Source organism: Streptomyces sp. NPDC051183, from assembly GCF_040682455.1.
Classification (GTDB): Bacteria; Actinomycetota; Actinomycetes; order Streptomycetales; family Streptomycetaceae; genus Streptomyces.
The window spans coordinates 57489-111968 of record NZ_JBFBBA010000013.1 but is presented as its reverse complement, the minus strand read 5'-3'; the positions used below and the strand labels follow the sequence as shown (position 1 = coordinate 111968).

The window sequence follows — 54480 nt, the reverse complement described above, 5'->3', positions numbered from 1 at the left end:
CCCGGCCGCCGCGCCCGCCGCCGCCGGGCTACTGGGCTGCGGTGTGATGGCCGGCCTCGGCGCGGCCCTGAACACGGGCAATGTCGGCCGCGGCGACTCCGTCGCCGTCATCGGCTGCGGGGGAGTGGGCAACGCGGCCGTCGCCGGTGCCCGGCTGGCCGGGGCATCGCGGATCATCGCCGTCGACCTGGACGACCGGAAGCTGGAGTGGGCGCGGGGCCTGGGCGCCACGCACACCGTCAACGGCCGCACCGAGGACGTGGTCAAGGCCATCCAGGGCCTGACCGGCGGAAACGGCGCCGACGTGGTCATCGAGGCCGTGGGCCGCCCCGAGACCTACCGGCAGGCCTTCTACGCGCGCGACCTGGCGGGCACGGTGGTCCTGGTCGGCGTCCCGACCCCGGACATGAAGCTGGAGCTCCCGCTCATCGACGTCTTCGGGCGCGGTGGCGCCCTCAAGTCCTCCTGGTACGGGGACTGCCTGCCCGAGCGGGACTTCCCGCTGCTCATCGACCTCTACCTGCAGGGCCGCCTCGACCTGGACGCCTTCGTGTCCGAGAAGATCCCGCTGGACGGGGTCGAGGACGCCTTCGCGCGGATGGAGCGCGGCGAAGTGCTCCGGTCGGTGGTCGAGTTCTGACGGCCCACCCGTAAGGCCCGAGCCCCAACTGGGACCCGTACTAGAATCGGGCGGACCTCACCCCGCGCCCGGCCGCGACCCGGTCGGAGCGCGGGTCTCCGCACCTCCTCGTACCCCAGGGGCCGTCCGTGACCACCGCGCACACCTACCGTCAGCCCGGCACCGTCCTGACGGACCACCACTTCACCGTGCCGCTCGACCACGACCGGCCCGACGGCGAGCGGATCGAGCTGTACGCGCGCGAGGTCGTCGCCACCGGCAAGGACCCGGCCGCGCTGCCGTGGCTGCTGTACCTGGAGGGCGGCCCCGGCTTCGGCGCCCGGCGGTTCATCGGCCGCCAGGCCTGGCTGGAGCGGGCCCTGACCGAGTATCGGGTGCTGCTCCTCGACCAGCGCGGAACGGGCCGCTCCACCCCGGTCAACCGGCAGACCCTGCCCCTGCGCGGCACGCCCGCGGAGCAGGCCGAGTACCTCGCCCACTTCCGCTCCGACTCGATCGTGCGCGACGCCGAGGCGATCCGCCCCGCCCTGACCGGCGGCGCGCCCTGGACCGTGCTCGGCCAGAGCTTCGGCGGCTTCTGCGCCACCCGTTACCTGAGCACGGCCCCCGAGGGGCTCACCGCCGCCGTGATCACCGGCGGCCTCCCCTCGCTGACCGCCACCGCCGAAGAGGTGTACGAGGCGGCCTATCCCCGCATGGAGCACAAGAGCCGCGCGCACTACGCCCGCTACCCCATGGACGTGGAGCGGGCCCGGCGCATCGCCGCCCACCTCGCCGAGCACCCGGCCGAACTCCCCGGCGGCCACCGCCTCACCGTCGAGGCCTTCCAGTCCCTCGGAATCCTCCTCGGCACGGGCGACGGCAGCCACCAGCTGCACTACCTCCTGGAGGACGCCTTCGTCCCGACCCCGGCCGGGCCGGCCCTCTCCGACGCCTTCCTGGAGGACGTCCGCGGGCTCCTCTCCTTCGCCGGGCACCCCCTCTACGCGCTGCTCCACGAGTCGATCTACGCACAGGACCCCGCCGCCCCGACCGGCTGGGCGGCCGACCGGGTGCGTGCCCGCCACGCCCGCTTCGACGCCGCGAAGACCCTCGCGGGCGACGAGCCCCTGCTCTTCACCGCCGAGAACGTCCACCCCTGGCACTTCACCACCGACCCGGCCCTGGCCCCGCTGCGCGAGACCGCCGAGGTGCTGGCTGCCCGTACCGGCTGGGCGCCCCTCTACGACCCGGCGCGGCTGGCCGAGAACGAAGTACCGGTGGCCGCCGCCGTCTACCACGACGACCTCTACGTGGACACCGGGCACTCCCTGGAGACGGCGCGCGCGATCCGGGGCCTGCGGACCTGGGTCACCGACGAGTTCGAGCACGACGGGGTCCGGGCCGGCGGCCCGCGCGTACTGGACCGGCTGCTGGCCCTCGTACGGGACGACCTGGCCCGGTAGCGGGCGGGCCGATCAGTCCCGGGCCTCGTCGAGCAGGATCCGCGCAAGTTCCGCCGGTTCGGAGAACATCGGCCAGTGGCCTGTGTCCATCTCGACCAGCCGCCAGCGCTCGCTCTTCAGCAGCAGGGCCACGTCCTCGGTGGGCTCGGGGCCGTCCAGCAGGCACTTGACGTACGTCGTCGGAAGGTCGCCCAGCGGCCCTGCCAGGACGGCCGGCTCCGAGAGCGAGGCGCCGGGGTGCGGAGTCGAGCCGCTCACGAGGCGGGATATCTGCTCCCCGGTGAGCCCCTGGCCCTCGAACTCGGCGGCCGTCTGCGGGGCCCAGAAGCCGCCGTTCCCCGCCAGCTCGGCCTCCATCGCGGCCGGGCCCTGCCACCAGGCGGAGACGAAGGACTCTCCGTGGGCCGGCACGCAGGCGTCGACGAACACCACGTGCTTGAGGCGGTCGCCGATGCGTTCGGCGGCCTGCCCGACGGGAATGCCCGCATAGCTGTGCCCGACCAGGACGACATCGCACAGATCGCGGCGCTCGATCTCCTCCACTATGTCCTGGACATGGGTCTGCTGCCCGGCAGCAGCCGCCCCCCGCTTCTCGGCGACCCCGGACAGCGTGACCGGATGGACCCCGTGACCGGCCCCGCGCAGCTGCGCGGCCACCTCGTCCCAGGCCCGAGCCCCGAGCCAAGCACCTGCCACCAGTACGAATTCAGTCATGATGGCAACGTAGCCGACGGGTCCGACAACGGCCCCGACGCCGCTGCCGGTTCCACGAACGCGCGCCTCAGATGGGCCGTGGCCAGCAGCGCACCGCGCTCCGAGGCCCGGGCCAGCAGGGCCCGGCGCGAGGTGCGCGCCGCCTCCCGGTCGCGTTCGTGGGAGTACGGCACGGCCGGACTGCCCAACTGCACGGCATGCACCAGCACATCACCGGTCACCAGCACTTCCCGCGACCCGTCCGCCCCCTCCACGATCACGGACTGGTGCCCCGGCGTGTGACCCGGCGTCGGCAGCAGGGTCAGGCCGGGGGCGAGCCGGTGGAGCCCGTCCACCTCGTGCAGCCGCCCAGCGGCCCGCAGTGGGGCCACCGCCCAGTCCCACACCGGGTCCGCCCGGTCCAGCGCCGCCACCTCCGCGCGCTGTACGACGTACCGCGCCTCGGGGAAGAACGGCCGATCGGCCGCGTCCCTGACCCACCCCGCATGGTCCTCGTGCAGGTGGGTCAGGACCACGGCCTCCACGTCCGCCGGGTCGATCCCCGCCTGCGCGAGGGCCGCGGGCAGCCGGCCCGGCACCGGGGCCCAGCCGGCGGCCGGCCCGTGCGCGGGGCCGACCCCGGCGTCGACCAGGACCCACCGGCCGCCCGGCCGGGAGACGGCGAAGCACCGGAAGTCCAGGCGCCACGAACCGTCCGGCCCGGCCGCACCCGGGTCCAGGGCGACCGCCCGGGCCCAGTCCTCGGCGCTCGCCCCGGGGAAGGCGGTGCGCGCCGGTTCGAAGAACGTCCCGGTGCTGTCGAGCAGGGCAATGACCCTCCCGTATCTGTCCATTCGCCTATTGTGCGACGTATGAGCGAACAACGATCCGATCAGCCGAGTCCCTTGCAGACCATGCCCACCGACTGGACGCGCGCCCTCGCCGTCGTCGCCCACCCCGACGACCTGGAGTACGGCTGCGCGGCCGCCATCGCGGACTGGACGGACGGAGGCCGGGAGGTCGTCTACGTCCTCGCCACGCGCGGCGAGGCGGGCATCGACACCCTCGCCCCCGAGGCCTGCGGTCCGCTGCGCGAGGCGGAGCAGCGCGCGAGCGCGGCCGTGGTGGGCGTATCCGAAGTGGAGTTCCTCGACCACCGCGACGGGATCGTCGAGTACGGCCTGGACCTGCGCCGCGACATCGCGGCCGCCATCCGCCGGCACCGCCCGGAGCTGATCATCACCCTCAACCACCGCGACACTTGGGGCGGGGAGGGCGGCGGCGGCTTCTGGAACACGCCCGACCACAAGGCCGTCGGCCGGGCCACCCTGGACGCGGCCGGCGACGCCGGCAACCGGTGGATCTTCCCCGAACTCATCAGCGAGCAGGGCCTGGAGCCCTGGGACGGGGTGCGCTGGGTCGCGGTGGCCGGCTCCAGCACGCCGACGCACGCGGCCGACGCCGGGCCCGGCCTGGAGCGTTCCGTCAAGTCCCTGCTGGAGCACAAGGCGTACATCGAGGGGCTCACCGAGCAGGACCCCGAGGAGTACGTGCGCACCTTCCTGACGGGCAACGCCCAGCAGGCGGCGGCCCGGTTCGGCGGCCGCCCGGCAGTGCCGTTCGAGGTCTTCCCGCGCTGATCGGTGCCCCCTAGGGTGACGGGGTGATCGACACCATCAGCACGGAGATCGCGGAGAGTGAGGAGCGGATCCGTCTGGACGTCGCGGACGGGATCGCGTTCCTCACCCTGTGCCGGCCGGACAAACTCAACGGCTGGAGCTGGGAGTCCACCCGCCAGCTGGGCCTGCTGGCGGACCGGATCCGCTTCGATCCCGGGGCACGCGTCGTCCTGCTGCGGGCCGAGGGCCGGGCGTTCTGCGCGGGCATCGACGTGACCGCCCCGGGCGGGGCGATCACGGGGGAGTCCGGGGCGGAGCGGACCCGGAACTACTACGAGGGCATCCGCTGGGTCCACGAGCGCTTCGCCGTCCTGGCCCGCCTCCCGCAGCCCGTGGTGGCCGCGGTCCAGGGGTACTGCCTGGGCTTCGGCTTCGAGCTGGCCCTGATGGCCGACATCCGGGTGGCGGCGGACGACGCCGTCTTCGCCCTGCCGGAGGCCGGTCTGGGCGTGGCGGTGGACGCGGGCGGAGACCTGCGCATAGCCCGGGAGGCGGGCGCGGGCTGGGCCAAGTTCCTCGCGCTGACCGGACGCCGGATCGACGCCGTCACCGCCGAGCGCCTGAACCTCGTCCAACTGGTCGTCCCGCCTGCGGATTTGGCACAGACCGCGCGATCGGTGGCGGCGGAGATCGCGGCGAACGCCCCGCTCGCGGTCCAGGGCATCAAGCGGGCGGTCGACGGCTTCGCGGACGCGGCCCTGCCGGCGGCCCTCGACCGCGTCGCGATGACCGCGGCCCTCACCCTCACCTCGGACGACTGCCGCGAGGGCTACTCCGCCAAGGCGGCGCGCCGCCCCCCGCACTTCACCGGAGGCTGAGGACGGGGCGGACCGAGAACGCGTCCCAGGCGTCCTCCCCGTCCGGACCGTGGACGAACTCGGCCATCGCGGGGTTGGTGTTGGCGGTGGCCAGCGGAAGCCACTCCCGCAGCCTGCCGTAGCCGCCGCAGACGGCCTCTCCGCCGTCCCCGCCGTGCACGGCGCGCCCACCGCTGCTCAGTTCGGCGGTGTAGACGTCGTGGGCGATGCGCAGCCCGAAGGCGTTCCGCTCGCGCAGCGGCCCGGTGCCGTCGCGGCCGTCGCCGCCGTCGCCGTACGGAGCGGCGTCGAGGGGGTACGCATCGCCCCACCGGAAGAGCGTGGTGGCGCCGGCCCCGCAGGCGTGCTCCCACTCGTCGGCGTCGGGCATCCGCAGCCCGCGCGCGGCCAGCACCGCGGTCATGTCGGACGGGAGCTCGGTCAGTTGCTCCTCCTCGACGGCCATGAGCACCGCAGCCGGCTCCGCGGTACGGGGCGGGCTGAGCTCGCCGGCGAGGTGGGTCTTGAGGTCGGGTGCGCAGGCGAAGCCCTCGGCCAGGCACTCCTCGTAGTCCGCTACCTGCTCCGGGGTCGGCCGCCATGCCTCCAGGTCGAACCCGAGCCGCACCCGCCCGCCGGGTATCAGCGCGAACTCCCGCCCGTCCCGCTCGATGAGCGCGCGGTGCAGCGGCGCCCCGAGATGCCCGACGGTCTCGACGAGGGTCACCCGGCCGTCCGCCTGCGCCGCGGCCTCCCCGGCCAGCCGCCGGGCGGTCGCGAGGTCGAAGGTGCGCCATTGGGCGAGGGTCAGTTCGGCGAGAGTCATGCCGGCATCGTGCCAGCGGGCACTGACAGCGCCGGGCGCGCTACTCCTGCGGCCCCGCCGCGGTCGGCCGCGCCGCGAAGGGTCCCCGGCCCAACTGCTCCCGGACCGGGACCACCTCGGGGTTCACCAGGGCCCGGCGCTGCCAGTTCGCGCCGTCCACCACCAGGGTGTGTCCCGTGATGAAGCGGGCGTAGGGCGAGGCCAGGAAGGTGGCCGCCCAGCCCAGTTCCCGCGGCGCGCCGACCCGCAGGGCGGGCTGCCGGGCGTCCTTGGCGTCGGGAGCGGCCCGCTCCAGGCCGCCGCGGATGTCCTCGGTCATGTCGGCGTGCGGGAACAGCCCGGGCACCAGGCCGTTGATCTGAATGCCATACGGGCCCCACTCGACGGCGAGCGTCTCCACCAGGTTCTTCACCCCGGCCTTCGCCGCCGCGCTGTGGGCGAAGCCCGGCCCGCCGGTCCAGGCGTACGAGGCGCCGATGTTCACGATCGACCCGGCGCTGCCCTCGGCGAGGTGGCGCCGGCCGAACTCGCGGGTCATGAACCAGGTACCCGTAAGGGTGATGTCGACGACCGCCCGCCAGGCGTTCGGGGACAGGTCCTCCGCCGGGCAGGGGAAGTTGGCGGCCGCGTTGTTGACCAGCACGTCCGGCAGTCCGAAGGCCGCCCCGGCCGCGTCGAAGGCCGCCGCGACCCGCTCAGGGTCCCGGATGTCGCAGACGGCCGCGGTCACCCGGCCCGCGCCGGGTACGGCGGCGAGTTCCTCCCGCGCCGACTTCAGCTGCCCGGCGCGGCGCCCGGCGATCACCAGATCCGCGCCGAGCCGGGCGAACTCGGTCGCGATGGCCTTGCCCAGCCCGGTGCCGCCGCCGGTGACGAGGACCACCCGGCCCGCGTACGTGCCCCGCGGGAGCGCGGCGGCGCCGAGCGGCGGCGGGGCGGGCAGCCCCGGCAGCCCCGGCAGCCCGGTCGGTCCGGGCAGGGCGCTTCCGGGTGCCACGCTGTTCTCGGGGGGATGCATGGGCCCATCGATAGCGTGCCGAGGTCCAGATCTCCATGGCCGCGACCGCGGAGCGCCCGATTCCGGCCGCTCCGATTCCTGTCGGCCGGGTTCCCAAGGACACAAGCGACCGCTTAGTATGCCGCCGAGCGTGGTTCCTCGACGGCGGCTGGAGGCCCCGGATGCAGGCATGGCGAGTACACACCCCCGGTGAGCCCCGCGAGGCCATGCGCCTCGAAGAGGTTCCCGAACCGGTGCCCGGCGAGGGCGAGGTGAAGCTGAGGGTCCTCGCCGCCAACGTCAACTTCCCCGACGCCCTGCTCGCCCGCGGCCAGTACCAGATCCGCCCGCCCCTGCCCTTCACCCCCGGCGTCGAGATCTGCGGCGAGACCGAGGACGGCCGCCGCGTCATCGCCAACCCGAGCCTGCCCCACGGCGGATTCGCCGAGTACGTCACCGCCCCCGCGCGCGCCCTGCTCCCCGCCCCCGACACGCTCGACGACGCCGAGGCGGCCGCCCTCCATATCGGCTACCAGACCGGCTGGTTCGGCCTGCACCGCCGCGCGCGGCTCCAGGCCGGCGAGACCCTCCTCGTGCACGCCGCCGCGGGCGGGGTCGGCAGCGCCGCCGTGCAGCTCGGCAAGGCCGCCGGCGCCACCGTCATCGGGGTCGTCGGCGGCAAGGCGAAGGTCCGTACCGCCGAGGAACTCGGCTGCGACCTCGTCATCGACCGGACCGGCGAGGACCTGGCCGGGATCGCGGCCAGGGTCAAGGAGTTCACCGCGGGCCGCGGCGCCGACGTCGTCTACGACCCGGTCGGCGGAGACGCCTACACCGCCTCCGCCAAATGCGTGGCCTTCGAGGGCCGGATCGTCGTCGTCGGCTTCGCGAGCGGCACCATCCCCGCCCCCGCCCTCAACCACGCCCTGGTGAAGAACTACACGATCCTCGGACTCCACTGGGGCCTGTACGCCACCAAGGAGCCGGCCGCCATCCTCGCCTGCCACACCGAGCTCACCCGGCTCGCCGCCGAGGGCGCCGTCAAGCCACTGGTCAGCGAACGGGTCCCGCTCGCCGGGGCCGCCGACGCGGTCCAGCGCCTCGCCGACGGCACCACCACCGGCCGGCTGGTGGTCGTACCGGCACCGGCCACGGCACCGGCCCAGGCCCAGGTCTCGGACGGCGGTGCCCGGTGACCGCCACCGCCGAGGAACTGCGCGCCCGCGTACGGGAACTGCTCGCCGCACACCCGCCCGCGGGCACCGACCGCGCCGACTTCCTGCGCGCCCGCTTCGACGCCGGACTCGCCTGGGTCCACTACCCCGAGGGCCTCGGCGGACTCGGCGCCCCGCGTTCCCTCCAGGCCGTGGTCGAAGCCGAGCTGGAGGCCGCCGGAGCCCCCGACAACGACCCGCGCCGGATCGGCATCGGCCTCGGCATGGCCGCGCCGACGATCCTCGCGTACGGCACCGACGAGCAGAAGCAGAGCTTCCTGCGCCCCCTGTGGACCGGCGAAGAGGTCTGGTGCCAGCTCTTCAGCGAGCCCGGCGCCGGATCCGACCTCGCCGCCCTCGGCACCCGCGCCGTCCGCGAGGAGGCGACCGGCGACTGGATCGTGGACGGACAGAAGGTGTGGACCTCCAGCGCCCACACCGCCCGCTGGGCCATCCTGATCGCCCGCACCGACCCCGCGCTCCCCAAGCACCAGGGCATCACGTACTTCCTGTGCGACATGCACGACCCGGGCGTCGAGGTCCGGCCGCTGCGCCAGATCACGGGCGAGGCAGAGTTCAACGAGGTCTTCCTCACCGGCGTCCGCATTCCCGACTCCCGCCGCCTCGGCGCCGTCGGCCAGGGCTGGGCGGTGGCCCGCACCACCCTCATGAACGAGCGCGTCTCCATCGGCGGCATGCGGATCCCGCGCGAAGGCGGCATGATCACGCCCGTCGCCGCCGCCTGGCGCGAGCGCCCCGAGCTGCGCACGCACGCACTGCACCAGCGCCTGCTCGAACTGTGGGTCGAGGCCGAGGTGGCCCGGTTCACCGGCGAGCGGCTGCGCCAGCAGCTCGTCGCCGGACAGCCCGGCCCGGAAGGGTCGGGGATGAAGCTGACCTTCGCCCGCCTCAACCAGCAGATCAGCGGACTGGAAGTGGAACTCCTCGGCGAGGAGGGCCTCCGGTACGGGGACTGGACCATGAGCCGCCCCGAACTGGTCGACTTCACCGGCCGCGACGCCGGGTACCGCTACCTGCGCGCCAAGGGCAACAGCATCGAGGGCGGCACCAGTGAAATCCTCCTCAACATCGTCGCCGAACGCGTCCTCGGCCTGCCCCCCGAGCCGCGCGACGACAAGGACCTGGCCTGGAAGGACCTGAACCGATGAAGGAGCAGACGAAGCCGGCGGAACCCGTGCGGCCGACCGCGCCGACGGCGCCGGGCACCACCCTCGACCTGCTGTACTCCGAGACCGAGGAAGAACTCCGGTCCGCCGTACGGTCCCTCCTCGCCGACCGCTGCGACGCCCCGGGCGTCCTCGCCCGGATCGAGACCGGCCGGCCGCACGACCCGGACCTGTGGCGCACCCTCGCCGCCGGGATCGGCACCGCCGGCCTCCTCGTACCGGAGAAGCTCGGCGGCCAGGGCGCGAGCCACCGGGAGGCGGCGGTGGTCCTGGAGGAGCTCGGCCGGGCCGTGGCGCCCGTCCCCTACCTCACGAGCGCGGTGCTGGCGACCGAGATCCTGCTCGGCTGCGACCCGGCGGAGGCCGAGGCGGGCGCGCTGCTGCGCGAACTGGCCTCCGGGCGGCAGATCTGCGTACCGGCCGTGCCGCTGACGCTGGCCCCCGGCGCGCCGCTGCCCCCGGCCGTACGGGACTCCGGCGCCGGGGCGCTGACCGGCACCGTCACCTCCGTCGCCGACGCGGTGGCCGCCGACGTGCTGCTGGTCCTCGCGGACACCGGGCTGTACGCGGTACCGGCCGCCTCCGCCACCGTGACCGCGCAGGTGCCGCTGGACCTGACCCGGCCGCTCGCCACCGTCGGCCTCGACGCGGCTGCCGGCACCCGGCTCGCCGATCCGGCCACCGCCCGCGCGGCCATCGCCGGAGCACTGCTCTCCGGGGCCGGTCTGCTCGCCTCGGAGCAGCTCGGCCTGGCCGAGTGGTGCCTGGCGGAGACCGTCGGGTACGTCCGCGGCCGCCACCAGTTCAACCGGCCCGTCGGCTCCTTCCAGGCCCTCAAGCACCGCCTCGCGCAGCTCTGGCTCGACGTGGCCTCGGCCCGCGCGGCGGCCCGGGCCGCCGCCGACGCCCTGGCCACCGGGGCCGCGGACGCGCCGCTGACGGTCGCCGTGGCCCAGGCATACTGCTCGGGCGTCGCCGTCCGCGCGGCCGAGGAGTGCGTCCAGCTCCACGGCGGCATCGGCATGACCTGGGAGCACCCGGCGCACCTCTACCTCAAGCGAGCCAAGGCCGACTCGCTGGCGCTCGGGACGGCGGGCCACCACCGCGCACTGGTCGCCGATTTCGCGGAGCTGCCGGCGCCATGACCGTCCGGGCCCCGCGGTCTCCGCGTTCTCCGCGGGCGGGCTGCGATCATGGCGGAATGTCCGAGACATCCCCCGTGATCGAAGCCCGGTGGCCGCTCGCCCCGTCCCGCGCCACCGACTGGCTGCGGGAGCTCGCCGACGACGACGGCCTGACGGGGTTCATGCCGCCGCCGTTGCCGGACGCGGCCTGGGTGCTGAACGCGATGTACGAGCGCGAGGGCGCCACCGGTCCGTCCCACGACGAGCACCGCCGGGCGGGCCCGGCCGACGGGAGCATCACCCCCCTCATGGCCAGGGACCACGGTGCGCAGGAGCTCATCACCACCGGCGGCGGCCTCGGCCGCGCCGAGCACCCCGGCCCGGGCTGGCGCAGGCTGCGCTGGGCCGAGCTCGCCCGGCGCACGGGTGACGCGGTCGTACCCGAGGGGCTGCTGCCGTCCTACCGCTGCCTTTCGGGCGCCCGCAGGAACGGCAGCTGGCCCCTCGGGATCGAGCCGCCCACGGAGGGCAGCCTCGACCGACCGACCTGGAACCGGCTCGTCGAACTGCTCACCGCACACGCCACCGAGGGCGCGGACACCCGCTGCCTGGCCTACTACAACCCCATGCTGGTCCGCCGGTTCGACTTTGCCCACCTGCACGTCCGCGCCGGGCGCCTCGGCGACGCCGCCGCGCTGTACGACAACCCCGAGGCGGACTTCACGCCGTCGAACCTGTGGGCCGAGGACCACGCGTGGGTCACCTGCACCGACTACGACCTGTGGGCCACCAAGGTCGCCGGACCGCCGTCGCTCATCGAAGCGCTGCTCGCCGACACCGAGATCGAGGCGGTCCGCCTCCCCTGGGCGCCCTGATCCCGGCACGCCCCGCGAAGAGGGGCGCGCTCCGGGCAGCCCCTTCCGGCGCGACGGTGGCCGAACGGCCGATGCGGGCGGCGCGCCGGGTGCGGCAGGCTCGGTGGGTTCCCGGACCGCTTCGTGAAGGAGGCGCCATGCTGCACGCCCTCTACCTCCTCGGCATCGCCGCCTTCGCCGCCTCCGGCGTGCTGGCCGCGCACCGGGCCAACATGGACCCCTTCGGCGGTCTCGTCCTCGCCTTCGCGGCCAGCATCTCCGGCGGCACCCTGCGCGACCTCATCCTCGACCGGCACCCGCTCTACTGGACCCGCGACTGGCTGCTGCTCGTCCTCATCGCCACCGTTGCCGTCGCCACCATGCTCTACCTGCGCCGCCGCACCCTCCCGCACCGCACCCTGATGGTCGCCGACGCCCTCGGCCTCGCCGTCGTCACCGTCATCGGTGCCCGCGCCGCGATCGACGCCCACGTGACCCCGGTCGCCGTGCTCATCCTGGCCGTCCTGACCGGCGTCACCGGCGAGGTCATCCGCGACGTGCTGTGCGGGGAGTTCCCGCCGCTGCTGCTGCGCGAGGAGGTGTACGCCACCGCCGCGCTCGCCGGGGCCGCCGCCTACCTCGGCCTGCACTGGGCCGGCGCCCCCGACACCGTGAACACCGCGGTCTCCGTCGGCCTGGTCTTCGCCCTGCGCCTGGCCGCGATCTTCCGCGACCTGCACCTGCCCCGCCTGCAGCGGGTCGCCGGCTGATCCCTATCCTCGCGGGATGATCTCCGCCATCACCCCGCTGGACGCCGCCGCGCTGACCGCCCACCGGGACGAACTCGCCGAACTCCTCCTCGCCGTGGTCGACGGCGGCTCCTCCCTCGGCTTCCTCGCCGGCCTCGACCACGCCGGCGCCGCCGCCTGGTGGGACTCGCTGCTGCCCGCCGTGGAGGACGGCTCCCTGGCGCTCTGGGTATCCCGTACCGGCGGCGACGGCCGGATCGACGGCACCGTCAGCTGGTACCGGGAGTCCAAGCCCAACGGCCGCCACCGCGCCGAGCTGCGCAAGCTGATGGTCCACCCCGCCGCCCGCGGCCGCGGCACCGCCCGCGCGCTGCTCGCCGAGGCCGAGCGGGCGGCCGCCCTGGCCGGGGTGGTACTGCTGTTCCTCGACACCGAGACCGGCAGCGGCGCCGAGCACGTCTACCGCTCCGCCGGCTGGACCGAGGTCGGCACCATCCCCGACTACGCCACCGACCCGGCCGGGCGGCTGCACCCCACCACCCTCTTCTACAAGCACCCGAACCGGGGTCGGTGACCTCGCCCGCCGCGCCGCGTTAGACCCGTAGGCACCGGGCACCGAGCGAGGGAGACCGTATGTACGCAGCACCCGCCGCCGCACCACTCACCCGCCGCGCGGCTCTTCGTACGGCTTTCGCCGCGGCCGTGTGCGCGGGCACCGCAGCGGCCCTGGCCCCCGTGCTGCGCGCCCGGCGCCCCAGGCAGACCCTCACCCCGGCCCCGCTCTCCGAGGAGACGTACCGCGGCCGGCACATCGCGGTGGACCTGGCGTCGGCGTCGGTCCGCATCGACGGCCGGCCGCTGCACGTCATGCGCCGCGCCGACGGCAGTTACCTCAGCGGGATCAACCACTTCCAGTCCTACGCGACCCCCCTGGAGCTCGCGCGCGCGGCCGTCGACGAACTGGGCACCAACCAGCTGGCGTTCGCGGCCCCGCACCACGGTGGACAGGAGTAGTCCGCGTTGTACACCCGGCAGAACCAGAAGAACCTGACGAGCGCGCAGAAGAAGCGGTTCACGGCGGCCGTGCTGGAGCTCAAGCGGAGCGGCGTCTACGACGACCTCGTGCGGACGCACGACAAGTACTTCGTGCCCGACCGGGCCCGCAAACTCCGCGTCGGCCACATGTCCCCGTCCTTCTTCCCCTGGCACCGGCGCTACCTGCTGGAGTTCGAGAGGCACCTGCAGAACGTGGACCCGGGCGTCACCGTCCCGTACTGGGACTGGACCACCGACAAAAGCCCGGTCTCCTCGCTCTGGGCCGACGACTTCCTGGGCGGTACCGGCCGCGACAGCGACCGGCAGGTGATGACCGGCCCCTTCGCCTACGAGAAGGGCAACTGGACGGTCACCGTGGGCATCACGGAGGCCCGCTTCCTCACCCGCAACCTCGGCCGGCCGCAGAACCCGATCAGCCTGCCGACCGCGGCCGAGCTCCAGTGGGCGCTCGACGACCCGACGTACGACACCTCGCCCTGGGACTCCACGTCCTCCGGCGGCGGCTTCCGCAACAAGCTGGAGGGATGGGCGGCCCCGAAGAGCGAGCGCTGGCGCAACCACAACAAGGTCCACCAGTGGATCGGCGGCCACATGACCGGCGGCACGGCCCCCAACGACCCGGCGTTCTGGCTGCACCACGCCTTCGTGGACCTGCTCTGGGACCGCTGGCAGCGGCGCCACCCCGGCTCCGGCTATCTGCCCGCCGCCCCGCTCGCACCGGGTGACCTCCAGCGCGGCCGGGTGATCGCCCTCGACGAGCCGATGCCGCCGTGGGACCTGACCCCGCGCGAGATGCTCGGCCACCAGGGCCTCTACCGCTACGAATGAGAGGGCCCATCGGGACCTCACGCGCTTCCCACGGGCTCCGCTCCACGGGAAGGGCCCCCGCCGTACGGCGGGGGCCCTTCTTCGGTTCAGCGGTCGAACAGGTGACGCGGGTGATCAGCCGCCGTAGCCCTCGGTGTGGTGGCCGCCGCCGCCCGACGCGTTGACACAGGTGTTGCCGAACGCCGGGTTCAGCAGGGCGATCACGTTGACCGTGTTGCCGCAGACGTTGACCGGGACGTGGACCGGAACCTGCAGGAGGTTGCCCGACAGGACACCGGGGGAACCGACCGCCGCACCGTGCGCTCCGGCATCGGCAGCCGCCAGACCCGCACCGGCGGCCAGGGCGCTACCGGCGGCAGCGGTGATGACGAATGCCTTCGCGATACGCGACATCAAGATCTCCTCGTGAGAAATGGGTGACCGCAGGAACTGCGGCGTTTGACATGGCATACAACGCACCGGCCGCCCGGGGGTCACGGCCGCTGCGCCTACCTGGTGATCCGGAACTCCGCGGAAGCGAAGTACGGCTGCACCTGGGAGACCTCCTTCGGCCGCAGGACCTGCACCGGAGTGCCGACGCAGCCCGGCTCCCGGTAGAGGGCCACTACAGTCCGCGTGTTGTTCGTCACTCCCCGCGAACCGCCGCCCTCCGCCTTGGCGCAGCCCTTGCGGGTGGGCAGCGCGTGGACCTTGTCGTCCTGGCCCACGTACTGGAACTCGGGACCGACGACGGTCCCCCCGCCGATGACGGGGCCGTCTCCGGCCCGGGCGGTTCCGGCTCCGGCTCCGGCGGCCACGGCCGCCAGCAGCAGGGCGGGGATGGTGAGGGGGATACCCATGGATCGCATGCCAGGCCCAACCCGACCCGCCCGGGACCGGGTCACGCCTTGTCACCCCTTGGACGCCTGTGCGACCGTGCGCGGAGCACCGGATCCAGCGGTCCGGAGACACCTCGGGAGGACACGATGGGCGCAGCGGGCGAGGCCGGGAACCACGGCCGGCCCCGGGCCAGGACCGGGCACGGAGTGGTCGAGGGCCGCACCGGACCCGGCGGGATCGCCGTCTTCCGCGGCATCCCGTACGCCGCCCCGCCCGTCGGCCCCCGCCGCTTCGCCGCGCCCGCGCCTCCCGAGGCCTGGGACGGGGTGCGCGACGCCGGCGGGTACGGGCCCACCGCGCCGAAGGTTCCGTACCCCGACACGTTCGCGGCGCTGCTCCCCGACCCCGAGGTCCCCGGGGACGACTGCCTGAACCTCAACGTGTGGACCCCGGTCCCCGTCGGCGGGGCGCCGGCCGGGGCCCGGCTGCCGGTCATGGTGTGGATCCACGGCGGCGCCCTGACCCGGGGCTCCTCGGCCGTCCCCGTCTACGACGGCTCCGCCTTCGCGCGCGACGGCGTGGTCCTCGTCTCCTTCAACTACCGCCTCGGCGTGCTCGGTTACGGGCTCTTCCCCGACGCCCCCGCCAACCGCGGGCTGCTGGACCAGATCGCCGCCCTGGAGTGGGTCCGGGACAACATCGAGGCCTTCGGCGGCGACCCCGCCCGGGTCACCGTCTTCGGCGAGTCCGCGGGGGCCATCAGCATCGGCGCCCTGCTCGCCGCCCCGCGCGCCCGGGGGCTCTTCGCCCGGGCCGTCCTGCAGAGCGGGGCCCCCGAGGTGCTGCCGCGCGCGGGGGTGCGCACCATGGTCCGGCGGATGGCCTCGCTGCTCAAGGTGGACGCCACCGCCGGGGCCTTCGCCGCCACCGCCCTGCCCGATCTGCTCGCGGCCCAGGCAGCCGTGCTGCGCCGCTCCTCCCCGCTGGTCGGCGGCCCCGCCTTCGGCCTCGTCACCGACCCGGACACGCTCCCCGCCGACCCCCTGGAGACCGCCGCGGCGCCCGGGTCGGCGGCCAGCGGCGTACCGCTGCTGCTGGGCTGGACGACCGAGGAGTACCGGCTCTGGCTCGCTCCCACCGGCGGGATGCGGGCGCTGGACCGGCTGGGCCCGCTCACCCTGGCACTGGCGCGCCTGCGCAGCGGCAAGGACCGGGCCGCCGTACGGGCGCTGCGCGCCGAGCGGCCCGGGGCGGGCCCCGCCGACCTCGCCGGGCACCTGCTCACCGACCGGCTGCTGCGCGACCCGCTGCGCAGGCTCGCGGGCGCGCGGCGGACGGCGCCGGGCTTCGTGTACGAGTTCGCGTGGCCCTCCGGGGTCCCGGGGCTCGGCTCCTGCCACGCGCTGGAGCTCGGCTTCGTCTTCGACAACCTGGCCGTGCCCGAGTCGGCCTGGCTGGCGGGCCCCGACACCCCGCAGGCGCTGGCCGACGAGATGCACGCGGCCTGGGTGCGGTTCGCCGTCGAGGGGGACCCGGGCTGGGCCCCCTGGGACGGCAACGGCCCGCCGAAGGTGTTCGGCGGGCCGGAGCGGGAGCGGACGCGGGAGACGGCGGTTACTCCACGGGTCCTTCCATGACCTTGCTGATGAACTGGATCGGTCCCTCACCCATGTTGGGCACGTAGGTCTTGGCGTTGTGCTTGCCGCCCTGGATGATCCTCAGGTCGGTGTGGATCGGGCCCTTGCCGTAGGCCGCGATGAACTTCTGCACGTTCGGCAGGGTGTTCTTGTTGCTCTCGTCGGTGCCGACCTGGAAGGCGAGGTAGACGTCGGGGCCCTTGGAGTCGATGAGCTGTTTCGCGAGCAGCTCCGGGTTGTTCTCGGCCTTCTCCTTGTCGTGGCCCTTCCACAGCGGGGAGTCCGGGACGATGTCCGGGCCCGAGGCGATGACGGCCTTGAACTTGTCGGGGTGCTTCAGCACGGCCTTCAGACCGGCGAACCCGCCGGTGGAGGAGCCCATGAAGGACCAGCCGTCACGGGACTTGACGGTGCGGAAGTTCGCCTTCATGAGGTCCGGGACGTCCTCGGTCAGCCAGGTGCCCATCTTGGGCTGGCCGGGGATGTCGGAGCCGTCCCAGTAGATGCCCTTGTCGTCGGGCTCGGGGTTCAGCACCGGCATGGCCAGGAGGAAGGGCTTGCTCTTGCCCTCGCCGTACCACTTGCTGATGCTGGTCTGGAGGCCCAGGTCGGTGCCCATCCAGTAGTTGTTCGGGAAGCCGGCGCCGCCGGGCAGGGCGATCATGACCGGGAAGCCGCTCTTGGCGTACTTCGGGTCGTTGTACTCCTTGGGCGCCCAGACCCAGACCTTGCCCTTGAAGCCGGACTTCTTGCCGTCCAGCGTGGTGACGGCGACGTGGGTGCCGTCGGGCAGGGTCATCGAGTTCTTGAAGTCGGCTGCCGGGCCCGTGGGCATCAGGGCCTTGGAGTTGGCCGGCTGCTGCGCGCCCCCGCCGCCCTTGCCGTCGGCGGGCGGCTTGCCGAAGGAGACGGCGTCGCCCTTGTCGGTGAAGGGCGGTATCTCGTAGTGGTCCATCACGAGCGCCGCGATGCCCGCGAGCGCGACGACGGAGACACCCGCGATCACCCAGCGCCGGATCCGCGACGGGCGCCTGGGCCCCTCGAGCGGCAGCGGCTCGCCGTAGGGCGGCAGCGGCGGTCCGAAACCGGCCGGGGGTTGGTGGCCCTGGGGCGGGTGGGGCCGGCCGTACGGCTCGCCGTGCGACTGCTGCTGCAACTGTCCTTCCGACCGGTACGGCTGCTGCTGTCCGTCGGGTGAGTACGACATGTGCGGGGTCTCCGGCTTGGTGCTGCCCCGTTGGGGCGGGGTCGACATGCTTTCGTTCGAAGGATGAGCGTACGTGCTGATCGGTTCCGGATTTTTCCTTCTCTTGGGGTGCCCTGGGGAAGGACGTTGCCCGACGGAAAAGGGGCCTGCGGAGTTCCCGTTCTGTTCGCCGAGTATCCCTGGCCAGTGCACATGCCCGTCGGTATGGTGCGTCCGCGCCGCCCCCGAAGCCCCCCGCCCGGAGGTACCTTCCGTGTTTGGCATGCCCGCTTCAAGATCCCGCAAGACCGCGCTCGCCGTCGCCGCCGTCCTGCTGGCCGCGGCCACCGCCGCGTGCGTGCGGCTGCGGCCCGCCGACGACTGACCCCCACCCGCAACGAAAGGCCCCGCCCCATGACCCTCCAGCGCCGGATCCTGATCCTCGTCGTCGCCGTCCTCCTGCTCGCCGGGGTGGGCGTCGTCGCCGTCGTACGGGCCTCCTCCCGGGCCGACGAGAAGAACCGGGCCCAGGCCGGCGGCCCGGCGGTCCACGAGGGCCGGGTCTCCCTGGCCCCCGCCGACGACGGCCGGCGGATCGCGTTCCGGAACATGGCCTGGGGCCCGCACCGCGACGAGCTCGCCACCGTGCCGGCCGACGCGCCCGAAGGGCCCCGTACCGCTTCCGGAGTGAGCTGCCTGCGCTTCCACGCGGCCGCCGGCACCGGGGTCTGCCTCCAGGCCGACAAGGGCGGGGTGCAGGACGGCTACAAGGCCGTCGTCCTCGACGCCGGCCTCAAGGAGGTGGCCACCCGCCCCCTGGCCGGCATCCCCACCCGGGCGCGGGTCTCGCCCGGCGGACACCTCGCCGCCTGGACGGTCTTCGTGGGCGGGGACTCGTACGCCGGCACCGACTTCTCCACCCGGACCTCACTGCTCGACCTGCGCACCGGGAAGTACGACGCCTCGCTGGAGGACTTCACGATCCGCAAGGACGGCAAGACGTACCGCAATGCCGACGTGAACTTCTGGGGGGTCACCTTCGCCGCGGACGAGAGGACCTTCTACGCGACCCTGGCGACCGGCGGCCAGACCTACCTGGTCCGCGGCGACCTCGCCGAACGCACGGTGACCACGCTGCGCGAGAACCTGGAGTGCCCGTCGCTGTCGCCCGACGGGACCCGGCTGGTGTTCAAGAAGCGGGTACCGGGCCTGTCGGCGGACGCGCCCTGGCGCCTGTACGTCCTGGAGCTCGCGTCGATGCGGGAGACCCCGCTCGGGGAGGAGCGCAGCGTGGACGACCAGGTGGTGTGGACGGACGACCGGACCGTCGTCTACTCCCTGCCCGGGGACTTCGGCGCCGATCTGTACGCGGTACCGGCCGACGGCGGCGGAGCCCCCGCCAGGATGATGGCATCGGCCCTCGCCCCCGCCTTCCTCGGCTGACACCGGGGAAGGCGGGGTACGGCGGGCGGCGGGAACCGCCGGCGCAGGACCGTTACGCCGGAATGAGCGTCTTGCGGCGGCGCTTGCGCTGCGTGCCCGCCGACAGCCTCAGCTCGATGATCGACCGGACGGTCGGCCACTCCTCGTCGAGGATCGAGTAGAACGCCGTACTGCGGACCGCCCCGTCGAGCCCCCGGGAATGGGCCCGGCGGACCCCCTCGCAGGTGAACCCGAGCCGCTCCATCGCGGCACGCGACCGGCCGTTGCGGGCGTCCGCGCGCAGTGAGATGCGCCGCACGCCCCAGGTTTCGAAGGCATGGCGGAGCATGAGCAGCTTCGCCTCTGTGTTGATGCCGGTGCCCTGGGCGCCCGGGGACAGCCAGGTGTTGCCGATCTCGGCGGCATCGGGGATCGCCGTCGCCGGATCGCCGAACGGGACCCCCGGCACGGCAGGCCACACCAGCGGCCCCTGCCAGTAGTCCAGATCCAGGAAGCGTGTCGAACCGACAACCCGCCCGTCGGTGGCTCTGACCACCGCGAACGGGAGCGATCGACCCGCCGCCTGATCGGCGAGGGCACGGTCGATGTACTCGTGGGACGCCTGCACGCCGTGGGGTACGGGGGTGAAGGCGTAAGTCGTACGATCCTCGGCCCCGGCCACGGCCAGGGCCTCGGTGTGGTGGGGGGCGAGGGGCTCGAGCCGCACGGTGCGGCCGGCGAGGAGTACGGGTACGGGCACGGAGCCTTCGGTCCTTCTGGGCGGTGGGGTGGTTGCACAGTCTGCGTCCCTGACGTCGCCCCCCGTGCAAAACACGGGTGAAAGGCAACGGGCTGTCAGGTGAACGCGAGTGGCTCAATGTAGCCCCTTAAAGTCCTCGCATGAACCCCCAATTTGGCAATGGCGCGAGACTGTTTTCCGATGACTTGGGTCCCCGCGCCGGAGAGCCCGTAATCCTGATCCACGGACATCCGTTCAACCGCACGATGTGGGCCCCCCAGACGGCCGCCCTGACGGCCGCCGGGTACCGTGTGATTGCCCCTGACCTGCGAGGATACGGGGAGAACCCGGCCGTGCCCGGCACGGCCCCGTTCGCCGGCTTCGCCGACGATCTCGCCGCGCTCCTCGACCGCCTGGACATCGAACAGGCAGTCGTCGGCGGAGTCTCCATGGGCGGGCAGATCGCGATGGAGATGCGGCTGCGCCACCCGGGTCGGGTACGGGCCCTCGTGCTCGCCGACACCTCCCCGGTCCCGGAGACCGAGGACGGCAAGAAGTACCGCCGGGAGCTCGCCGACCGGCTGCTCGCGGAGGGCATGGAGCCGTACGCGCGGGAAGTCATTGACAAGATGCTCGCCCCGTACAACGTGACCGGCAACCCGCGGGCCGCGGCGCACGTGACCGCGATGATGCTCGCGACCGATCCCGAGGGCGCGGCCGCCGCCCTGCGAGGGCGCGCGGAGCGCCCCGACTACCGGCCGGTGCTGGCAGGGCTCACCGAGCCCTGCCTGATCCTGGTCGGGCGGGACGACGTCTACACCCCGGTCGCGGAGGCCGAGGCCCTGCACGCGCTGGTGCCGCACTCGGTGCTCCGCGTCATCGAACGGGCCGGGCACCTGCCGGGCGTGGAGCAGCCGGAGTCCTTCAACCAGGCGCTGCTGGAGTTCCTGGCAGGGCTCTGAGCGGCGGCGAAGGTGGCGAAGTGGCCCACCTCCCGCGGCGCTCGCTGGTCCTGCAGGAAGGGCCACTGCCGCTGATCCAATAGAGGCGTGACGATACGGATCCCGCCCCCGCCCGGAGCGCCGCGCCGGCTGGCCGCCGCCCAGTTGAGCAACTCCGTCGGGGACGGCGCCTACTACGTGTGTTCGGCGCTCTATTTCACCCGGGTGGTCGGTCTCGCCCCCCAGACGGCCTGGGCCCGACGGTCGCCCGGGTCGTCGGTTCGGTCGCCGGGGTACCGCTGGGGGCGCTCGCCGACCGGCGCGCGCCGCGCGGCGCCTCCGCGGCCCCGGCCATCGTCGGCGCTGAGCGCCGGTGCCGAGGCGCCCGGCGCGCCTTGCGGATCTCCGGGCCGGTGACGGCCGCCTCCTGCGCCGTGTCCGCCGTGCCGCGCCGCGCCGCCGGAGGCTGCTCGGCGCGCTGCTGCCGGCCGCCTCGTACGGGATGGGTCCGGCCGTGCGCCTGGCCGGGGCGTCGAAGTAGGGCCTTTCGCCGGGTGCCTGGGTGCCCAACGGCGCCCGGGCGCCCCGCGTCCGCGTGTCAGTCTGTCTGGAGGGTGGTCCGCAGCCGGTACCGGTCGCCGCTGTACTCCACCGTCGACAGCAGCAACGGCCGCTGGTCACGCGTGTACACGGTCTGGTCGAGGACGAGCACGGGCGCGCCCTCGGCGATGCCCAGGTGCCCGGCGAGCTCCGCGTCCGCGCTGCGCGCCTCGATGGTCGCCTCGGCGCGCTGCGGCTGCACGCCCCAGCGCCGCAGCTCGTCGAAGAGGGAGGCCTCGCGGAAATCGGTCCGGGTCAGGTCGGGCGCCAGTCCGGTGACGATCAGGGTGCGGTCGAGGGCGATCCGTACGTCGTTGAGCAGCCGGATCCGCTCCAGGCGCAGCAGCGCGGTGCCGGCGGGCACCCCGAGCCGGTCCGCGTCGTCGAGCGAGGCGGTGACGGTGTCGTGGCGCAGCACGACCGAGCCGGCCCGCATGTGCTTGCGGCGGGCGGTGGCGGTGAAGGACTCCAGGTCCTCGGGCCAGTCCCGGGCGGGCGCGGGCGGCGCGGTCGCCGCCACGAACCAGCCTCGGCCGTGCGAAGCGGTGACCAGGCCCTGGTCGACCAGGTGCCCGAGCGCCCGGCGCAGGGTCACGCGGGAGACGTCGAGCCGGGTGCAGAGCTCGCGTTCGGGCGGCAGTTTGCTGCCCTCGGTCAGGCCCCGGCGGGCGATCTCCTCGCGGATCCGGCTCAACGTCGTGCCCTCGCCGCTCGGCGACCTCGCCGATCTCACGGTGGACCTCGGCAACGAGCCCGACTCGTACGCCTCGACCATCGGCTACACCGGCACGATCGTCGCCCTCGACCTGATCGCCGGGGCCGTCGCGGGCCGCGACACCGACCCCTGGCAGGACATCGCCGAGCAGACCACCGCGGTCCACCACCAGGCCACCGGGGCTGTGGCGGCCCTGCGCGAGCGCGGCGCCCGCTGCATCGCCTCCGACGGAGTGGCGGCGGGAGCCTCCCGTGCCTCGGCCGAGGAGGGCGCACTGCTGCTGCGCGAGGTGGTGCGGATGACCGCGGCCGCCTCGGCGACCCGCAACTACCTGCACGGCGAGATGGAGTCGGCCGGCAACACCCTGCACCTCGTGTACGGCGACGGCCGCGAGATCGAGCTGGCCCGTTCGCTCGCGGGCGCCGGCCACCTCACCCTGCTGATGACCACGGCCGAGGTGGACCAGGCGGACAGCCTGTCGGTCGTCCGCCTGCCGCGGGTCGCGGACGCGGTACGGGTGGTCCTGGAGACGGTGGTCCTCCAGGAGCTGGTCGCGCAGCTCAGCGACGAGCGGGGCGTCCCGATCGAGTCCTTCGTCTTCGCCAACGGCGACACCAAGCAAGGCGGCCTGGACATGTCCGACTTCGAGGTGGCGGCGTACTCCCCGGCGAGCTGATCCCGCGGGCCGCGGAGGCCGGGCGGCCTGAGATCATCCGGGGATGGACGAGGTACTCGGGCAGCTGGCAGCCGTAGGGCCGTTCTTCACCGTGCCGTACGGGAAGGAGCCGCCCGGGCCCGGCTTCCGGCCGCTCTCGCAGCTGTACGGCGCGCAACTCGGACCGTACGTCACCGAGGTGGGACGGCGGATCGGGAGCGGGCCCGGGAGGGTGGCCGCCTCGACGGCGCAGCTCGGGATGGCCTCGCGGCTCTGGTCGCTCGGGCTGGGGTGCACGGCCCTGGCGGGGCGGGTGCCCGACCTCGGCCCCGACCGGGTGTGGTGGCGGCTGCCCGGGGCGGGCTCGCTCCAGCTGTGGCTGCCGGAGCCGGAGTACCTCCCGGCCGGATCGCTCGGGGACAACGTGCTGGGCAACCTCGACGTGCTCGACGCGGCCCTGCGGGAGCGGTACGGCGTCTCGCCCAAGGTGCTGCGCGGGAACACCGCCTCCGCGCTCGTCGGGGCGCTGCGGGTGCTCATCGACCGGGTTCCGGGCGGCGCGGCGGTGGAGGCCGCCGCCGCCCTGCTGGCCGACGGCGGCCCGCTCGGCGGGACCGGCACCTTCATCCACGAGGAGGGGCTCGGGGTGGCCTTCGTACGGCGCAGCTGCTGCCTCTACTACAAGGTGCCCGGCGGAGGGTTCTGCGGGGACTGCGTGCTGCGGACCCGGTAGCGGCCGCAGGGGGAGGAACGACGGAGGCCACCGGGGGCAGTCGCACTGCTCCCCGATGGCCCCGTCCTAGCGTCCCGCTCGGTGCCTCACCTCACTAGAAGGTGAGGTTCCAGGCGTCGATCTTGCCGGTGTCCTGGTTGGCGTTGTCGTTCACCCGCAGCTTCCAGACGCCGTTGGCCACCTCGGAGGAGGCGTTCACGGTGTAGGTCTGGGCGATGTTGTCGGTGCCGCTGCCGGTGCGGTTGTGCAGCGTGTAGACGGTGCCGTCCGGGGCCACGAGGTCGACCTTGAGGTCACCGATGTAGGTGTGCTTGATGTCCACGCCCACCTTGAGGGTGGCCGGCGCGTTGCCGGTCACTCCGCTGACGGTGATCGGGCTCTCCACGGTCGCGTTGTCGTTGACCGCGAAGTCCCCGAGGTTCTCGAAGTACTTCCCGGGCGGCGGGGTGGCGCCGACCGCCTTCAGCGCGTCGACCTGGCCCTCGCCGAAGAAGCCGTTGTTGGCGGTCGTCCCGGTGCAGCGGCTGTCCGAGGGGCAGGCCACGTCGTTGGCCTGGGCGGCCAGCTTGTCGCGGATCTGCGCCGGGGTGATGCCCGGGTTGGCGCTCACGATGAGCGCGGCGACGCCCGCGACGTGCGGGGTGGCCATCGAGGTGCCGCTCTTGGTGCTGTAACCGCCGCCCGGAGCGGTGGAGTAGACGTTGCTGCCGGGGGCCGCGACGTCGATGACGCCCTGGCCGAAGTTGGAGAACGAGGCCTTGGTGACGCCGGTGCCGTTCGCCGCCACCGTGACCACGCCCGGGAGCTCGGTCGGGATGTCCATGCACGCGTTGGTGATGGTGCGGGTGACCGGGGTCGAGTCGTTCGGGCTCGCGGAGTCGGTCGTCTTGTTCGCGAGGTCGTAGTTCTCGTTGCCGGCCGCGGCGACCTGGAGAGAGCCCTTGCTCTCGGCGTACTCCTGGGCGCGCTTGACGCCCTCGATGATGGCGGCCTGGTCGACGTTGTCCGGGCAGTTGAACTGCCACGGGTCGGTGTAGTAGCTGTTGCTGGTGACCTTGAAGCCGTGGTCGCCGGCCCACATGAAGCCGCAGACCGTGTTCTCGGCGAAGAACAGCGTCGAGGTCGGCTCGGCGATCCGGACCGAGGAGATCTTCACGCCCGGAGCCACGCCGACGACGCCCTTGCCGTTCTTGGCGGCGGCGACGGTGCCCGCGACGTGGGTGCCGTGGGTGTCCACGTCCCGCCAGGCGCCGGCGCGGGTGTCCGCCTTGCCGTAGGCGCAGGAGACGGAGTCGGCCGCGTTGAAGTTCGGTGCCAGGTCCTGGTGCTGGTCGTCCACGCCGGTGTCGAGGATGCCGACCTTGACGGAGGCGGAGCCGGGGTTGATGGCCCAGGCCTGGTCGGCCTTGATCTGGCTCATGTCGGCACGGACCGGCTCGCCGGCGGGCGTGGTCGACTGGGACGGGTTGGCGGGCAGCGCCGGGTTGTAGGCGTCGGCCGGGACGTCCGAGGTGCGCGTGGCACCCACCTTCTGGACCCCGCTGACCCCGCGCATGGTGGTGGCGAAGGTGCTGGAGGTGGAGTGGGCCACGATCACGCCGATGGCGTCGTAGTACGAGAAGACCGAACCCCCGTTGGTGGCGACGGCCGAGCGGACGGCCGAGCTGTCACCGGGGGCGGTGATCACCAGGTAGGCACGGGTGCCGGCGGCCCAGGTCGCACTCTGGGAAGTCGGCGCCGCGGCCGAGGCCTTGGCGGGGGCGGACGGGACGACCGCGCCGGAAGGCGAGACCGGCGCGGTGCCCGCCAGTGCGGCGGGGGCCCCGAAGGCCAGTGCCGCGCCGAGGGCGGCCGCCAGCACGAGAGTACGTCGAGGTCGGCTGGATATGTGGGGTATCAATGCGTCCTCCGATGACGGCCCGGCGGTGCGGGTGGCACCTACCGAGCCGTACGAAACGAGTGGTGGACGCAAGATGTCAGATGCATGCCACGAGATGGAAGTACCTTTTACAGCACGAGAGTCAGATCAGACTTGGCTGAAACTCGACCATGGCCTGCACATGTGGAGACCGGCCGGGTGGGGCACCGTGGGGGCGAGCCCTGCCCGGCCGGTCCGTTCAGCGCACCGGCTGCGCGGTTACACCGGTACGCCGTCCTTGGTGAGGGCCGGCTGGGCGGGCACAGCGGCGGGGGCTCCGTGTCCGTCGTCGACCAGCGTGGCCTCGTCGAACGGCAGTCGCCCGGCGAGCACTTCGGCGGCCCGCCCGTGGTCGAACTCCTTCGTCCAGGTCCCGATCAGCACCGTGGCGATGGCGTTGCCCGCGAAGTTCGTCAGCGCCCGGGCCTCGCTCATGAACCGGTCGATGCCCACGATCAGACCGACCCCGTCCACCAGTTCCGGCCGGTGCGACTGGAGTCCGCCGGCCAGCGTGGCCAGACCCGCGCCGGTCACCCCGGCCGCGCCCTTCGACGCCACGATCATGAACAGCAGCAGGGAGATCTGCTCTCCCAGCGCGAGCGGCTTGCCCATCGCCTCCGCGACGAACAGCGAGGACATCGTCAGGTAGATCGCGGTCCCGTCCAGGTTGAAGGAGTACCCGGTCGGCACCGTGATGCCGGTGACCGGCCGCGAGACCCCCAGGTGCTCCATCTTCGCGATCAGCCGCGGCAGCGCCGACTCCGAGGAGGAGGTCGACAGGATCAGCAGGAACTCCCGGCCCAGGTAGCGCAGCAGCGCGAACACGTTGATCCCGGTACACACCCGCAGCAGCGTCCCGAGCACCACGAAGACGAAGAGCAGACAGGTCGTGTAGAAGCCGATCATGATGACGGCGAGCGATTTCAGCGCGTCGATGCCGGTCGCACCGACCACGGCCGCGATCGCCCCGAAGGCGCCCACCGGCGCCGCCCACATGATCATCGCGAGCACCCGGAACACCAGCTTCTGCACGTGCCCGATCCCGCGCAGCACCGGCTCGCCCGCCGACCCCATGGCCTGCAGCGCGAACCCGCACAGCAGCGCCACCAGCAAGGTCTGGAGCACCTCGCCGCCGGTGAAGGCGGAGACCATGGTGGTCGGGATGATCCCCAGCAGGAACTCGGGCGTGCTCTCCGCCCCGCCCGCCTTGGCCTGCGCCTCACCGGCGCTGCGCGCCGCCTCGGTCAGGTGCAGCCCGCTGCCGGGCTCCAGCAGGTTGCCCACCAGCAGGCCGATCGCCAGCGCGACCGTGGACATGACCATGAAGTAGCCCAGCGCCAGCCCGCCGACCGCGCCCACCTTGGCGGCCTTGCGCACTGATCCGATGCCCAGCACGATCGTGCAGAAGATCACGGGCGAGATCATCATCTTGATGAGGTTGACGAAGCCGGTGCCCAGCGGCTTGAGCTCCACGGCCGCGCCGGGAGCGGCGAAGCCGACGGTGATGCCGAGCAGTACCGCGCCGATCACCGCGATGTAGAGATAGTGGGTCTTGTCGCGTCTGGCGGCCACGATGCCTCCTGGTGGTGAATACGTTCGGGGAGACCATCGCCCGGGTCTGTGACCCCGGTCACCCTTGCGTTCATTGAGTTCACGGCCGGGTGCACACTGAACGCCATGCTCCGCTTCCCCCGCCCCCCGCGCAGCCTCGCCGGCCAGCTCTTCGCCATGCAGGTGCTGCTGGTCGCCGTGGTCGTCGCCGGCTGCGCCGTCTTCGCCTACGCGACCGCCCGCGGCCAGGCCGAGGAGGCCGCCCGGCGCCAGGCCGGCGCCGTGGCCCGCGCGGTCGCCGACTCCCCGTCGGTCCTGGAGGCCGTACGGGAATCCGCACGCGGCACCGACCCCTCGGCCGCGCTCCAGCCCTACGCGGAGCGGGTCCGCTCCGACTCGGGCGTCGACTTCGTGACGATCATGGCTCCCGACGGCCGGCGCTGGACCCATCCCGACCCGCGGCGCATCGGGGAGCGCTTCCTCGGCAACACCGCCCCCGCCCTGCGCGGCGAGACCTTCAGCGAGACCTACACCGGCACCCTCGGCCCCTCCATCCGCGTGGTCACCCCGCTGACGGACGGCGGCCGCGTCATCGGCATGGTCAGCGCCGGCATCACCGTCCGCGCGATCAGCGCCCGGCTCGCCGAGCAGCTCACCGCCCTGGCCTGGGTCGCGGGAGGCGCCCTCGCCCTCGGCGGCATCGGCACGTACGTCGTCAACGCACGGCTGCGCCGCCACACCCACGGCATGAACGCCGCCGAGCTCAGCCGGATGTACGACTACCACCAGGCGGCCCTGCACGGAGTCCGCGAAGGCCTGCTGATGCTCGACGGGCAGCGCCGGATCACCCTCATCAACGACGCCGGACGCGAACTGCTGGGCCTGAGCGGAGAGATCAAGGGCACCGGTGTCGCCGACCTCGGGCTGCCCGCGCCGCTCACCGGCGCGCTGCTCGCCGACCGGCCCCGGGTGGACGAGGTGCACCTGAGCGCCGACCGGGTCCTGGTGGTCAACAGCTCACCGGTGGCCGGCGGCGGCCGCCGGGGCACCGTGGTCACCCTGCGCGACCACACCGAACTCCAGTCGCTCGCCGGTGAACTGGATCACGAGCGGGGGTTCACCCAGGCCCTGCGCTCGCAGGCCCACGAGGCGGCCAACCGGCTGCACACCGTCGTCTCCCTGATCGAACTCGGCCGCGCCGAGGAGGCGGTGGACTTCGCCACGGCCGAACTCCGGCTCGCCCAGGCCCTCACCGACGAGGTCGTCACCGCGGTCGGCGAGCCGGTGCTCGTGGCGCTGCTGCTCGGCAAGGCCGCCCAGGCGCACGAGCGGGGTGTCGAGCTGGTCGTCACCTCGGACAGCCGCAGCCTCGCCGACGGCGCCGGCCTGCCCCCGGCCCGCGACCTGGTCACCGTACTGGGCAACCTCATCGACAACGCGGCCGACGCGGTCACCGCCGTGCCGGGGGCGCGGATCGCGGTGACCCTCCGGCCCGAGGGGGACGAACTGCTGCTGCGGGTGGCCGATAACGGCCCCGGGCTGCCCGAGGGCGTGGACGTGTTCCTCAGGGGCTGGTCGGGCAAGGGGGAGGGCCGCGGCCTCGGCCTCGCGCTGGTCCGGCAGGTGGCCGAGCGCTACGGTGGCGGGGTGACCGCAACCCAGGGGCCGGGGGGCGGTGCGGAGTTCACCGTACGCCTGCCCTTGGCGCAGGCGGCCGCGCGGGACGAAGGCGGTCCGGCATGAGCACGCCCGAGGTGCGGGTCCTGGTGGTCGAGGACGACCCCGTCGCCGCCGACGCGCACGCGCTGTACGTCGGACGGGTGCCCGGCTTCACCGCGGTCGGAGCCGTTCACTCGCTCGCCGAGGCCACCCGGATCCTGGAGCGGACCCGGGTCGACCTGCTGTTGCTCGACCTCACCCTGCCCGACGGGCACGGGCTGCGCTTCGCGCGCGGGCTGCGGGCCGCCGGACACCCCGCCGACGTCATCGTGGTGACCTCGGCGCGGGACCTGGCCGTGGTCCGCGAGAGCGTCTCGCTGGGCGTCGTCCAGTACGTACTGAAACCCTTCGCCTTCCCCACCCTGCGCGAACGACTGCTGCGCTACGCGGAGTTCCGGGCGACGGCCGCGGGCGAGGCGGCCGGTCAGGACGATGTGGACCGGGCGATGGCGGCCCTGCGCGCGCCCCGCCCGGCCGAACTCCCCAAAGGGCTGAGCGCGCCGACCCTGGACCGGGTCGCCGCGCTCCTGAGGTCGGCCCCCGAGGGGCTGACCGCGGCCGGGGCGGCCGAGGCGGCCGGGATCTCCCGGATCACCGCCCGCCGCTACCTGGAGCACCTGGTGGAGACCGGCCGCGCGGACCGGACCCCCCGGTACGGCCAGGTCGGCCGCCCCGAACTGCACTACCGCTGGCTGGCCGCGGCCGGCTCGGTGTCGAAGGTGTAGAACTTCCGGTGGTCCAGCATGTCCGCCGGGGTCACGTCGTTCCACGGCCGCATCGTGTCGCGCAGGTCCACGACGTTCGGGGTGCCGGCGGCGGGCAGGTAGGTGGACTGCGGATGCCGGGCCTGCCAGTCGGCCCACAGCTTGTCCACGAAGGCGTGGTGCATCCAGAACACCGGGTCGTTGGGGGAGACGCCGGTGCCCATCTGGCCGCCCACCCACACGTGCACCCGGTTGTGCAGGTTGGCTCCGCGCCAGCCCTCCAGGTTGTTGCGGAAGCCGGTCGAGGAGCTGTTCCAGGGGGCCGTGTCGTAGACCGGCATGGCGAGTACGGCGTCCACCTCGGCCTTGGTCGGCAGCTCGGCGACGCCCGCGCCGAGCGCCCGGCGCAGGTAGTTGCGCCCGTCCACCCGTACGTTCACGTCCCACTTGCCCGTCGAGTACGCGAACGGGCCGTCGAGGACCTGTCCGTCGCGGGCCCGGCCGGTGCCGCCGAGGAAGTCGGCGGCCCACAGGGAGGAGCGGGTGGTGCGGTCGACGCTCCAGTCCCAGTACGGGATCGCCACGCTCGCGTCCACCGCCTGCAGAGCCGCCTCGAATTCGAGCAGAAATCGGCGGTGCCACGGCAGGAAGGAGGGGGAGCGGTGGCCCACCCGGTCGCCCGAGTCCGTGTCGGCCATGATGAAGCCGTTGTGGGTGGTGACGAACCGGTCGTAGCGCCCAGTGCGCTTCAGCTCCAGCAGCGCGTTCGTGAAGGCGCGCTTCTCCTCGGCAGTGAGCGTGGCCTGGTTCTTGCGGACGGTCATGCCGTGCCTCCCATCGGGGCGAACGGGAGGAGCGGGGCGCCCTGGAGCTCGCGCACGGCGGCGCGGGCGAGCGGCAGGGGGCTCGCGAAGGTCTCGTAGTGGTTGACCACACTGATCCAGGTGCCGTCGGCGTTCTGCATCACGTGCAGCTCGCGGCCGTCTATCCGGACGGTGGGCATGCCGGGGCCGTGGTGGCCGCCGTGGTGGCCTCCGCCTCCCGCGGCGGGGGTTATCTGGATGCGGCGGCCCTGGTACACCTCGTCGACCGTGCCGGCGGGTTTGGCGGCGGCGCGGGAATCGGCGGTGGTGGCGGCATGGGCGGTGGCGCCCGCGATGCCGAGGACGGTAAGGGCACCGGCAGTGGTGCCTAAGGCCTGTCGACGGGTGATCTTGTTCATGGCCGAAGAACTATCAGGCCGGCAGCGCTGGTTGACCGATATCCGGACATCGGCGGATAAGTTGCGCATAGAACGATTTGGATGATCTTCCCGTCCGGGTCGGATTGAACGGCCTGGACGGGAAGATCTGCGGACAGCATCCTACTGGCCGGTAATTCTTTCGGTCGCACGGGCCGCCTATGGAGGGGGTCACACTCCAGAGTCGGCCGGAAGGTGCATCGCGGGCCTATGGTCAATATTCCCCTATAGTCCCGATATGCCTCTTCATAAGACGAAGGATGCACGGGCCCGTGACGCCGAGACGGACGTGTTCGCGTCCGCCCTGAGCGGCGAGATCCTCCCCAAATACCGGATGCCTGACGACCACTCACCCTCCGGAGTCGTCTACGAGCTGCTCCGCAACGAACTGCTCCTCGACGGCAACGCGGCCCAGAACCTCGCCACCTTCTGCACCACCTGGTCCGACGACGGCGTGCACCGCCTGATGAGCGAGTGCCTCGACAAGAACATGATCGACAAGGACGAGTACCCGCAGACCGCCGAGATCGAGGCCCGCTGCGTCAACATCCTGGCCGACCTGTGGAACGCCCCCACCGCGGACGTCCCCACCACGAGCGCCGCCACCGGCTGCTCCACCACCGGCTCCAGCGAGGCCGCGATGCTCGGCGGCCTCGCCCTCAAGTGGCGCTGGCGCGAGCGCCGCCGCGCCGCCGGCCTCCCCGCCGACCGCCCCAACCTGGTGTGCGGGCCGGTCCAGATCTGCTGGGAGAAGTTCGCCCGCTACTTCGACGTCGAGCTGCGCCAGGTCCCCCTGGAACCCGGCGCCACCGGCCTGCGGCCCCATCAGCTCGCCGCGCACGTGGACGAGAACACGATCGGGGTCGTCGCCATCCTCGGCGTCACCTACACCTGCGACTACGAGCCCGTCGCCGAGATCGCCGCCGCCCTCGACCGCATCCAGGCCGAGCACGGCTGGGACGTCCCCATCCACGTGGACGGCGCGAGCGGCGGCTTCGTCGCCCCCTTCCTCCACCCCGAGGTGGTGTGGGACTTCCGGCTGCCGCGGGTGGCCTCGGTCAACACCTCCGGGCACAAGTACGGGCTCGCCCCGCTGGGCGTCGGCTGGATCGTCTGGCGCGCCGCCGACCTGCTGCCGGCCGACCTCGTCTTCAACGTGGACTACCTGGGCGGCGACATGCCCACCTTCGCCCTCAACTTCTCCCGCCCCGGCGGTGAGGTCATCGCCCAGTACTACCTCTTCCTGCGCCTGGGCCGCGGCGGCTACCGACGCGTCCAGCAGGCCTGCGCCGACACCGCGCAGTACCTGGCCGGGCAGATCGCCGGCATGGGCCCCTTCACCCTCCTCTACGACGGCCGGGGCGCACTGCCCGCCGTCTCGTACACGCTCCCCGACCCGGCCGCCGCGGGCTTCAGCCTCTACGACCTCTCCGACCGGCTGCGCATGCGCGGCTGGCAGGTGCCCTCGTACCCGCTGCCGGCCGACCGCGAGGACACGGTCATCCAACGGGTCCTGATCCGCCACGGCGTGACCCGCGACCAGATCGCGCTGCTCGCCTCCGACCTGAGGCGGGCCGTGGAACACCTGACCGCGGCCCCGCCGCCGTCGCCGGCCGCCGAACCCCGGTCGGGCTTCCACCACTAGGTCGCCCGCCGACCGACTCCTGGCAGGCTCCTCGGATCCGGTCGGGGGCCGTCACCCGGACGCCGGCCAGCGCATGCCCAGCGCCGTGAGGGCCGCGGCGCGTGCCGGAGTGAGGGAGGCCGCGCGGGAGCGCTGGTTGGCGATCCAGGCGCCGAGACGGAACTCCTGGTCGCCGACCCGCTCCACATGCGTACGGGGGACCCGCAGGTGCTGCTCCCGGGCGTGGAACCGCCGCGCCGCCTCCAGATGGGCCGCCCACGCGGCGGCATGGCCGAGCCGCGGCCGGGGCCGCTGCCCCCCGGCGGCCGGGACCACGCCCAGCGTGTGCTCCAGCAGCCAGCGCTGGGTCCCGGTCAGCCGGTCCCACGACTGCCGCTGGGTCCGCAGCCACACGCCGAGGTCCTCGCCCTGGACCACGGCCGCACCGGGGCCGTCCGGCAGCCGGCCGCCCGCCTCCAGGTGGGCCCGGGTCAGGTGGAAGGCCCGCTGCCAGGAGATCTCCCAGGCCGGGCACCAGGACGGGTCGACGGCCTCCAGCGCCTCCCGGCGTTCGGCCGACAGGGCGCCGGGCCCCTCGCGCCGGGCCGCGGCCCGCTGGTTCTTGACCCACACCCCGACCGGCGCGCCGCGCCAGGTGGCGTCCACCGGCGGCAGCAGGTGCCCGTGCTCCGCCGCCCAGCCGGCGGCCGCCGCCAGCCCCTCCTCGAAGGCCACGTCGAAGTGGCTCCACACCATGCCCAGTTCGTCGAGCTGCGCCCTGCGCTCCCGGCCCAGCGCGCCGCGCCTGTTCGTGCGCCGGGCGTCCGCGATCCACTGGCCGAGCGGGAAACCGGCGAGCCCGGGCGGCCACTGCTCCCCGGCCGCGGGCACCTTGTAGGCGAACGGCACCTTCAGGTCCCCGGCCGCGGCGGCGTAGATCCGGGCCGCCTCCACCCCGCGCCGCCAGTGCTCGCGCTCCGGCCGCAGGACCCGCAGCCGGATGAAGGCCGCCAGAAGCGCCGGATCGCGCGGGCTGGAGAAGCTCAGCAGGGACCGGGCCCCGGCCCGCAGGCCCGCCTCCGGGGCCTCGCCCGGCCCGCTCCCCGCCCCGCGCCGGCCCGCCACCTGCGGCTGCGCCAGGGACTCCACCATGCGGGTGTCGTGCGCCCGCAGCGCCTCCAGCAGCCGCGCGAGGTCCCCGTACGCACGGGAGGTCAGCATGGTCTCCGGCGACTCGCCCGGGCCCAGCAGCACCGGAACCACCAGCGAGGCGATCTTCCCCTCGCCGGGCCGGATCCGAAGCGCCCGCCCGACCGCCTGGACCAGGTCGGGCATGGACCCCCGTACGTCGGCCCAGTACACCGAGTCGCACTCCTTGGTGTCCACGCCCTCGCCCAGCACCCGCACACTGCCCAGGAACGCCTTGTCGGCGACCCGGTAGGCCGCGAAGGCGTCCAATACCCGCCGCCGATGGGCCGGGGTGTGCTGTCCGCACAGCCAGTCCGCCCACACGGTACGGGGATACACCGGCTGCAGGGAGCGGCTCGCGGCCCGCAGCCGCGCGGCCACCGCGGGCAGCCCGGCGGCGAAGGCCTCGGCCTCCCTGGTCAGGTGGTGGAAGACCAGCGTCCGGCGGAACCCCTGCTCGGCGGCCGCCTTCACCAGCGCAGCCTGCAGCGCCGCCAGCCGCGCCCCGCGCACCGCGTCCGACCGCCCGTCCGGACCCAGCAGGACGGCCGCCTGGAACCCCGGATCGGTGACGTCCACGCAGACGACCTGGTAGGGGGCGCATATCCCCCGGTCGATGGCCTCCGCGAGGGTGAGGGTGTAACAGCGCGCGCCGAAAGGCCCGTCCGGGTCGTCCTCCATCGACGCCACGAGGTCGCCCCGACCCCTGGACGCCGCTGTCGGCGCCCCGTCGCCGTCCTCGCTCTCCTCGCCGTCCTGCCACACCCGGGGCGTGGCCGTCATGTACAGCCGCCGGACGGCCGGGATCCGGTGGTTGTCGTGAACCACCGCCCAGGGCTTGCCGATCCGTCCGGACGTGCGGTGCGCCTCGTCGACGACGATCAGGTCCCAGCCCGGCAGCCCCTCGTGGTGGGCGCGCTCGACGGTGCCCAGGCCCAGCGAGGCGTACGTGGCGAACACAGTCACCCGGTCCACCCCGCGGCCGGCCCAGCGGGCCAGCGCGGCCGGATCGGTGGTGGTGGGCACGCCCGCGTCCTCGCCGCGCAGCGAGCACACCGCGAAAGCGCGCCCCGTCCGGCCGCCCTCCCGCCAGGCCGCCGCCGTCTGCACGAGCAGGTCGAGGGAGGGCACCAGCACCAGGACCCGTCCGGCCCGCATCTGCTCGGCCGCGTGCACCGCGACCAGGGACTTGCCGGAGCCCGTCGCCATGATGACCTGGGTACGCAGACCCGCCCGGGGGACCTCGCCCCCGACGGGCAGCTCCAGCGCCCGCACCACGGCGTCGACCGCTTCGCGCTGGTGGGGGCGGAGCTTCTTGCGGGCCATGCGCGTCACCTCACCCCGTGATCTGCCCGTTCACCTCCAGCCCCTATCTTGCCCCGGATTTGAATCAGAGAGGGGAAGCGGGGTGCGCGGCGGGGCGGGCCGCCGGGGACGGGGCGGCTACTTCGCCCCGAAGTTCTGCGTCCACCAGGGACCGCCCGCGCCCTGGTGGATGCCGACCCCGATGTCCTTGAAGGAGCAGTTGAGGATGTTCGCGCGGTGCCCCGGGCTCTTCATCCACGCGTCCATGACCTGCTGCGGCGTCTGCTGGCCCGCCGCGATGTTCTCCCCGTACGTCGACCAGCGGTACCCGGCCGCGGTCGTCCGCTGCCCCGGGTCGGCGCCGTCGGGGTTGGTGTGCGAGAAGAAGTCCCGCTTCGCCATGTCGTCGGAGTGCCCCTGGGCGGCTGCACGCAGCTGCGAGTCCTCCTTGAGCGGACCGCAGCCGGCCGCCGCCCGCTCGGTGTTGACCAGCGCCACCACCTGGGCGGCGGCGCCCTGCGGCGCGGGGGCCGGCGGGGGCGCCGGGGCACGAGTGGGCGCCGGCGGGGTGGAGCGGGTCTGCGACGGGGTCGGTGTCGGGCTCGGGCTCGCGGCCGACGGGCTCGGCGAGGCGGAGGCCGACGGGGAGGGGGACGCCGATTCGGAGGGGAGCCCGCCGCCCTCGGTGGCCGAGAGCGCGGCCAGCGGGGCCGCGGGCGCGCCGCCGCCAGCCTCGGCGTCACCGCTGCCCGGCAGGGTGCCGAGGTACACCAGGCCGCCGCCCACGACACAGGCGGCGAGCACCGCGCCGCCGATCGAGCGGCGGCGGTTCTGCCGCCGTCTGCGCAGCGCGCCGCGGCCGCCGGCCGGGCTCCCGGCCGGGGTGAGCTGCGTAGGCGCACCGGCGCCGCCCGCGCCGCCGACGCCGCCGACGCCGTCGGCGAAGGCCGTGCCCGCGCCCGCGAGGTCGAACCCGGCGGCCGCGGCCGATCGTACGCCCGCCAGCAGGGCCACCGAGACCGGCACCAGCGCCAGCCCGGCCAGCAGCCCCTCGGCCGGCATCAGACCGCCCCACAGCCCGGAGCAACGCACGCACTCCCGGGCGTGCCGGGCTATTCGCTTGCGCCACAGAGCGGAGGGCAGACCGTCCCAGCTCGCCGCCACCACCCGCAGCCCCTCGCACGGCGGCTGCGCGCCGAGCGCCCGCTCCACCACCCGGGCCGACTCCAGCTGTGCCTTCATCCGCTGCACGCGCACCGCCGTGTGCTGCGGGGACAGCTCCAGCGCCGCCGCCATCTCCGCGCGGGTCAGTTCACCGGCACACTCCAGCCACCACAGCGACAGCAGCGCCCGGTCGTCGGGCTCCAGCCAGCGCGTGGCACGGGCCGTCTCGCGGCGCTGGCCCTCCAGGTTGAGCCGTACGACGGTCAGGTCCACGAAGTCGGCGCCCGGGTCGGCCAGCTCCCAGGCGGCCTCCAGGCCGCTCTCGCCGGGGGCGCTCTGCCGGGCGTGCCAGTGCGCCCGGACCCGGTTCATCGCTATCGCCACCAGCCAGGAGCGGAAACTCTCGTCCGCACGCAGGCCGTCCAGCCCGTCGAGCGCACGCAGCATCGTGTCCTGGACCACGTCGTCCACGTCGACGGACCCGTTCAGGGCCCGCCCGACGATGTTGTAGACGAGCGGCAGATAGGTGCTGACCAGGTCGTCCTGCGCGCGGGGATCGCCCGCGCGGGCCGCGGCGACCAGCGCTGCCGTGTGCTCAGTAGTCATGTGATGTTCCCTGTCCGTGCCGGCGGTCGATGATGCCCAATACCTGGGAGACCGTCGAGAGGGGCCCCGATAACACTTATCCGGAAGTCGTGTTCCCGGCCTGCGGAGGGTGGCCGTGGGACGTGCGCGGTGCCGGGCCGCCGGCCAGCGGGGGGTAGCGCCGTGCGGAGGCGTCCACGTGGGCGATCCGCCGCAGGGCAGCCAGCATCGCATCTCCCAGTACGGTACCCACCACCACCCGCTCCACCAGGTCCTCCGGCTGCTCCCGGAGCGCCACGTAGGCGAGGTCGGCGGCGGCGATCCGCTCCGAGGCGCCCGCGAACTCGTCCAGGAAGTCCAGGTACTCCCCGTGGCCCACGGCGAGCACGGAGGCCATCGCGGAGGTGAGGGCCTCCGCCGCCGGGTGGGCCGGCGGGATCTGCCAGCCGCGGCGGTCGATCAGCTCCTCGACCAGGGCCCGGGCCTGCTCGCGATGGGCGGCGTCGGCCTCCTGCGGATAGTCGAGGTCGATGGTCCGGGCGGCCGCGCCCAACAGCTCGTGCACCGGCCGCTCGTGGTCCTCCACCGCCTCCACGACCTTGCCCACGGAGGCCAGCGGGAGCCCGCCGACCTCGGTGAGGGCGCGGATCAGGTGCAGCCGGCGGACGTGCGGGTCCCCGTAGTGCGCCTGATTGGGGCTGGTCAGCTCACCCGCCGGGAGCAGGCCTTCGCGGAGGTAGAACTTGATCGTCGGCACCGGGATGCCCGTGGTACGGCTCAACTCGCCCATGCGCAAAGTGAATTCTCTCCTCTGTGTGGCCCCCGGGCCTTGCGCGGCCGGGGTGCGTTATGGATAGTGGAGCTATCGGTAATTGGATAGTAGGGCTATCTACTGTGGGGGTACAGCATGCGGAACCACATCGAAGGATGGCATCGCCCACTACTCGGCTTCTCGGCCGCCATGGGGGTGCTCGGCCTGGTCAGCGCCGTCGGGCTGATCGTGGACGACCGGACACTCGTCGGCTCGCCGATCTGGCACAAGCCGCTCAAGTTCTCGGTCTCCTTCGTGCTGTACGGGCTGACCCTGGCCTGGATGCACTCGCTGCTGACCCGCGGGAAGCGGACGAGCTGGTGGGCCGGGACCGTCGTCGCGGTCGCGAGCCTCCTGGAGATGGTCGTGATCGTCGGCCAGGTCATGAGGGGCAAGCGCAGCCACTTCAACACCGAAACCCCGCTGGACGAGACGCTGTTCAGCCTCATGGGCACCACCGTGGTGGTGCTGTGGCTGGCGACCCTGGTGATGGCGGTGCTGCTCTGGCGGCAGAAGCTCGCCGACCGGGCCGTCATGTGGGCGATCCGGATCGGCTCGGCTATCGCCCTCGCCGGCCTCGGACTCGGCTTCCTGATGACCCAGCCCACCGACGACCAACTGGCGGGCCGGACCACCGGTACGACCGGCGCGCACAGTGTCGGGGTCCCGGACGGAGGCCCGCACCTGCCGGTCACCGGCTGGGCGAGCACCGGGGGCGACCTGCGGATCGCCCACTTCGTCGGCATGCACGCGCTCCAGGTGCTGCCGCTGCTCGCGCTCGGGCTGACCTTCGCGGCCCGGCGGTACGGATGGGCGGCCGACACGGGGGTGCGGCCGCGCCTCGTACTGGTGGCGGGGGCGGGGTACGCCGGTCTGGTGGGCCTGGTCACCTGGCAGGCCCTGCGCGGCCAGCCGCTGACCTCGCCCGACGGCGCGACCCTGACGGCCGCCGCGGCACTGGCCGGCGCGGTCGCCGCGGCCGCGGGGGCGGTGCTCGCGCTGCGGTCCCGGCGGCCGGCGGACCGGCACCGGGAGCCGGCGGGGGCCGCGGCCGGGGGCTGAGCCTCCGGAGGCGGTGCGTCGGCGGGGGCGGCGTGTCGGCGGGGCGGTGTGCGGCGGGGAGCGGCGGTTCCGGGGAACTCCGGTACCGCCGCTTTCCGTTGGGGTACCCGAACGCGTTCTCGGGGTCACAATGGGGGTGACCACGGGCGGGTGGGGGGCGGCATGTCGGCGTTGCCATTACGGGGTTCCGGCCGGACCAGGGGCTGGATCGGCTACCTCGGAGCGGTCGGACTGGGCGCGGGCGCGGTGGCTCTCGCGGCCGTGTGGACCTCGGGAGCCTGGGCCGCCGGGATCGGCGCGGCCGTGACCACGCTCTCCGGACTCGCCGCGGAACTGATGCGCCCGGCGGAGCCGGCCGGCAGCGCCCCGGGGGAGGTGCTGCGCACCCCGGCCGGGCGGATCCCGCGGCTGCGCCAGGTGGACCGGCCCGAACTCGCCGGCGCCCACCCCGCCGAGGGCCCCGGGCACCCGGCGCCCGCGTACATCGAGCGCGACGCCGAACCGCGGCTGCGCGAGGCCCTGGACGGGGCCCGCTTCGTGCTCGTGGTCGGGGAGTCCACCGCCGGCAAGACCCGGCTCGCCTACGAGGTGGCCCGTACCCGCTACCCCCGGCACGCCTTCGTCCGGCCGCTGTCCCGCGCCGCACTGCCCGAGGCGGTACGGATCGCCGCGCGCCGGCGCCGCGCCGTGCTGTGGCTCGACGACCTGGAGGACCACCTCGGCGCGGGCGGGCTCACGGCCGCCCGACTCGCCGCGCTCCGCCGGACGGTGGTGATCGCGACCATGCGGGTGCAGGAGTACCGCCGCTACGACGCCCGTGAGGAGAGCCGGCTCACCGGCTCCGACCGGGACGCCTGGCGGGCCCAGCGCGACCTGCTGCAGAACGCCGCCGTCATCCGGCTGCCCCGCCACTGGTCCGAGCGGGAGCGCGACCGGGCCGCCGCCCACCGGGGCGATCCGCGGATCGGAGCCGCGCTGCGCGCGGGGGAGCGGTTCGGGGTCGCGGAGGTGCTGGCGGCCGGACCGGAACTGCTCGCCTCCTGGGAGAACGCCTGGGCACCAGGCGCCAATCCGCGCGGCGCGGCCGTGGTGACGGCGGCGGTGGACTGCCGCCGGGCGGGGCTGCGCCGCCCGGTCACCCGCGAGTGGCTGCGCGAGCTGCACGCCCCCTACCTGGCCGCGCGCGGCGGCGGCGACCTCCAGCCGGAGCCCTTCGCCGCGGCGATGGAGTGGGCCTGCGCGGCCGCCTACGCCACGAGCGGGCTGCTGGTCGGCAACTACGGGTCCGGCTTCACGGCCTTCGACTACCTGCTGAACGCGCCGGGCCAGGGGCCGGTTCCCGACCATCTGTGGCGGGGCCTGATGGCCCGGGTCGAGCCCGCGGACGCCTACGACATGGGACTCGTCGCCCACCAGGAGGGGCGGCTCGTCCGGGCCGTCGAAGCCCTCGCGCTGGCCCTGCGCGGCGGGGTCCCGGGGGCCGAACTGCCGCTGGCCACCGCCATCGGGGACGCGGGCCAGCCGCGCCGGGCGGCCGCCGATCTCGCCGGGATCGTCCGGCGGCGCACGGACCGGCTCGACCCGCGGCACCCGGACACCCTGGCGGCCCGGCACCAACTCGCCTTCTTCACCGGGGAGTCCGGCAACCCCCTGGCCGCCGCGGCGCAGTTCGCGGCCCTGGCGGCGGACACCGCGGAGGTGCTGGGCGTCGACCACCCGGACACCTTGGCGACCCGCCACCAACTGGCCTACTTCACCGGCGAGGCGGGCGATCACCGCGCGGCGGCCCGGCAGCTGGAGGCGCTGCTGGCGGACCGGCTGCGCGTCCAGGGCGCCGGGCACCCGCAGGTGCTGGCCACCCGGCGAAGCCTGATCTGGTTCCGGCCCGGGGAACCGGCCGAGGCGAAGCGGGCGTTGGCGGAGCTGCTGGCCGACGCCGCGGAGCGGATCGGCCCGGACGACCCGCACACCCTGGCCATCCGGGGCAGCCTGGCGGCACTCGCCGCCCGGGCCGGTGCCACCGCCGAGGCGGCCGGGGCCTGGGGCGCGCTGGCCGCCGACCGGGCCCGGGTGCTCGGCGAGGGCCACCCGCACGTGATCCACTCCCGGCTGGAGTGGGCCCGGGCCCTGATCGCCCAGGGCCGCCCGGCCGAGGCCCGGGAGGTACTGACCGCCGCCCTGGCCGAGGCCGAGTCCGTACTGGAGCCGGGCCACCGGCACTTGTGGGCCGCGCGCGAGCTGCTGACCGGCGGCGCGGCCGCCGGACGCGGGAGGGCGTAGCGCCCCGACACCCCCCTAGAGCATCGGCGCGAGGGCGTGGGTCGCCGCGTGCAGGGCGGGGGCGTACGCCTCGATCTCCTCGCGGGAGACCAGGAAGGTGACCGTGGTGACGCTGACCCCGCCGACCGGGCGGCCCGTCGGCCCGAGGATCGCGGCGCCGATGCAGCGGATCGTGGGCTCGTTCTCCTCGTCGTCGAGCGCGAAGCCCCGCTCCCGTACGGCCGCCAGCTCGGTGCGCAGGGCCTCGGGGGTGGTCAGCGTGTTCGGCGTCCGGCCCGGCAGCCCGGTGGCGGCGATCAGTTCCGCCACCTCCCCGGCCGGCAGGTGGGCCAGGATGCTCTTGCCGATGGCCGTCGTGTGCAGCGGCATCCGCATGCCGGTCCGGGAGGCGGTGCGGAAGGGCTGGGTGCCCTCCAGCTTCCGGATGTAGGTGATGGTCTCCCCGCTGTGCAGGGCGAGGTGGACCGTCTGGCCGGTGGACTGCTGGAGCTCCCGCAGGACCCCCTCGATGCTCGCCGGCTCCCCGCCGCTGACCATGGCCGACAGTCCGCGGAGCCGGGGGCCCACCCCGTACCGGCTGTCGCCTTCGGAGCGTACGAAGCCCTGCTCGATGAGCGACGCCAGGATCCGGAACGTGCTCGACTTCGGTACCGCCGCGGCGGCCGTCACATCGGCGAGCCGGTGCGGTCCGCCGGGCGCGGCCACCGCCTCCAGGATGCGCAGGGACTTCTCCAGGGCCGAGCCGGCCGCCGAGGTCCGCCCGCCGCGCGCACCGCCCGCGGTTTCCTCCGTTGACACGGGGCCTCCCGGCCTGTGTAGGGTCTAGACCAAATGGTTCCGCTACATGATACAGAGTTCCACTACGTGGAACAAATGGAGGGGCTGTGTCGTCTGTGCCGCCTGTGCCGTCCGTGCCTTCCGCTCGCGCCGGGTCCTGCCATCCGTACGCGGTCATAGCCGCCCAGCGTCTGCTGCCGGTGCTGCGCAACACCGACGCGGCCGAGGCCGTCCGCCAGGCCACCGCCCTGCTCGCGGCGGGCTGCCGCGCCGTCGAGCTGACCACCTCCACACCCGGCTGGGCCGAGGCGGTCGCCCGCACCGCACCGCTCGCCGACGCGCACGGCCGGCCCGCCCTGATCGGCGTCGGCACCGTCAGCACCGCCGGAGACGCGCACGCCGCGCTCGACGCCGGCGCGGCCTTCCTGATCTCCCCCTACCCGGCCCCCGAGGTCCGGGAGGTCGCCGAGGAGCGCCGGGCCGTCTTCGTCGAGGGCGGCTTCACCCCCGGCGAGATCGCCGCCGCCGCCCGGTCCGCCGGCGCGGCGAAGGTCTTCCCCGCGCACGTCGGCGGACCCCGGTTCATCCGCTCCCTCAAGGCGGTCCTGCCCGAGGCCCTGATCATCCCGACCGGCGGCATCGCACCCGCCGAGGCCGGTGAGTGGCTCGCCGCGGGGGCGGCCGCCGTCGGCATCGGCAGCGGCCTGCCGGCCGACCCCGGCGAACTCGCCGCCGTGTTCGCCGAGCTGGCCCTGCCCTGTTGCGGCCTGGGCGAGTGTGCGGACCGGGGGGCGCGACCGTGACCGCTACTGCTACCGCTACCGCCGGCGCCGCCGAGGCCTACGACGTCCTCGTGCTCGGCGAAGTACTCGTCGAGATCCACGCCGGCACCGCCCTGCGCGACGCCGCCGACGGCACCCCCGCCCGCATCTCCTACTCCGGCGACGCCCTCAACGCGGCGGCCGCCGCCGCGGCCGCCGGGGCCCGCACGGCGCTCCTCGCGGTCGTCGGGGACGACGAGCTCAGTGTCCCGCTGCTGGCCCGCGCCGCCGAACTCGGCGTCGACGTCTCCCACGTACGCCGCGCCCCGCGCCCCAACGGCGCCTACCTGCTCTCCGCCGACCCCGAGGGGGACCGGGAGTTCGTCTACTGGCGCACCCGCAGCGCCGGCTCCACCCTCGGCGTCGAGCACATCGACTCCTGGCGCGGGCTGCTGGCCGGCTCCAAGGCGCTGATCACCGGCGGTATCGCCGGCGCCCTGTCCCCGAGCAGCCGTGCCGCGGTGCTGGCCGCCGCCCAGGTGGTGCACGAGGCCGGCGGCCACCTCTCGTACGACCCCAACTTCCGGCCCCGGCTCACCGGCCGGCGCGAGGCCAGGGAACTGCTGGCCCGGATCGCCCCGCTGACCGGGCTGCTCAAGAGCTCCTGCCCGGCCGACGCGGTGGCCCTGGTCGACACCGCCGACCCGGCCACCGCGGCCGCCCGCTACCGCGCACTCGGGGCCCGTACGGTCGCCGTCACCGCGGGCGCCGGCCGGCTGCTGCTCGACGACGGTGCGGGAGCGGCGTACCACCCCGTACCCGTCAACCCCGACCCGGTCGACGCCACCGGCGCCGGGGACTGCTTCACCGGCACCACCACCGCACGGCTCGCTCTGGGCGACCGCCTCGCGCAGGCCGTCGGGTACGGGCTGGCGGCCGCCTCCCTCTCGGTGTCCGGCCGCGGGGGCACCGGGGGCATCCCGGCCTTTGCCGACACGGCCGCCCTGGCCGCCGCGCAGCGCTGACTACGCGGCTTCGAGCAGGGCGATCTCCTCGGCCGACAGCCGCAGCGCGCCCGCGGCGATGTTCTCGGCCAGGTGCTCCGGATTCCCGGTGCCGGGGATCGCCAGCACGTGGGCGCCGCGGTTCAGCGTCCAGGCGAGGCGCAGCTGGGCCACCGAAACCCCGTGGGCCGCGGCGAGTTCACGTACCCGCTCGTCCTCGGCCGCGACGACACCCGCCTCCCGGCCGGCGCCCGCTATGGCGAAGAACGGCACGAAGGCGATGCCCTGCTCCCCGCACGCGTCCAGGAGGGCGTTCGCCTCGGCCGGGGCGCCGATCCCGTACGAGTTCTGCACGCACACCACCGGCGCGATGGCCCGGGCCTCGGCGAGGTGGTGGGCGCCGACGTTGGAGATCCCGAGGTGCCGGATGAGCCCGGCGGTCCGGAGCTCGGCGAGGACCCCGAAGTGCTCGCCGAGCGGCTCGGCGGCGGCCGAGGACGGCAGGCGCAGGTTGACCACGTCCAGGTGGTCGCGGCCCAGCTGGCGCAGGTTCTCCTCCACCTGCCCGCGCAGTTGCCCGGGCTCGGCCCACCACCAGGCTCCCGAAGGGTCCCGGCCGGGGCCGACCTTGGTGGTGATCACGATGTCGTCGCCGTACGGGGCGAGGGCGTGGTTGATCAGCTCGTTCGCGGAGCGGGTCGGGGAGAAGTAGAAGGCGGCGGTGTCGATGTGGTTGACCCCGAGCTCGACGGCGCGCCGGAGCACGCCGGTCACCCGTTCCCGGTCGCTGGGGGAGCCGTCCGCGAGGTGGGTGAGGCGCATCGCGCCGAATCCCATGCGGTTGACGGTCAGGTCGCCGAGCCGCCAGGTTCCCGCGTCGGCCGCGTTGATCTTGTCTGAAGTCATCCGGTGAGGGTAACCGGGCGGCCGCGCGGGCGGGCGCTGCCTGGCGCGCCGCCGGACCGGACACTTCCGCGGCCCGGCGGCGCTGTCGGTGGAGCTGGGTGAGTGGACCGGGGTCAGTGTCCCCGCAGGCCCTGGTCGACGGCCGTCATCAGCTCGCCGTCGGAGGTGTCGGCGTCCAGGGACCAGAACATGGCGCCGCCCAGGCCGTGCTCGCGGATGTACCGGGTCTTGGTGCGCAGCACCTGCGGGTCGTCGTACGTCCACAGCGTGCTGCCGTCGAAGAGCCAGGCGTGGCCGCCGCGCCGGTCGCGGTGGACCTTGTACGTCCCCGAACCGGCCAGCTCCTTCAGCGCCTTGTAGTCCTCGTACCCGGCGGACCAGGTGGCCGGCGCCGGACCGGTGGCCGGCTGTCCCATGCCGTCCCCGCCGCCGCTCACGCCGGTCCAGCCCTGCCCGTAGAACGGCATGCCCATCACCAGCTTGCGCGCGGGCGCGCCGCGCCGCTCCCAGGCCTCGACCGTTCCGTCCACGCTGAAGTCGCCGCGGGCGTACAGGGCGGACTGCTGAGCCGTGGTCTTCTCGCCCGAGACGTGGAAGTCGTAGCCCTGGAGGGTCACGAAGTCGAGGTCGCGCATGATCCGGCGGACGTCGAAGCCCGCGTCGATCTTGGCGGGCGCGGTCGGAACGAAGGCCGTCAGCTCGTACTTCGTCCGCTTGCCCTGGCTGCGGGCGTACCTGTCCAGCTGGGTGCGGAACTCCTTGACCAGCTCGGTGAAGTTGCGCTTGTCCTCCGGGCGGTAGGTGGTGTCGGCGTCACCGGCCGATCCGGGCCACTCCCAGTCGAGGTCGATCCCGTCGAAGACGTCGGCGGCCGCGCCCGCGCCGCCGCGGGTGCCGTCCTGCGGCAGGTTCCCCTTGATGTAGAGGTCGATGCAGGACTCCACGAGGGCCTTGCGGGAGGCCGGGGTCAGCGCGGCGTCCGAGAAGTGCGTGGACCAGCTCCAACCGCCCAGCGAGAGCAGGACCTTGAGGCCGGGGTGCTTGGCCTTGAGCTCGCGCAGCTGGTTGAAGTTGCCGGCGAGGGGCTGTTCCCAGTCGTCGGCGACGCCGTCCACGGAGTTCTCCGCGTCGAGCGGGCGGACGTAGTCGGCCCAGGCGTCGGCCTCGCCGGGCACGTTGCCGGTGAAGCACTTTCCGTCCGCGCCGATGTTGCCGAAGGCGTAGTTGATGTGGGTGAGCTTGCCGGCGCTGCCGTTGGCCTCCAGGTCCTGGACCTGGAAGTCCCGTCCGTAGACGCCCCATTGGGTGAAGTAGCCGACCCTTTTGTACGGGGAGCCGCCGCGGGCGCCGTCGCCGTCGCCGTGGGCGGAGGAGGCGGGCGCGAAGGCGGTGAGCAGGGAGAGGGAGCAGGCGGCGACGGCCAGCCTGCCGAGCATGCTGCGGCGCATGGGCTTCCTTTACGGGCGCGGGGGAGTGGTGCTCCGGGGCCGTGCTGTGCGTGCGCTGTGCATGCGGAAACTATTGGTCTGGACCAGAGTCGGTCAAGAGGGCGGATCCGGCTGCCTCAGGACAGGCTCCAGTGGCCGACGTCGTCGGCGAGGCCGCCGTTCAGGGCGAACTGCACCGCGGCGAGCGGGGCGCCCTCGGGCAGCCGGAAGGTGACGAAGCCGTGCGCCGTGCCGCCGGGGCCGAGGGTGACGGTGTCGGGGAAGGCTGGACCCGCCTCCGTCGAGATGCCGGTGCCGGTGTACCGGTGCCCGTACGTGTCCAGCAGGTGCGCGGCCGCGGCCGGGGAGTCCTCGTACACGGCGGTCCCGGTGTTCTCCAGGCGGAACTCCACGGAGACCAGGCGACCGGTGCCGCCGGGCACGGGCCGGGTCGGGTCCGTCGCGTCGGCCGGGCTCGTCGGGGTCGCCGGGTCCGCCACCCGGCTGAGCGTGACGTCGAGCCGCTCGCCCGGCCCGTCGCCGGAGAGCGGGACGGTCTCGCCGGAGGCGCCGGCCGCGCCCAGCAGGGCGGGCACGAGCAGGATCGCCACCGCCAGCCGCGCCGCCCGCACCCGGGCCCGGACCCGGGCCCGGGGCAGCGCCCCGGCGGCGCGCTCCCCGCGGCGCATGGCGGAACCTGCCGTCCGACGGATCACCCCGCCCACGATCCTCCGCGTCCCCCGGTCCCGCCACCGGCCGGAGCGGCGCGCGCCCTCGTAGCCTGAGCTCCATGCTCTCCCTCGAATCCGGCGACCCGCTCGCCGTCTCCGTCTCGGCAGCGATCCGCGCCGGCGACCTGTCGGAGCTGCGCCGGCTCCTGGACGCGAACCCCGGGCTCGCGACCTGCCGCATCGTCCGGCGGGGCGCGGCCGCCGGGGAGCGCAGCCTGCTGCACATCGCCACCGACTGGCCGGGGCACTACCCGCAGACCGCGGAGGTGATCCACGCCCTGGTGGCCGCCGGGGCGGATCCCGGAGCCCGGTTCGTCGGGTCGCACGCGGAGACCCCGCTGCACTGGGCCGCCAGCAATGACGACGTGGCCGCCGTCGACGCGCTCATCGCGGTGGGTGCGGACATCGAGGCCCCGGGCGCCCTTCTCGGCGGCGGCACCCCGCTGGCCGACGCGACCGGCTTCGGCCAGTGGCGCGCCGCGCGCCGCCTCCTCGACCACGGCGCCCGCGCCGACCTCCAGGACGCCGCGGCCCTCGGACTCCTGGACCGGGTGGAGGAGTTCATCGCCGCCGGCGCGTCCCGGGAGGACATCACCAGCGCCTTCTGGGGGGCCTGTCACGGGGGCCGACTGTCCACTGCCCAATACTTGTTGTCTCAAGGGGCGGACATCGACTGGATCGGCTACGGCGACCTGACGCCCCTGGACATCGCTCTGACCAGCGACGATGGCCCCCTCATCGCGTGGCTCCGGTCCGCCGGCGCCCGCACGAGCCGCGAAATTCCCGTGAGTTGATCCCCGAATTCAGTGGATCTTCGGCGCCCGCCGTGTCATGGTTGGTCTCGCCGAAGGGGTGTAGCTCAGCTGGTCAGAGCGCCGGTCTCCAAAACCGAAGGCCGCAGGTTCGAATCCTGCCGCCCCTGCAATGCCGTACAGCGGCCCCGTTGTGACGGAACGCCCGGGCGCGAGACCCCTCGCACCTGGGCGTTCGTCGTTTCCCCGCGTCACCGCCGAGGTGCCCGCCGCCGGGCGTCTGGCAGACTGGGGCGCGTTACCCAGGCGGTGCAGGACAGGAAACCGGTGCGAATCCGGTGCGGTCCCGCCACTGTGACCGGAGCCCGCCCGCGGGAGCCGGGAGTCAGACACTGACGCACCGCCTCTTCACTTCGACCAGGGGACGCGGATCCCCCGGAGAGGCTTCGCCATGTCGCGTTCTCGCGCACTCCTGCGGGCATTTGTGCCGGTTTCACTCCTGATACCCCTGGCCGCCTGCGGTGGTTCCCCGGATGGGGGAGACCCGTCGGCAGGGGCCGCCGCCGCGCCGGGGTTCCCGTACACCGTCACGAACTGCGGGGTCAGCAGCACCTATCAGACCCCGCCCCGGCGAGCCGTCGCCATGAACCAGCACGCGGCCGAGATCCTGCTCGCCCTCGGGCTGGAGGAGCGGATCGCGGGGACCGCCTACCTGGACGACGCCGTACTGCCCGCCTACCGGCCCGCCTACGACAAGATCAAGGTGCTGGCCAAGGAGTACCCCTCCAAGGAGGTCCTCCTCGGAGCCGACCCCGACTTCGTCTACGGCGGCTACTCCAGCGCCTTCGACAAGGCGCAGGGCCGCGACCGCGAAGGACTCGCCAAATCCGGCATCAACTCCCGGCTCAGCGTGGAGTACTGCACCGAAGGGCCGGTCGGTCTCGACCAGCTCAAGACCGAGATCACCGAAGTGGCGCGGACCTTCGGCGTGCCCGAGCGCGGCGCGAAGCTCATCGAGGACGAGCAGCGCCGCATCGACGCCGTCACCGCACGGGTGAAGGACCGGGCCAAGCCGTCCGTCTTCGTCTACGACTCCGGCGAGGCCTCCGCCTTCACCTCGGGAGGCAATGGCATCGGCAACCAGATCGTCTCGCTGGCGGGCGGGACGAACACCTTCGCCGACCTCAAGGACACCTTCGGCGACGTGTCGTGGGAGAAGGTCATCGAGCGGAAGCCCGAGGTCGTCCTCATCTACGACTACGGCGGCACCACCGTCGAAGCCAAGAAGCAGCGCCTGTTGAACGATCCCGCGCTGGCGCAGGTTCCCGCGATCAAGAACCAGCGCTTCGTCGTGCTCCCGCTCTCCTCGGCCGTGCTCGGCGTACGCGTCGCCGACGCCGTCGAGTCCCTGGGCCGCCAGCTGCACCCCGACGCCCCGTGAGGCGGTGCCGTACCCCGGTCGTCCTCCTCGTGCTCGGTTGCGCCCTGGCCGCGTCCGCGGTCGCGGGCCTGGCCCTCGGGCCGGTCCGGATCGCGCCCGGCCGGGTGCTCGACATCCTGCTCGCCGGACCCGGCCCGAGCGGCGGAGCCTTCGGTTCCATCGTGTGGGACGTGCGCATGCCGCGGGTGCTGCTCGGGGTCTTCGTCGGCGCGGGGCTGGCTGTCGCGGGCACCGTGCTCCAGGCCCTGGTGCGCAATCCGCTGGCCGACCCCTTCCTGCTCGGGGCCTCCTCCGGGGCCTCGGCGGGAGCGGTCGCGGTCATCGTCCTCGGCGCGGGCGCGGGGATCGCGGGCGGGGTCGGCGTGCCGCTGGCCGCCTTCATCGGGTCCATGGGCGCGCTCGTCTCCGTCTACGCGATGGCCCGGCGCGGCGGCACCATGACCACCGGCCGGCTGATCCTCGCGGGCGTCGCCGTCCAGTACGTGCTGTCCGCCCTCACCAGCCTGGTGCTGGTGCTCGCCGCGCACCCCAACCAGGTCGCGAGCGTGCTGTTCTGGACCCTCGGAGGCCTGGGCGGGGCCCGCTGGGACGAACTGGCCCTGCCCGCCGTCGCACTGCTCGTCGGCACCGGACTGCTCCTCGCCCTGGCCCGGCCGCTCGACCTGCTGCTCGCGGGCGAGGAGGGCGCGCGCACGCTGGGCCTGGACACCGGGCGGTTCCGCGCGGCCGTCTTCGTCCTGACCTCCCTCGTCATCGGCGTACTGGTGGCGTACAGCGGGGCGATCGGCTTCGTGGGGCTGATGGTTCCGCACGCCGCCCGGATGGTCGTCGGCGCCGGACACCGCGCGCTGCTGCCGGTGGCCGCGCTGGGCGGGGCGGTGTTCCTGACCCTGGCCGACCTGCTGGCCCGTACCGCCGCGGCGCCCGAGGAGATCCCGGTCGGCGTGGTCACGGCGCTGGTCGGCGGCCCGTTCTTCCTGTGGATGCTGCGCAGGTCCACCCGTACCGAGGGGGTGGCCGGATGACGGCGGATCCGGGATCCCGGCCGGCGGAACTCGAGGTCGAGGCCGTGCGTTACGAGACCGACGGGCAGACGCTGCTGCACGGAGTCGACCTCGTCGCCCGCCCCGGCGAAACGGTCGGCGTGGTCGGCCCCAACGGCAGCGGCAAGACCACACTGCTGCGCTGCGTCTACGGCGCGCTGCGGCCCACGGCCGGGCGCGTACTGCTGGACGGCGCGGACGCGGCCTCACTGGGCGCCAAGGACCGCGCCCGCCGGGTGGCGGTCGTGCCGCAGGACGCGGGCGGCACCTTCGGGCTGACCGTGCGCGAGGTCGTGGCGATGGGGCGCAGCCCGCACAAGCGGTTCTGGGAGCATGACGGTCCTGACGACGCGCGCCGCGTCGCCGGGGCCCTGGAGACCGTCGGCGCGGCCGCCTTCACCGGGCGCCGCTTCGACGAGCTCTCCGGCGGGGAGCGCCAGCGGGCCCTGGTGGCCCGCGCCCTGGTCCAGGACCCGGGTCTGCTCGCCCTCGACGAGCCGACCAACCACCTGGACATCCGCTACCAGCTGGAGATCCTGGCCCTGGTCCGCTCCCTGCCCGCGACGGGCCTGCTCGTCCTGCACGACCTCAACCTCGCCGCCGCGTTCTGCGACCGGCTGTACGTGCTCTCCGCCGGGCGGGTGGCCGCCTGCGGGACGCCGCAGGAGGTCCTGACGGAGGAGTTGCTGGGCGAGGTGTACGGAGTCCGGACGCGCATCGGGATCCACCCGGACACCGGCGTGCCGAACATCGTCTACCTTCCTCTGGACGGGGCGCGAGCGGCGAACTGAGCGGGTCCGGGACCGGCCGGGCACCCGCGGCGGGCGGTGCGGTCCCGGCGCGCCGAAGCGGAGCGCGGTGTGCGCGGCGGCCTGGTCCGACCGGGACTGCGCCACCCGTGCCCGGCTGGGCGCGGACCCGGACCCGGACCCCGAGGTGCGGGCGGCGGTCACCCTGGCCGGGAACCCGTACCTGGACCCCGACCGGGTCGACCTGCCGGCCGCCGATCCGGAGGACGACGTGCGCCTCGCGGTGTCCCTCCACCCCGGGCTGACGGACGAGCGGCGCGCGGACGTGGAGGCCGGTGGTGGCCCTGCATCAGGACCCGGAGGCGATGCGCCGCCTCGCGGGTTCGGCGCCCGACCTGGTGGAACGGTTCGGCCGTGACCGGGGCGCGGAGGTCCGGCGGCGCGCCGCGACCGACCCGCGGCTGTCCGCGCAGGCGGTGGTACGGCTCCGGGATCGTCGGCGTCATGCTCCGGCTGATCGGCGGTTGAGGGTTCCGAAGCGGGCGTTGGCCTTCATCAGGGCCGGGATCAGCAGGTAGGCGACGACCGGGATGACGATCGCGGTGAGGATCAGCGTGCGCAGTACGAGCGGCAGGTCCCCCATGGCCGGGCCGAGCAGCGCGAGGGCGAGCGTGATGGTCGGGTAGACGGCCAGCCAGGTGATGAAGGCGCGGCGGTGCACGGACGGCCCGGTCGGAGCGGCGGCGGGCGACGGCGCGGATGAAGTCGCGTTCGCGGACATGGTGTTCCCCCTGAGAGTGGTGTGACGCGGCGGGAGCAATCTCCAACCAGATGGTTGGAGTGTTGCACCCGCATGATCCAAAGTCCAACCAACTGGTTGGTTATTCCCGCCGGGGCACTACAGTGCATCCATGGCCTGGGACACAGCACGCACCAAACAACTCCTGCTCGACGCGGCGGTGGAGGAATTCGCCGAGTTCGGGCCGGAGGGGGCCCGGGTGGCCCGCGTCGCCACCCGGGCGGGCGTGAACAAGGAGCGGATCTACCAGTACTTCGGCAGCAAGGACAAGCTGTTCATGGCCGTACTGGAGGCGGAGCTGGAGAAGATGGCGGCCGCCGTCCCGATCGACACCGGGCGCCCGGTCGACCTCGCCGACTACGCGGGGCGGGTCTTCGACTACCACCGCGCCCACCCGCACTTCATGCGGCTGAAGGCCTGGGAGGGCCTGCAGTGCGGCGACCGGATCGCCGCCCAGTGCGAGCGCACCGACCACTACGCCGAGAAGCTCGCGGCCATCGCCGACGCGCAGCGCGCGGGAGCCGTCACGGGCGAGCTGACCGCCGGAGCGCTGCTGCACGCGGTGATCTCGCTGATCGCCGTCTGGTTCACGATGCCGCAGCTGGCCCGGATCCTGCTGCCGGGGACGGTAGAGGCCGGACCGGACGCCGAACGGGCGGCCCTGGTCGCCCTGGTCCGCAAGCTCACCGCCTGAGGCCCCGCGCCGCGGCACCGGCCGGATGACGGCGGTTCCCCCACGCGGGGGAGGCCGCGCTCCCGCCCCGGTTCCACACGGTCGTCCGGAGCCCGCCGCGCAGGCTGACGCGTCCCGTCCGGCGGCGCGTGACGATGAGCGGCATGAGCATCCACACCGCCGAACCGACCGCCATCTGCCCGGCTCCGCCGCCCCGTTGGGCCGTCCTGGCCGCACATCTGACGACCTGGGTGGTGCTGCCGAGCGGGCTGTGGCGCATCGCCCTGGTGCTCGGATTCCCGGCCGGGTACACCGACGCCGGCTTCGAGAGCTTCCAGACGCCCGGCGCGAAGGCGTGGATGCTGACGCTCTCCGTGCTCTGCGAACTGGCGGCCTTCCTCACCATCGGCCTGGTGCGACCCTGGGGCGAGTTCGTGCCCCGCTGGATACCGCTGATCGGAGGGAGGAAGGTCCGCCCCCTGACCGCCGTGGTCCCCGCCGCCCTCGGTGCGGCGGCCTTGACCGCGCTCTGGGCGCTCGTCCCCTGGTGGTGGACCTTCGCGCACCACGACATGACGCCCACCGGCAACCTCGTCGTCGGCATCCTCTACCAGCCGCTGTTCCTCTGGGGCCCGCTCCTCGCCGCCGTCACCGTCTCCTACCACCGCCGGCACCGCGGCACCGCCGCTCGGAGCCGCCAGACACCCCCTAGACGTGCAGGGTGCCCCGTAGGACCGTCACGGCGTTGCCCGTGAGGTGGACGCGGTCGCCCCGCACGGCAGTGTGGACCAGACCGGAGCGGGCGGACACCTGGAGGCCGGTGAGCCGGGGGCGGCCCAGGCGGGCCGACCAGTACGGGGCGAGTGCGGTGTGGGCGCTGCCCGTGACCGGGTCCTCGGGGATGCCCCTGGCCGGTGCGAAGAAGCGGGAGACGAAGTCGTGCCCCAGGCCCTCGCGCGCCGCCGGGGCCGTGACGATCACGCCGCGCAGGTCCTCGCGGAGCGTCAGGGCGGCCAGCGCTTCCGGATCGGGGGTCAGGTCGCGGACGGCGGCCTCGTCGGGCAGGACCGCCAGGAGGTCTCCGAGCGGGCCGGTACCGAAGGCGGCCGTCGGCTTGGCCCCGAGGGCCTCGGGCAGCCCCTCCGGAACGGGGACTTCGGCTCCGGGTGCGGCCGGAAAGTCCAGGGTGGTGGCGCCGTCCCCGTCGGTGTGCGTGACGAGTACTCCGTGCAGCCGGCTGTGGAACCGCACGGTGCCCAGGAGCCCCCGCTCGGTGCGCAGGACGTGAGCCGCGGCCAATGTGGCGTGACCGCACAGCCTGGACTCCACCAGCGGGGTGAACCAGCGGATGGCCCAGTCGGCCCCGGCCACGGCCTCAGCCCCGGCCTCCGAACCGGCTGGGCCCTCCACGGCACCCGGCAGCGGGAGGGCGAAGGCCGTTTCGGAGTGGTTCAGTTCGGCCGAGACCTGCCGCATCCAGGCATCGTCGGGCCACTCCCCGGCGGGCAGGAGACAGACACCCGCCGGGTTCCCGCTGAACGGACGATCGGTGAAGGCGTCGACCACATGGATTCGCATACCGGGAAGGTAGCCATGTCGATCGTCGCCCCACCAAGGCCAATCCGACCCGAATGGCCTGGCTCCGGCCCTACTCGGCGGAGTCCGGCTGGTAGCCGTACGGGCGGGTGATGATCTCCATCCCGTGCCCCGCCGGGTCCAGGAAGTAGACCCCGCGGCCGCCGTCGTTGTGGTTGATCTCGCCCGGGTGCTTGCCGTGCGGGTCGGCGAAGTACGGGACACCCCCCGCCCGGATCCTCTCGAACGAAGCGTCGAACTCCGCTTCCGAGATGAGGAACGCGTAGTGCTGCACGGAGATGGACTCGGCAGGAACGGTCGCGAAGTCCAGGGTGACGCCGTTCGCGGTCTCGACGGGGACGAACGGCCCCCACTCGGCTCCGACCTCGAGGCCGAGGATGTGCGCCAGGAACTCGGCGGACTCCCGGTTGTCACGGGAGTGGATGATGGTGTGGTTCAGCTGTACCGACATGTGTGGATGCCTCCGACAGGCACGTCACGGCACCTCCATGCCTCACCCGGTCGGTGACCGACACGCGATGCCGTGACGTGATCTTAAACATCCCTTCCGGGTGGAGTCCACCGGATTCGCGCCATCACGAACCCCCGTACACCGCCTTGACGTTGTCCTGCGCCGGGTGCGTACGGCCGGCCGGGCCCGCGGCGAAGACCCGTAGGAGGTTCTCCGTCACCCGGGTGGTCAGTGCGCCCGCCCGCGCGTCCAAGCCGTGGTTGGCACCGCTGCGGCCGTCGCCCGTCGCGTCGAGGGCCTCCACCCAACGCATCGTCCCCGTCGCGAAGACCCCGGCGCCGCTCGGCACCGTGTAGTACGCCGTGTCCTGGTGGCTGGGCCGGCCCTCGCAGACCACGGGGGAGTGGGCCAGGATCTCGATCGGTCGGGGCGTCGGGAAACCGGTGTTGACCTTGTCGTACTCCACACCGACCAGGTGCGCGAACCGGTCGCCCGCCTTCGCCCCCGTGCCCTCGAACAGCCAGTGGCCCGGGTTCGTCACGACGTACGGGGCGTCAACCGGGTACCCGTCGTAGATCACGCCCAGCAGCGAGCTCTCCGGGTCGGCGGCCGGCGGGGAGCGGAAGTCGACCGTGGCCGGATGGCCGCGTTTGAAACCGGGGTCCTGGTCGTAGGAGGACTTG

The 54480-nt window shown here is 73.8% G+C and carries 55 protein-coding genes, 1 tRNA gene, 1 pseudogene and 1 riboswitch (2 of these 58 running past the window's edge); of the genes and pseudogenes, 33 read left to right on the top strand and 24 right to left on the bottom strand.

The window, feature by feature from the left end; translation table 11 throughout:
• Both AB0M99_RS14275 and AB0M99_RS14270 read left to right on the top strand, forming a co-directional pair.
• A protein-coding gene (locus tag AB0M99_RS14275) for an S-(hydroxymethyl)mycothiol dehydrogenase (protein ID WP_365920018.1) crosses the window boundary here: on the top strand, positions 1 to 640 show its 3' portion. Its footprint begins 446 nt before the window's first position; the window shows 640 of its 1086 coding nt (coding positions 447-1086); its start codon lies beyond the left edge, outside the window; the stop codon is at positions 638 to 640.
• A 128-nt stretch (positions 641 to 768) separates the two neighbouring features.
• The gene (locus tag AB0M99_RS14270) at positions 769 to 2085 is read left to right on the top strand and encodes an alpha/beta fold hydrolase (protein ID WP_365920016.1); all 1317 of its coding nucleotides are present in this window, start codon (positions 769 to 771) and stop codon (positions 2083 to 2085) included.
• Positions 2086 to 2097: 12 nt separating this feature from the next.
• On the opposite strand, the gene AB0M99_RS14265 is transcribed toward AB0M99_RS14270, so the two are convergent.
• Positions 2098 to 2799, bottom strand: coding sequence for an alpha/beta hydrolase (locus AB0M99_RS14265; RefSeq protein WP_365920014.1), 702 nt, complete (start codon positions 2797 to 2799; stop codon positions 2098 to 2100).
• Complete coding sequence (locus tag AB0M99_RS14260; protein ID WP_365920012.1) at positions 2796 to 3632, bottom strand: MBL fold metallo-hydrolase; 837 nt, start codon at positions 3630 to 3632, stop codon at positions 2796 to 2798. Before AB0M99_RS14260 ends, AB0M99_RS14265 begins: the two co-directional genes overlap by 4 nt.
• Before the next feature lie 18 nt (positions 3633 to 3650).
• Here AB0M99_RS14260 and AB0M99_RS14255 point away from each other — a divergent pair, with 18 nt between their 5' ends.
• Both AB0M99_RS14255 and AB0M99_RS14250 read left to right on the top strand, forming a co-directional pair.
• The gene (locus AB0M99_RS14255; protein ID WP_365920010.1) at positions 3651 to 4418 is read left to right on the top strand and encodes a PIG-L family deacetylase; all 768 of its coding nucleotides are present in this window, start codon (positions 3651 to 3653) and stop codon (positions 4416 to 4418) included.
• A gap of 23 nt (positions 4419 to 4441) precedes the next feature.
• Complete coding sequence (locus AB0M99_RS14250; protein WP_365920008.1) at positions 4442 to 5275, top strand: enoyl-CoA hydratase/isomerase family protein; 834 nt, start codon at positions 4442 to 4444, stop codon at positions 5273 to 5275.
• Here the strand turns inward: AB0M99_RS14250 and AB0M99_RS14245 are convergent.
• Both AB0M99_RS14245 and AB0M99_RS14240 read right to left on the bottom strand, forming a co-directional pair.
• Positions 5262 to 6080 (bottom strand): hypothetical protein, encoded by an 819-nt coding sequence (locus tag AB0M99_RS14245; RefSeq protein ID WP_365920006.1) that lies wholly within the window; start codon positions 6078 to 6080, stop codon positions 5262 to 5264. The two genes, AB0M99_RS14250 and AB0M99_RS14245, sit on opposite strands and share 14 nt — an antisense overlap.
• 40 nt (positions 6081 to 6120) lie before the next feature.
• Complete coding sequence (locus AB0M99_RS14240; protein WP_365920004.1) at positions 6121 to 7098, bottom strand: SDR family oxidoreductase; 978 nt, start codon at positions 7096 to 7098, stop codon at positions 6121 to 6123.
• 161 nt (positions 7099 to 7259) lie between these two features.
• On the opposite strand from AB0M99_RS14240, the gene AB0M99_RS14235 reads away from it, so the two are divergent.
• The 8 genes from AB0M99_RS14235 (at position 7260) to AB0M99_RS14200 (ending at position 14089) form a co-directional block, all read left to right on the top strand.
• Entirely contained in the window at positions 7260 to 8273 is a 1014-nt protein-coding gene (locus AB0M99_RS14235; RefSeq protein WP_365920002.1) for an NADPH:quinone oxidoreductase family protein, read from the top strand.
• Positions 8270 to 9460, top strand: a complete 1191-nt coding sequence (locus tag AB0M99_RS14230) for an acyl-CoA dehydrogenase family protein (RefSeq protein WP_365919999.1) — start codon at positions 8270 to 8272, stop codon at positions 9458 to 9460. Before AB0M99_RS14235 ends, AB0M99_RS14230 begins: the two co-directional genes overlap by 4 nt.
• A complete protein-coding gene (locus AB0M99_RS14225) occupies positions 9457 to 10623 on the top strand; it encodes an acyl-CoA dehydrogenase family protein (protein ID WP_365919997.1) in 1167 nt (388 codons plus the stop codon). The genes AB0M99_RS14230 and AB0M99_RS14225 overlap by 4 nt, the downstream gene beginning before the upstream one ends.
• Positions 10624 to 10679: 56 nt before the next feature.
• Positions 10680 to 11477 (top strand): hypothetical protein, encoded by a 798-nt coding sequence (locus AB0M99_RS14220; protein WP_365919995.1) that lies wholly within the window; start codon positions 10680 to 10682, stop codon positions 11475 to 11477.
• A 137-nt stretch (positions 11478 to 11614) separates the two neighbouring features.
• The gene (locus AB0M99_RS14215; RefSeq protein WP_365919993.1) at positions 11615 to 12226 is read left to right on the top strand and encodes a trimeric intracellular cation channel family protein; all 612 of its coding nucleotides are present in this window, start codon (positions 11615 to 11617) and stop codon (positions 12224 to 12226) included.
• A 16-nt stretch (positions 12227 to 12242) separates the two neighbouring features.
• A complete protein-coding gene (locus AB0M99_RS14210) occupies positions 12243 to 12779 on the top strand; it encodes a GNAT family N-acetyltransferase (RefSeq protein ID WP_365919992.1) in 537 nt (178 codons plus the stop codon).
• A gap of 59 nt (positions 12780 to 12838) precedes the next feature.
• On the top strand, positions 12839 to 13219 hold the full coding sequence (locus AB0M99_RS14205) for a tyrosinase family oxidase copper chaperone (RefSeq protein ID WP_365919990.1): 381 nt from the start codon (positions 12839 to 12841) through the stop codon (positions 13217 to 13219).
• A gap of 6 nt (positions 13220 to 13225) precedes the next feature.
• Complete coding sequence (locus AB0M99_RS14200; RefSeq protein WP_365919988.1) at positions 13226 to 14089, top strand: tyrosinase family protein; 864 nt, start codon at positions 13226 to 13228, stop codon at positions 14087 to 14089.
• A 114-nt stretch (positions 14090 to 14203) separates the two neighbouring features.
• On the opposite strand, the gene AB0M99_RS14195 is transcribed toward AB0M99_RS14200, so the two are convergent.
• Both AB0M99_RS14195 and AB0M99_RS14190 read right to left on the bottom strand, forming a co-directional pair.
• A complete protein-coding gene (locus tag AB0M99_RS14195) occupies positions 14204 to 14482 on the bottom strand; it encodes a chaplin (RefSeq protein WP_365919986.1) in 279 nt (92 codons plus the stop codon).
• A gap of 95 nt (positions 14483 to 14577) precedes the next feature.
• Positions 14578 to 14928, bottom strand: coding sequence for a hypothetical protein (locus tag AB0M99_RS14190; RefSeq protein ID WP_365919984.1), 351 nt, complete (start codon positions 14926 to 14928; stop codon positions 14578 to 14580).
• 126 nt (positions 14929 to 15054) lie between these two features.
• On the opposite strand from AB0M99_RS14190, the gene AB0M99_RS14185 reads away from it, so the two are divergent.
• Positions 15055 to 16545, top strand: a complete 1491-nt coding sequence (locus AB0M99_RS14185) for a carboxylesterase family protein (protein ID WP_365919982.1) — start codon at positions 15055 to 15057, stop codon at positions 16543 to 16545.
• Here AB0M99_RS14185 and AB0M99_RS14180 read toward each other — a convergent pair.
• Entirely contained in the window at positions 16523 to 17752 is a 1230-nt protein-coding gene (locus tag AB0M99_RS14180) for an alpha/beta hydrolase-fold protein (protein WP_365919980.1), read from the bottom strand. The genes AB0M99_RS14185 and AB0M99_RS14180 overlap by 23 nt on opposite strands.
• Before the next feature lie 393 nt (positions 17753 to 18145).
• Here AB0M99_RS14180 and AB0M99_RS14175 point away from each other — a divergent pair, with 393 nt between their 5' ends.
• Positions 18146 to 19174, top strand: a complete 1029-nt coding sequence (locus AB0M99_RS14175; protein ID WP_365919978.1) for a hypothetical protein — start codon at positions 18146 to 18148, stop codon at positions 19172 to 19174.
• Between the two features lie 52 nt (positions 19175 to 19226).
• Here the strand turns inward: AB0M99_RS14175 and AB0M99_RS14170 are convergent, their stop codons facing one another.
• Entirely contained in the window at positions 19227 to 19913 is a 687-nt protein-coding gene (locus AB0M99_RS14170; RefSeq protein ID WP_365919976.1) for a GNAT family protein, read from the bottom strand.
• Positions 19914 to 20053: 140 nt separating this feature from the next.
• Here AB0M99_RS14170 and AB0M99_RS14165 point away from each other — a divergent pair, with 140 nt between their 5' ends.
• On the top strand, positions 20054 to 20854 hold the full coding sequence (locus AB0M99_RS14165) for an alpha/beta fold hydrolase (protein ID WP_365919974.1): 801 nt from the start codon (positions 20054 to 20056) through the stop codon (positions 20852 to 20854).
• Positions 20855 to 20941: 87 nt separating this feature from the next.
• Positions 20942 to 21174 (top strand): annotated as a pseudogene (locus AB0M99_RS14160) (MFS transporter); the annotation flags it as partial.
• Between the two features lie 257 nt (positions 21175 to 21431).
• On the opposite strand, the gene AB0M99_RS14155 reads toward AB0M99_RS14160, so the two are convergent.
• Entirely contained in the window at positions 21432 to 22127 is a 696-nt protein-coding gene (locus AB0M99_RS14155; protein ID WP_365920153.1) for a GntR family transcriptional regulator, read from the bottom strand.
• 4 nt (positions 22128 to 22131) lie between these two features.
• Between AB0M99_RS14155 and AB0M99_RS14150 the strand changes: the two genes are divergently transcribed.
• Positions 22132 to 22824, top strand: coding sequence for a hypothetical protein (locus AB0M99_RS14150; RefSeq protein WP_365920169.1), 693 nt, complete (start codon positions 22132 to 22134; stop codon positions 22822 to 22824).
• 43 nt (positions 22825 to 22867) lie between these two features.
• Positions 22868 to 23536 carry a (2Fe-2S)-binding protein gene (locus tag AB0M99_RS14145; protein ID WP_365919972.1) on the top strand — a complete coding sequence of 223 codons (669 nt, stop codon included), beginning with the start codon at positions 22868 to 22870 and terminating at the stop codon, positions 23534 to 23536.
• 94 nt (positions 23537 to 23630) lie between these two features.
• Here AB0M99_RS14145 and AB0M99_RS14140 read toward each other — a convergent pair whose 3' ends face one another.
• Positions 23631 to 25397, bottom strand: a complete 1767-nt coding sequence (locus tag AB0M99_RS14140; RefSeq protein ID WP_365919970.1) for a S8 family serine peptidase — start codon at positions 25395 to 25397, stop codon at positions 23631 to 23633.
• A gap of 276 nt (positions 25398 to 25673) precedes the next feature.
• The gene (locus AB0M99_RS14135; RefSeq protein ID WP_365919968.1) at positions 25674 to 27026 is read right to left on the bottom strand and encodes a cation:dicarboxylase symporter family transporter; all 1353 of its coding nucleotides are present in this window, start codon (positions 27024 to 27026) and stop codon (positions 25674 to 25676) included.
• Between the two features lie 105 nt (positions 27027 to 27131).
• Here AB0M99_RS14135 and AB0M99_RS14130 point away from each other — a divergent pair, with 105 nt between their 5' ends.
• Together AB0M99_RS14130 and AB0M99_RS14125 are read left to right on the top strand one after the other, a co-directional pair.
• On the top strand, positions 27132 to 28748 hold the full coding sequence (locus AB0M99_RS14130) for a sensor histidine kinase (protein WP_365919966.1): 1617 nt from the start codon (positions 27132 to 27134) through the stop codon (positions 28746 to 28748).
• Positions 28745 to 29449, top strand: a complete 705-nt coding sequence (locus AB0M99_RS14125; RefSeq protein WP_365919964.1) for a response regulator — start codon at positions 28745 to 28747, stop codon at positions 29447 to 29449. Before AB0M99_RS14130 ends, AB0M99_RS14125 begins: the two co-directional genes overlap by 4 nt.
• Here AB0M99_RS14125 and AB0M99_RS14120 read toward each other — a convergent pair.
• Positions 29407 to 30252, bottom strand: coding sequence for a tyrosinase family protein (locus tag AB0M99_RS14120; RefSeq protein WP_365919962.1), 846 nt, complete (start codon positions 30250 to 30252; stop codon positions 29407 to 29409). The two genes, AB0M99_RS14125 and AB0M99_RS14120, sit on opposite strands and share 43 nt — an antisense overlap.
• Complete coding sequence (locus AB0M99_RS14115) at positions 30249 to 30650, bottom strand: tyrosinase cofactor (RefSeq protein WP_365919960.1); 402 nt, start codon at positions 30648 to 30650, stop codon at positions 30249 to 30251. The genes AB0M99_RS14120 and AB0M99_RS14115 overlap by 4 nt, the downstream gene beginning before the upstream one ends.
• 256 nt (positions 30651 to 30906) lie before the next feature.
• Between AB0M99_RS14115 and AB0M99_RS14110 the strand changes: the two genes are divergently transcribed.
• Positions 30907 to 32313, top strand: coding sequence for a glutamate decarboxylase (locus tag AB0M99_RS14110; RefSeq protein ID WP_365919958.1), 1407 nt, complete (start codon positions 30907 to 30909; stop codon positions 32311 to 32313).
• Between the two features lie 51 nt (positions 32314 to 32364).
• Here AB0M99_RS14110 and AB0M99_RS14105 read toward each other — a convergent pair whose 3' ends face one another.
• The 3 genes from AB0M99_RS14105 to AB0M99_RS14095 all read right to left on the bottom strand — a co-directional run bounded on the left by AB0M99_RS14105 (position 32365) and on the right by AB0M99_RS14095 (position 37324).
• Positions 32365 to 34806, bottom strand: a complete 2442-nt coding sequence (locus AB0M99_RS14105; RefSeq protein ID WP_365919956.1) for a Helicase associated domain protein — start codon at positions 34804 to 34806, stop codon at positions 32365 to 32367.
• A gap of 117 nt (positions 34807 to 34923) precedes the next feature.
• Positions 34924 to 36555: a sigma-70 family RNA polymerase sigma factor gene (locus AB0M99_RS14100; RefSeq protein WP_365919954.1), complete on the bottom strand. Its 1632-nt coding sequence runs from the start codon at positions 36553 to 36555 to the stop codon at positions 34924 to 34926.
• 76 nt (positions 36556 to 36631) lie between these two features.
• A complete protein-coding gene (locus AB0M99_RS14095) occupies positions 36632 to 37324 on the bottom strand; it encodes a MerR family transcriptional regulator (protein WP_365919952.1) in 693 nt (230 codons plus the stop codon).
• A 117-nt stretch (positions 37325 to 37441) separates the two neighbouring features.
• Between AB0M99_RS14095 and AB0M99_RS14090 the strand changes: the two genes are divergently transcribed.
• Entirely contained in the window at positions 37442 to 38407 is a 966-nt protein-coding gene (locus AB0M99_RS14090; RefSeq protein WP_365919950.1) for a hypothetical protein, read from the top strand.
• A 162-nt stretch (positions 38408 to 38569) separates the two neighbouring features.
• Entirely contained in the window at positions 38570 to 40687 is a 2118-nt protein-coding gene (locus AB0M99_RS14085) for a tetratricopeptide repeat protein (protein WP_365919948.1), read from the top strand.
• A gap of 15 nt (positions 40688 to 40702) precedes the next feature.
• Here the strand turns inward: AB0M99_RS14085 and AB0M99_RS14080 are convergent, their stop codons facing one another.
• Complete coding sequence (locus AB0M99_RS14080) at positions 40703 to 41485, bottom strand: IclR family transcriptional regulator (RefSeq protein ID WP_365919946.1); 783 nt, start codon at positions 41483 to 41485, stop codon at positions 40703 to 40705.
• 113 nt (positions 41486 to 41598) lie between these two features.
• On the opposite strand from AB0M99_RS14080, the gene AB0M99_RS14075 reads away from it, so the two are divergent.
• Both AB0M99_RS14075 and AB0M99_RS14070 read left to right on the top strand, forming a co-directional pair.
• Entirely contained in the window at positions 41599 to 42267 is a 669-nt protein-coding gene (locus tag AB0M99_RS14075; RefSeq protein ID WP_365919944.1) for a bifunctional 4-hydroxy-2-oxoglutarate aldolase/2-dehydro-3-deoxy-phosphogluconate aldolase, read from the top strand.
• Positions 42264 to 43250: a PfkB family carbohydrate kinase gene (locus tag AB0M99_RS14070; RefSeq protein WP_365919942.1), complete on the top strand. Its 987-nt coding sequence runs from the start codon at positions 42264 to 42266 to the stop codon at positions 43248 to 43250. Before AB0M99_RS14075 ends, AB0M99_RS14070 begins: the two co-directional genes overlap by 4 nt.
• On the opposite strand, the gene AB0M99_RS14065 is transcribed toward AB0M99_RS14070, so the two are convergent.
• From AB0M99_RS14065 to AB0M99_RS14055, 3 genes are all read right to left on the bottom strand, one after another.
• Positions 43251 to 44135, bottom strand: a complete 885-nt coding sequence (locus tag AB0M99_RS14065; RefSeq protein ID WP_365919940.1) for an aldo/keto reductase — start codon at positions 44133 to 44135, stop codon at positions 43251 to 43253.
• Between the two features lie 113 nt (positions 44136 to 44248).
• Positions 44249 to 45583 carry a glycoside hydrolase family 18 protein gene (locus tag AB0M99_RS14060; RefSeq protein ID WP_365919938.1) on the bottom strand — a complete coding sequence of 445 codons (1335 nt, stop codon included), beginning with the start codon at positions 45581 to 45583 and terminating at the stop codon, positions 44249 to 44251.
• Positions 45584 to 45699: 116 nt separating this feature from the next.
• A complete protein-coding gene (locus AB0M99_RS14055; RefSeq protein ID WP_365919936.1) occupies positions 45700 to 46278 on the bottom strand; it encodes a hypothetical protein in 579 nt (192 codons plus the stop codon).
• Between the two features lie 74 nt (positions 46279 to 46352).
• Between AB0M99_RS14055 and AB0M99_RS14050 the strand changes: the two genes are divergently transcribed.
• The 6 genes from AB0M99_RS14050 (at position 46353) to AB0M99_RS14025 (ending at position 50696) form a co-directional block, all read left to right on the top strand.
• Positions 46353 to 47087: an ankyrin repeat domain-containing protein gene (locus tag AB0M99_RS14050; RefSeq protein ID WP_365919934.1), complete on the top strand. Its 735-nt coding sequence runs from the start codon at positions 46353 to 46355 to the stop codon at positions 47085 to 47087.
• A gap of 54 nt (positions 47088 to 47141) precedes the next feature.
• Positions 47142 to 47215 (top strand) — tRNA-Trp (locus AB0M99_RS14045).
• A 108-nt stretch (positions 47216 to 47323) separates the two neighbouring features.
• A riboswitch (cobalamin riboswitch) is annotated at positions 47324 to 47461 on the top strand.
• 35 nt (positions 47462 to 47496) lie between these two features.
• The gene (locus tag AB0M99_RS14040; protein WP_365919932.1) at positions 47497 to 48486 is read left to right on the top strand and encodes an ABC transporter substrate-binding protein; all 990 of its coding nucleotides are present in this window, start codon (positions 47497 to 47499) and stop codon (positions 48484 to 48486) included.
• Entirely contained in the window at positions 48483 to 49511 is a 1029-nt protein-coding gene (locus AB0M99_RS14035) for an iron ABC transporter permease (protein ID WP_365919930.1), read from the top strand. The genes AB0M99_RS14040 and AB0M99_RS14035 overlap by 4 nt, the downstream gene beginning before the upstream one ends.
• A complete protein-coding gene (locus AB0M99_RS14030; RefSeq protein WP_365919928.1) occupies positions 49508 to 50320 on the top strand; it encodes an ABC transporter ATP-binding protein in 813 nt (270 codons plus the stop codon). Before AB0M99_RS14035 ends, AB0M99_RS14030 begins: the two co-directional genes overlap by 4 nt.
• A gap of 67 nt (positions 50321 to 50387) precedes the next feature.
• Entirely contained in the window at positions 50388 to 50696 is a 309-nt protein-coding gene (locus AB0M99_RS14025) for a hypothetical protein (RefSeq protein WP_365919926.1), read from the top strand.
• An 84-nt stretch (positions 50697 to 50780) separates the two neighbouring features.
• Here AB0M99_RS14025 and AB0M99_RS14020 read toward each other — a convergent pair whose 3' ends face one another.
• Positions 50781 to 51059: a hypothetical protein gene (locus AB0M99_RS14020; RefSeq protein ID WP_365919924.1), complete on the bottom strand. Its 279-nt coding sequence runs from the start codon at positions 51057 to 51059 to the stop codon at positions 50781 to 50783.
• A 130-nt stretch (positions 51060 to 51189) separates the two neighbouring features.
• Between AB0M99_RS14020 and AB0M99_RS14015 the strand changes: the two genes are divergently transcribed.
• Complete coding sequence (locus AB0M99_RS14015) at positions 51190 to 51771, top strand: TetR family transcriptional regulator (protein WP_365919922.1); 582 nt, start codon at positions 51190 to 51192, stop codon at positions 51769 to 51771.
• Positions 51772 to 51905: 134 nt separating this feature from the next.
• A complete protein-coding gene (locus tag AB0M99_RS14010) occupies positions 51906 to 52505 on the top strand; it encodes a hypothetical protein (RefSeq protein ID WP_365919921.1) in 600 nt (199 codons plus the stop codon).
• On the opposite strand, the gene AB0M99_RS14005 is transcribed toward AB0M99_RS14010, so the two are convergent.
• The 3 genes from AB0M99_RS14005 to AB0M99_RS13995 form a co-directional block, all read right to left on the bottom strand.
• A complete protein-coding gene (locus AB0M99_RS14005; protein ID WP_365919920.1) occupies positions 52459 to 53328 on the bottom strand; it encodes a PhzF family phenazine biosynthesis protein in 870 nt (289 codons plus the stop codon). The two genes, AB0M99_RS14010 and AB0M99_RS14005, sit on opposite strands and share 47 nt — an antisense overlap.
• 70 nt (positions 53329 to 53398) lie before the next feature.
• Positions 53399 to 53797 (bottom strand): VOC family protein, encoded by a 399-nt coding sequence (locus AB0M99_RS14000; RefSeq protein WP_365919918.1) that lies wholly within the window; start codon positions 53795 to 53797, stop codon positions 53399 to 53401.
• 124 nt (positions 53798 to 53921) lie between these two features.
• Positions 53922 to 54480 carry the end of a N,N-dimethylformamidase beta subunit family domain-containing protein gene (locus AB0M99_RS13995; protein WP_365919913.1) on the bottom strand. It continues 1073 nt past the right edge of the window, so the window shows 559 of its 1632 coding nt (coding positions 1074-1632); its start codon lies beyond the right edge, outside the window; its stop codon occupies positions 53922 to 53924.

Coding starts and splice junctions, on each gene's coding strand:
- AB0M99_RS14040 (WP_365919932.1), top strand. CDS start 47,497: ATGTCGCGTTCTCGCGCACTCCTGCGGGCATTTGTGCCGGTTTCACTC.
- AB0M99_RS14205 (WP_365919990.1), top strand. CDS start 12,839: ATGTACGCAGCACCCGCCGCCGCACCACTCACCCGCCGCGCGGCTCTT.
- AB0M99_RS14220 (WP_365919995.1), top strand. CDS start 10,680: ATGTCCGAGACATCCCCCGTGATCGAAGCCCGGTGGCCGCTCGCCCCG.
- AB0M99_RS14110 (WP_365919958.1), top strand. CDS start 30,907: ATGCCTCTTCATAAGACGAAGGATGCACGGGCCCGTGACGCCGAGACG.
- AB0M99_RS14090 (WP_365919950.1), top strand. CDS start 37,442: ATGCGGAACCACATCGAAGGATGGCATCGCCCACTACTCGGCTTCTCG.
- AB0M99_RS14260 (WP_365920012.1), bottom strand. CDS start 3,632: ATGGACAGATACGGGAGGGTCATTGCCCTGCTCGACAGCACCGGGACG.
- AB0M99_RS14215 (WP_365919993.1), top strand. CDS start 11,615: ATGCTGCACGCCCTCTACCTCCTCGGCATCGCCGCCTTCGCCGCCTCC.
- AB0M99_RS14010 (WP_365919921.1), top strand. CDS start 51,906: ATGAGCGGCATGAGCATCCACACCGCCGAACCGACCGCCATCTGCCCG.
- AB0M99_RS14265 (WP_365920014.1), bottom strand. CDS start 2,799: ATGACTGAATTCGTACTGGTGGCAGGTGCTTGGCTCGGGGCTCGGGCC.
- AB0M99_RS14030 (WP_365919928.1), top strand. CDS start 49,508: ATGACGGCGGATCCGGGATCCCGGCCGGCGGAACTCGAGGTCGAGGCC.
- AB0M99_RS14175 (WP_365919978.1), top strand. CDS start 18,146: ATGACCCTCCAGCGCCGGATCCTGATCCTCGTCGTCGCCGTCCTCCTG.
- AB0M99_RS14195 (WP_365919986.1), bottom strand. CDS start 14,482: ATGTCGCGTATCGCGAAGGCATTCGTCATCACCGCTGCCGCCGGTAGC.
- AB0M99_RS14235 (WP_365920002.1), top strand. CDS start 7,260: ATGCAGGCATGGCGAGTACACACCCCCGGTGAGCCCCGCGAGGCCATG.
- AB0M99_RS14210 (WP_365919992.1), top strand. CDS start 12,243: ATGATCTCCGCCATCACCCCGCTGGACGCCGCCGCGCTGACCGCCCAC.
- AB0M99_RS14085 (WP_365919948.1), top strand. CDS start 38,570: ATGTCGGCGTTGCCATTACGGGGTTCCGGCCGGACCAGGGGCTGGATC.
- AB0M99_RS14165 (WP_365919974.1), top strand. CDS start 20,054: ATGAACCCCCAATTTGGCAATGGCGCGAGACTGTTTTCCGATGACTTG.
- AB0M99_RS14105 (WP_365919956.1), bottom strand. CDS start 34,806: ATGGCCCGCAAGAAGCTCCGCCCCCACCAGCGCGAAGCGGTCGACGCC.
- AB0M99_RS14145 (WP_365919972.1), top strand. CDS start 22,868: ATGGACGAGGTACTCGGGCAGCTGGCAGCCGTAGGGCCGTTCTTCACC.
- AB0M99_RS14180 (WP_365919980.1), bottom strand. CDS start 17,752: ATGTCGTACTCACCCGACGGACAGCAGCAGCCGTACCGGTCGGAAGGA.
- AB0M99_RS14065 (WP_365919940.1), bottom strand. CDS start 44,135: ATGACTTCAGACAAGATCAACGCGGCCGACGCGGGAACCTGGCGGCTC.
- AB0M99_RS14005 (WP_365919920.1), bottom strand. CDS start 53,328: ATGCGAATCCATGTGGTCGACGCCTTCACCGATCGTCCGTTCAGCGGG.
- AB0M99_RS14255 (WP_365920010.1), top strand. CDS start 3,651: ATGAGCGAACAACGATCCGATCAGCCGAGTCCCTTGCAGACCATGCCC.
- AB0M99_RS14060 (WP_365919938.1), bottom strand. CDS start 45,583: ATGCGCCGCAGCATGCTCGGCAGGCTGGCCGTCGCCGCCTGCTCCCTC.
- AB0M99_RS14245 (WP_365920006.1), bottom strand. CDS start 6,080: ATGACTCTCGCCGAACTGACCCTCGCCCAATGGCGCACCTTCGACCTC.
- AB0M99_RS14095 (WP_365919952.1), bottom strand. CDS start 37,324: ATGGGCGAGTTGAGCCGTACCACGGGCATCCCGGTGCCGACGATCAAG.
- AB0M99_RS14225 (WP_365919997.1), top strand. CDS start 9,457: ATGAAGGAGCAGACGAAGCCGGCGGAACCCGTGCGGCCGACCGCGCCG.
- AB0M99_RS14050 (WP_365919934.1), top strand. CDS start 46,353: ATGCTCTCCCTCGAATCCGGCGACCCGCTCGCCGTCTCCGTCTCGGCA.
- AB0M99_RS14125 (WP_365919964.1), top strand. CDS start 28,745: ATGAGCACGCCCGAGGTGCGGGTCCTGGTGGTCGAGGACGACCCCGTC.
- AB0M99_RS14190 (WP_365919984.1), bottom strand. CDS start 14,928: ATGGGTATCCCCCTCACCATCCCCGCCCTGCTGCTGGCGGCCGTGGCC.
- AB0M99_RS14115 (WP_365919960.1), bottom strand. CDS start 30,650: ATGAACAAGATCACCCGTCGACAGGCCTTAGGCACCACTGCCGGTGCC.
- AB0M99_RS14015 (WP_365919922.1), top strand. CDS start 51,190: ATGGCCTGGGACACAGCACGCACCAAACAACTCCTGCTCGACGCGGCG.
- AB0M99_RS14120 (WP_365919962.1), bottom strand. CDS start 30,252: ATGACCGTCCGCAAGAACCAGGCCACGCTCACTGCCGAGGAGAAGCGC.
- AB0M99_RS14000 (WP_365919918.1), bottom strand. CDS start 53,797: ATGTCGGTACAGCTGAACCACACCATCATCCACTCCCGTGACAACCGG.
- AB0M99_RS14130 (WP_365919966.1), top strand. CDS start 27,132: ATGCTCCGCTTCCCCCGCCCCCCGCGCAGCCTCGCCGGCCAGCTCTTC.
- AB0M99_RS14240 (WP_365920004.1), bottom strand. CDS start 7,098: ATGCATCCCCCCGAGAACAGCGTGGCACCCGGAAGCGCCCTGCCCGGA.
- AB0M99_RS14100 (WP_365919954.1), bottom strand. CDS start 36,555: ATGACTACTGAGCACACGGCAGCGCTGGTCGCCGCGGCCCGCGCGGGC.
- AB0M99_RS14020 (WP_365919924.1), bottom strand. CDS start 51,059: ATGTCCGCGAACGCGACTTCATCCGCGCCGTCGCCCGCCGCCGCTCCG.
- AB0M99_RS14185 (WP_365919982.1), top strand. CDS start 15,055: ATGGGCGCAGCGGGCGAGGCCGGGAACCACGGCCGGCCCCGGGCCAGG.